The sequence below is a fragment of the Actinosynnema sp. NPDC050801 genome, assembly GCF_040673975.1.
Taxonomy (GTDB): Bacteria; Actinomycetota; Actinomycetes; order Mycobacteriales; family Pseudonocardiaceae; genus Actinosynnema.
This window is the reverse complement of the sequence record NZ_JBFAQZ010000008.1, coordinates 1-57,671: the sequence shown is the minus strand read 5'-3', so window position 1 is coordinate 57,671 and position 57,671 is coordinate 1. Positions and strand designations below refer to the sequence as shown.

Here is a 57,671-nt window from a genome sequence, read left to right as displayed (position 1 = left end):
CTGGTGTGCGGTGCGGCTCTGGACAGCCGAGACCTGCACGTAGGTTCCCGCCGACGTGCGCAACCAGTTGCCCGCGTGCAGGTCCTCGGCGTCGACCCAGCGGCGTAGCTCCTGCACCCAGAACGGGTGCGCGTTGGTGGCGACGATCGTGGAGCCGTCCTCGACGGTGATCTCCACCAGGTGTTTGATGCCCTCACCCTCGATCAGCCTGCTGACCGACTTCGCCTGGCTGCCACCGGTCTTCGGGTCGGTCGCCCAGACCAGGTCGCCGACTTCGATCTCACTGATCGCCCGGTAGCTGCCGTCCCCCATGAGCACCGGGGTCTCCGGTGTGAAGCTATTGCCGATGTCGCAGGCTTTAGCCGAAGGCTGCACCTTGGTGGGGGCAGGTTCAGGTGCCGGTCGTGGGTTGGCTGGTGCCGGGTCGCTCGCGCGGGTGCCGCCGGATGGTGTGGCGCCGGTGTCCGCCTTCGCCCCGGCTCCTGACGCGTCGGTGCCGGTCTTGGTGGTTGCGGCGGCTACTTCGTCGGAGGCCTTGACCGCTCCGCCAACCGCGTCGGCGCCCTTGATGGCGAGCTTGGCGCCGGTGGCGGCGTAGCCGGCGAACGGGATGGCGGAGGCGGCGGAGAGGGCGGCGTTCAGGTAGTCGCCTTCGGCGGCGTACCAGGCGGCGTTGGCCAGGTCGGCGACCTCGCCGACGACGGGGACCAGGCCCACCACGTCCAGGGCCAGGTGGCCGATGTCGGAGAAGCTCATGCCGAACAGGTGGCCGTCGATCTCGATGCCGGAGATCGGGTTGCCGCCCGCGAAGGCGTAACGGTTCATGGTGAACGGGTCGGTGCCCAGTGACAGGTCGGCCAGCGCCCCGTTGTACATGTCGCGGGTGAGGAAGCGGTTGAGCTGGGGGTCGTAGTCGCGGGCGCCCATGTCGTAGTCGCCGGTGGCGGCGTCCATGCGCTTGGCGTTGAAGCGGTAGGTGTTGTAGGGCTTCTTGTCGGGGTTGGCCTGGTCGGGCTTGTCGACGCCGGTGTAGAGCTGGGTGTCGTCCTTGCCGTAGGCGGTGTAGCCGTAGGTGGCCCTGGCCTTGCCGTCCTCCTTGGTGAGCACTTCGACGTCGGTGTGGGCGTTGTAGGAGTAGTAGGAGTACTCCCTGGTCCCGTCGTGCTTCACCATGCCGAGACGTTCGTTCCACGGGCCGAACGTGTAGGTCTTCTTCAGCGCGCCGTTGACCTCCTCGGCGGCCACCTCGTCGGACAGGCCCAGGAAGGAGAAGACGGTGGTCTCCTCGCCCGAGCCGCCCGCTTTCTCGGTACGTGAGGTGGTGCGGTCGTAGGGGTCGTAGGTGTACTTGGTGGTCTCGGTGGAGTTGTCCGGCTTGAGCTGCCGGTGCGAGGCGACGCGGTCGAAGCCGTCGTAGGTGTACTTCTCGAGGGCCTTCCCGGCCGAGGTGACGGTGTCCAGGCGGCCCAGCGGGTCGTAGTTGTAGGTGGAAGTCGAGCCGTTGCTGCTGCTGGACACCAATCGGTTGCGGTCGTAGGTCGACTCGGTCCGCTTGTCCTCGATCGTCTCCTCGGTGACGTTGCCGTTGGCGTCGTGGACGTAGGTCTCGGTCTCCTGGACACCGCCGCCGGCGGCGGAGCGGGTGAGCTTGGTGATCCGGTCACGCGGGTCATAGGTGAAGTCGTAGACGTGGTCGAGGTGGGCGGAGTTGTCGTCGGCGTTCATCCGCTTCGCGGCGTCGCGCGTGCGGTGACCGTTGGGGCTGTACTCCAGGTGGTGCTCGGCGACGAGCGTGCCTGCGGAGGTCTTCTCGACCTGGTCCTTGATCTGGCCGTCGAGGTAGTAGGCGTAGTCGACGACGTTGCCGTTGCCGCGGGTCTCCTTGGCGATCTCGCCGCGCTTGGTGTAGCCGAAGGTGGTGACCTTGGGCGCGTCCCCCGCCTCGGTGTTGGTGACCTTGCTGACCAGGTCGCGCGAGTCGTACTCGAAGGTGGCGTTCTGCCGGTCGTGGCTGCGGGTCAGCGGGTTGCCGATGGGGTCATAGGTGAAGGAGGTGGTGCCGCGGACGGCGCCCGCCAGCTTCTCCTCGACCTTGGCCAGCCGGGCGAGGCCGTCGTAGGCCATCGCGTAGGTGTCGACCCGCGCACCCGAGCCGCTGTCGGTCAACGAGGTGAGGTTGCCGTCGGCGTCGTAGGCGTAGGCGAAGGTCTTCTGCTCGGTGTCGGTGTCGCCGCTGTTGTCGCGCACGAGTCGCACGGAGTCGGCGACCACGGTGCCGTTGGCGGCGTTGGTGAGCACGACCTTGTGGCTGTTGCCCTCGGTGAACGTGTAGCTGCCGAGGCTGACCCATTCGCCGACGCGCGTTTTCTGGTCCACGGTGACGGTCGTGGTACCGCCGGCGTGGTGCACGGTGTAAGGCGCGTTGGCGGCGGTGCCTGCCGCGTAGCGGACCGATACTTCGTAGGTGCCGTTCGCGGCGACGACCGGGGTCCAGGTGAACGCCGATGTGCCGGCACCCGCTGTGGCGGTGCGGTAGTCGTAACCCTGGTAGCCGGTGCCCGAGCCGGTGGTGGCCCAGGTGCCCGCGGTCGTGGTGTTGGCGGTGTCGGAGTTGTCCACCAGTGCGACGTGCTTGCCGACCGGCACGCCGTCGTCGGACTTGGTGCGCAGCTTGCCGTCCGGGAAGTAGGTGTTGACGATCGTGCGGCTCACCGAGTCGCCCGCGCTGCTGAGCGTGGCCTTGGTCTGGCCGCCCAGCGCGTCGTACTCGTAGCGGGTGGTGATGTCCCACGCGTCGGTCGAGGTCCGGATCTGGCCGTTGTCGTAGTGGGTGTACTTGGCGACGTTGCGGATGGTCTGCGTGCCGGACGGTGGGGCGCTGGTCTCCACCAGGTTGCCGACCGCGTCGTAGCTGCTGATGATCTTGTCGGGTGTGTTGTACCTGGAGTCGTCCCGGTCGTACGGGAGGATCTCCTCCTTCACCCGGTTGAGCTGGTCGTAGGTGGTCTGGCGGACGAAGTCGTCGGGGTCGTCGGCGGTCTCGACGCCGCGCGGGGTGATCTCGCGGGTGCGGTTGCCGACCTCGTCGTACTCGTAGCGGGTGGTCCGGCTGATCAGGGTGGTGCCGTCGAGCTTGTGCGGCGCCTTGATCTCGACGGGCTTGGCGCGTTCGTCGAACCGGATCTCGACGCGGTTGCCGTCCTGGTCGGTGTTGGCCACGGCGTTGCCGTCGCGGTCGTACTCGTTGCGCAGGACGTGCCCGGCCGCGTCGGTCTCGGTGAGCACCTTGCCGTTGAGGTCGTAGGTGTACTTGGTGGTGAAGTCGGCGGGGTCCGCGGTCGCGTTCTTGCGCGGGTCCACGACCGTGGTCGGGTTGCCGACGTTGTCGTAGGTGACGGTGGCGCGTCCGCCCAGGGCGTCGACCGCCGCGACGACCTGGTAGATGTCGTCGTGCTCGTAGCGGGTGGTGTGGTCGTTGGGGTCGGTCGCGGTCAGGTTGCCCAGCGGCGACGTCTCGCTGAGCAGGTTGCCGACCTTGTCGTAGGTGAACGAGGCGGTGCGGGCGGGCCCGGTCGGGTCGTCCTTGGGCATGGACGCACTGGTCACCTGGTCGAGCGCGTCGTAGACGGCCGTGGTCACCGCGCCGTTGGGGGCAGTCTCGGTGGTGACGTTGTCGTTGGCGTCGTAGACCGGGGCCGGGGTGACGATGAAGTCACCGGTGGCGGCGTCCTTGGGGACGCGTGACTCCAGCGGCCTGCCGAAGACGTCGTAGGTCTGGGTGGTGGTCTTGTTGCGGGCGTCGGTGACGGACGTGACGTTGCCGCGCACGTCGTACACCGTGGTGGTGACGTTGTTCAGCGCGTCCTTGGTCGTGCGGGGGTAGCCGACGGGGTCGTAGTCGGAGTACGTCGTCGGGTTGCCGTTGGCGTCGGTGGCGACGAGCAGTTGGCCGTGCTGGTCGTAGGTGTAGGTGGTCTCGTAGTCACCGGCGGTCGCGGTGGCGGTGCCCTTGGGATCGGTGACGGAGGCCAGGTTGCCCTTGGCGTCGTAGGCGAAGGTCCATCGACGACCCTCGGGGCTGGCCTTCGAGGTGAGGTCGGCGGTGTAGCCGTTCAGGCCGAACTGGTACCCGAGAGTGCCGGCTGGGGTGTTGTTCTTGTTCGCCTCCGGATCGCGGACGGAGGTGGGGACACCGGTCTTCTGGTCGTAGGTCCACGTCGTCAGCGCCCCGTTGGGCGCTTTGGCGGCTACGACGTTGTTGTCGGCGTCCCAGGTCAGTTCGGTGGTCTCGTCCTTGGCGTTGACGACCTTCGTCGGACGGCCGTAGCCGTCCATCGTGTACTTGGTCGTCTTGTTCTGGGCGTCGACCGTGGTGGCTTCGATGGTCGAGCCCGCCGTGCCGTCGGGGTCGATGTAGGAGAAGGTGGACACGCCGCGACCGCGGTCGGTGATCGTCCGGACCTTCCACTTGTCCTTGGGGTCGATCGGGGCCGTGTAGTAGGACAGGTCCGTGGCGTTGCCGCGCGGGTCGGTGACCTTGACGAGCTTGACGTTCTTGTTGCCCTGGGTGGCGTCGTAGGCGAAGCGGAAGGTCTTGGCCTTGGCATCGCCCGCGCCGTCGACCAGCTCCTCCAGCAAGCCCTTGTCGCTGTAGGTCAGCGCAAGGGTGCGGCCGGAGATGTCCTTGATGGTCTCGACCTGGTCGATGATCTTCGGGTTGGTCAGGTTGGTCCCGGTCTTGCGGACGCCGTTCTCGTAGTAGGCGTACGCCTGGCCCTTTTCGTAGTAGTCCAGGGTCAGGGTGCGGCGCGCGGCGGGGTCGGTGATGTAGGTCAGGAACTTGCGCGGTTGGTTGTTGGACTTGCGCTCGGTGTAGGTGAACTGGAGCTCGTTGGCGTTCTTGTCGCGGATGGCGGTGAGCCAGCCGTCCTCGTCGAACAGGAACTCGGTGCGGTCGGGACGGGTCATCTTCCAGCGACGCGACTGGTCCGCCGCACCATCGCGCTGCAGGAACAGCCGCACCCCCGCCGGACGGTCGTAGGTCCAGCGCGCCGGGTCGGTGCTGCCGTTCTTGTTCAACTCGAAGGTGTGACTGGTGCCGTCACCATCGGTGAGGGTCGTGGTGGTCGGGTAGTCCTGCCCCTTCGGGTGCAGGTCCAGCGGGGTGCCCAGGCGCATGATGCTGGACGCGGCCAGTGACCACCCCTGCCCCATCGACGTCGAGGCGGTGTCGACGCTGTTGTAGGTCATCCGCACGAACGTCGCCAGGCCGCGGCCGGGGTTGCTGAACGGGTCGTGGTTCCACACCACGTTGCCCACGTACGGGTTGACCTTCAGCCCTGAGCCGTTCCCGGTGCCGGTGCCGACGTACTGGTAGAACTTCTCCAAGCCGAGCTGGTCGGAGGTCGGGTCCTCCACCGTCACGTTCTGCGGCATCGCCGGCAGGTTGCCCGTCTCCGACAGCCACCGGCCTGTGGTGCGGTCGAGCAGGTCCCAGTGCAGGACGTACTGCTCCCGTTTATTGCCCGAGTCGCTCTGGATCGGCGTCTTCACCTTGGCCTGCACGGTGACCGACGCGCCGGGGACGACATCGGCGGGCAACGCGGTCTCCAGGCGGTTGCCGCCGGTGGTGACGTCGGTGCCGTCGGGCAGGGTCCAGCGGTAGGACAGCACCTGGTTGGCCGCTCGCCACGGAGTGGTCGTGGTGTTGGCCACGGTGACCGGGAACGTGTACTCGTCGCCGGGCACCATCCGGGTGGACGGGGTGTCGGCGGTGTAGTACGTCAACTCGGACGTCGGCGCGGTGTAGGTGACCACCAGCTTGGGCCGCAGCTGCGGTTCGACGGCCTCACCGGACAGGAAGATCGCGCGCTGCGTCGGGCCGGTCGACGTTTCGTTGCGCAGCTTGACGAGCACACCGTTGTTCGACGCCCGGTTGCCGATCCAGCCCTGCACGGTGCCGGTGGCGTCCCAGATGTGCCACTTCGGGTCGTTGGTGATCGTGGGGACGTTGTCGAACGCGGGTCCGATGTCACCGCCGGGTGTGGTCCAGGCGGTCGCGGTGGACGCGCGTTGCCACGTCGCCTGACCCTCGACGAACGGCTTGGCCAACGGGTGCGCGTCGAAGACCGCGCCGGTGCCCACCGTCGTGGTGGTCCACATCTCGACTTCGGCGTCGAGGATCCTGGCCGTGTCCGGGATGTCGGTCAGGTCACCGAAGTCCATGACGGACCGGGTGGTGCCGAAGCTGCTGCTCTCCTTGCCGACGAGTTGCCACGCCTGCCCGTTGGGGTTGTTGAGGTTCGCGGTCGGCTGCGCGCTGGACAGCGTGGTGTCCGGGTGCGCGTCGGTGGTGAGGTTCTGGTAGAGCTTGACGATCCGTCCTGCCTTGGGCAGCCGCACCAACTCTGTGGTGGACGGCACGAGCTGCCCGTCACGCGTCTTCACCACGATCATGTAGTAGTAGGCCGCGCCGAATGGGTCGGACGAGTCCGCGGCGGTGGGTGCGGCTGTGGTGTCGGCGAACCTGGTCGTACCCGGCGCCAGCGGGGCCACCAGCGTCGACGGCGACGGCGTGAACGTCTGGAACACCGTGCGGTGGACCTGGTACTCGACCAGGTCGTCGGCCGGGTTGGCCGGGTCGGGATCCACGTACGGTGACCAGGACAGCTCGGCGCCCGTGGCGTGGATCGTGGTCGGGGCGTCGAGGATCGCGCTCGGCCGGCCGTAGACCAGCACGAGCTTCGGCGAGTTGGCGTTCTCGCCGTTGTAGGCGTACTCGGCGGCCTCGTAGCGCAGCCCGCCCAGCTGCGGCGCCTCGGTCTTCGCCTTGAGCATGAAGCCGTGGTTGGTGGTGGCGCTGGTCAGCCACGACTGCACGATGTTGCGCACGTCGAACGAGTGCCAGGCGCTGGACACGGTCGCGGGCTTGGTCTGGGTGCCGGTAGCGGCCTCGGCGAACGCCGCGTTCATCGAGTTCCACGTCGCGGTGGCCTCGTTCCACGCCGCGGTGACCCGGCGCGCCTCGATCTCCACGGACTTGCCGTAGGGCTCGAAGTCCTGGTCGTAGTACATCTTCAGCTGCGCGGAACTCAGCGTCGCACCGGACGGCACGCTGCCGAGCCCGAACCGGACCAGGCTGCGGTACGCGGTGGTCGTGGCGGCATTGGTCGTGCCGGTGGACAGCCGCCAGTTGCCGTCGAAGTTCGACGTCGGCAGGTCCTGGGCGATCATCACGTCCTGCGACTGCGTGACGGTCGGCTGGATGGTGATCGTCGGGTCGATGACCACCGGGTACTCGCGCTCCGGCGCAGCCAGCCAGTCGCGGTCCGCGCGCACCGTGATGGTCGTCTTGGCGCCCTGCTGCTCGACGGTCTGGGTGACCTTGTCACTCCACGCCTTGCCGTACGGCGACGCGCCGTCGTCCCGGTTGTCGTGCATGAAGGGCCTGGGCATCACGAACAGCGGCGTGCCCTCGGCGTCAGGTCCGGGGTAAAAACCGATCGACCCGTCCGACTCGGCCTTCGCCGTGACGCCGCCCGCCTGGAGGGTGAAGCGGTAGACCGCCTCGTCCGGGGCCTGGTGCAGGACGATCTTCTCCTTCAGCGAGTCGCCGACCTGGTAGACCAGGTCCGCACCCTCGAAGGCGTCCGGGTAGACGACGGTGTTGCGCTCCACCCTCGGCGTCAACGACTTCTGGCTGACGTCGACGCCCAACGCGATGTGCTTGCCACCGTGCTCGAAGCGCACCAGCTTGTCGGACTTGTCGCCGAAGGAGCTGCGGAAGGTGTTGCGGTCGTTGCCGAACCGGAAGCCATCACGGGTGTCCGGACGAACCGCGGTGTCGACCGGCTGCCAACGGCCATCGGCGTCGCGGTAGTGCTCCGGACGCGCGGACACCTCGGCCTCGAACTGACCATCCACCCGCTGGAACACCCGGGCGGTCTCCGAACGCAGCTCCGTGATCTCCCGCACGCGCTCGGCGGGGTCACGTGGCGGCGCGGCCTCGACCGGGGGCTCCGACGCCTTCGCCTCGGCCGACGCCGACGGGGTGAACAGACCGTCCAGCCACGCCAACGCCCGCCCCACCCCAGGCCACTCGCCCGAGGAGTACGGCGGACCGACCGGAAGGCCTACGAACACCAACGCGACCAGAACGATCACGATGGACAGTCGTCCGGGCGCGCCAAAACGCCGCGATCCACGCATATTTCCCCCCACGGTCGACACGATCCGAAGTGGATCGCCCTCCGATCGACGCAAGTCCACCGGAGTCAACCGGAGTGATCTTTCGACAACAATCTGCCAATCAGGTGACCGCCGCAATAAATACCCACCCACAGTTGCCCGCCTTTCACCGAGGCAATACCAATGGAGCAATGAGGTCGACGGCACACCGACAACAGTGAATATTTCCCGCAACCTGGAATAGTGAGACTGAATCACCTTCACCGGAGACACTTCCACAACAGGGACACCACTCCACACCGAGCGGTAGCGTGTTGCCGACGTCATGCCCAGCGGAGACGCCCGAGGAGAGCCTCAGGCGCGACGAGATGTGGAATTATGCGACGGATTACACGAAAAGCCTTCGCGGTAGCCGCGTTGGTGGCACTATTCTCCGCGCTCGCGGTGAGCCCGGCGAACGCCGACACCAACCCGTACACACCCGAAGAGGTGTGCGGCACCGGCTACCGGGTGATCGACTCCCGACCGGCCACCTGGAACGGCAAGGCCTACGGCGGTGTCTACTTGATGTACAAATCAGGCGGGTACAACTGCGTGACGACGATCAAGTGGACCGCCATCGGTACCCCGACGGACACGATGGCGGGGCTTTATCGCGACTCCGAGGACTCAAGTCGCAACCTCATCGACCAAGGTGACTACAAGTACTACGCCGTGGTCCGCGGATACGCACCTCACTGCATCAAGTACGCGGGCTGGACCGGCGCGGCGGTGGCGACGAGCGGATGGGGATGGTGCTCGTGAGGCCGCGGAGGACCGGCCAAGCAGAACCACCCAGTGACCGAGTCGGACGAAGATCAGGTACAGCAGTCGTCACCCCACGGGGTCCATCGTCGCGCCCTGAGACTTGGGTGCCGCCCGACCTGCTCGCGCCCTGGGGCAGCGGCCCCTGCCAAAGGAGTAGCGGGGTAAGTGACGACCGCACTGAACGGCGCATACTACCCACGGCTTTCCATGCCACTTTGCGTGGAATTGCTGTCCGCAATTTTCGGATGAACTCACCTGCGGCAATACATGTCTTGACCGGTTGAGATCTTCTCCGCAATAGTGTTTACCTTCGTTCCGAGTCGGAACCGCGGGGAGCGCATGTCGGCAGACGGGCACGGCTTGGTCGGGGTGCGGGAGGTCAGGAAGCTCATCGCGGCGCTGTTGGCTCGTCCCCGGAAACAGGGGCGTCCGCTGCCGGCGGTCGTGCTGGTCGGTCCGCTGGGTGCGGGGAAGACGGCGCTGCTGGAGGAGACCGACGCCAGGTACGCGGATCGGGTTCCGCGCGTACTGCTGGACTTCGGCGCGCTGCCGGCCGATGTCACTCCGACGGAGGTCTTCCGCCGACTCGCCCTCGGTCTCGGCCGGTACTGCCCCCAGTTCGGTCGGTTGCCCTTCCCCCTGGTCGAGATCTGCCTGGCGGCGAGCGCGACGGCGGACGGCGCGGGTGGCGCGGCGGACCCCCGGGCCGGAACCACCGGTTCTGGGCGAGCTGATCCGCCCCATCCTGGACCTGGCGCTCGGGTCGAGCGAGTGGCTGTCCGCGGTCGACGCGCTGTTGAAGGTGATCGACGTGGCGAACCGGCGTCGGGTGCTGCGGCGGCTGGGCGCGATGTCCCGCGGCCAAGGGGACGCCCGGGACGTGATGGTGGCGCTGCGGGAGGCGGTCCAGGACGGGGCGGCGGGGCGGACGGCGGTGGACCGCGTGGTGGCCCGGGCGTTCCGGGTCGACCTGCGGGAGGCGTTCGCCGGGTGGTTCGACCGGAACCGGCGCACGGCGAACTGCCTGGTGCTGCTCGACAACGTCCACCTGCCCGCGGGCAGGCACTTCCTGAGGACGTTCGTCGCCGAAGACGACCCGCAACCCGATCCGGTGGTGGTCGTCGCGGCCGCCGGTCGGTGGGACACGGCGTGGGACGGCCAGTGGCAGCGCCCGGCGATACCGGTCACCAGGTCCGCCGACCTGCAGCTCCCGTTCGGGATGGCCCGCGTCGCCCGAGCGGTGGACGAGGACATGCCCCACGCGCCGCCGTGGTTGCTGGTGCACGTGGGCGAGATGTCGGCGAAGGACACGCACAGGGTTCGACCAGAGGTCCAGGCGGACTCGGTGCTGGCCAAGGCGCCGTCCTTCCTGCACCGGGTGACCGGCGGGCTCCCGTGGGCGGTGCACCAGGTGGTCGACGTGGCCCGCACACTGCCCAGGAACGCTCCCGCAGAGGGGCTGCGCGTCCTGTTCGCCGTCGCCCTGGAGGACGGCGACCAGGCCGTGACGCTCGTGGACCGCAGTGAGCGGCACCTACTGCTGGACGGCGGGTTCAGCCTGTCGGAGCTGGAGGACCTGACCGTCGCGAGCGCGACGCGCGACCTCGGTTTCCCGGCCGGCGCCGGCATCCCGGGCGTAGGCCCGTCCCGGTCCGCGGAAGCGCTGCGCGCCAAGCTGGTCAACAACTTCCTGCTGCACCGACGCGAGGACGAGCCGGCGCGGCTGGTCCTCCAGCCGTGGCTGCGCCACGTCCTGCTGCACCGGCTCGCCGCCCGGCCGGACGACCACCGCGACAGCTGGGAGAAGGTCCACTCCCGCTGCCGCCGGCACCATCAGGAGCAGAAGAACCCGGTCGATGCCCTCTACCACGGCTTGGCGCTGGGCGACGTCGACGCCGTGGTGGAGCACCTCGCCGGGATGCTGCGCGAACCGCTGGACCGGGCGGCGGGGTGGGCGTGGGTCGACGCCTTCGAGGCGATCACGTCCGCGCCGAACCGCCTGCCGAAGGACCGGGAGCCGCGCCGGCAGGTCGAGCACCTCATCGCCGACCGGGACGCGGAGGACGCGCTGCCCAGGCTGGTCGTGGCGCGCTGGTTGCAGCAGGATCCGACCGGCGACCCGGCGGAGCACCTCAGGCCCACCATCGCCACGAGCGCGGAGCTCGTCGCGGCGCGGGCCCGCGGTGAGGGCGCCATCGTGTTGCAGGACCGTGTGGAGGAGTACGCGCAGTGGAGGTAGAGCGGCAGGCGGACGTTCCCGACATCCCGCGCGCATTCTGGCGGAGACCCGGGGTGTGGCTCGCGGCCGGCGTCGTGCTGGTCGTCGTCGCGGCGGCGATCGCGGTGCCGGTGCTGCTGCGCGCGGCCGAGCGGTGCGCGGACGGCGTGACGAGGACGGAGACCGGTGAGTGCGTCGGCGTCACGGACGGCAGTCATGTCTTCGCGCCCGAACTGGCCGGGGTCCAGGGCCTGATCCGCGCCGAGAACGAGTCCGTCCTCGCCACCGGCAAGGCGTTCGTCAGCATCGCGCTGATGGTCCCCATGACGTTGACGGAGAAGGACAGCACACCCATCGAGTGGGTCAGGCACCACCTGCAGGGCGCGTACGTGGCGCAGCACCGCGCCAACCACGACGCCGCCACCGGCGACCGACCGCTGGTCCGCCTGCTCCTGGCCAACCCGGGCAGCGCGCTGGCGCGGTGGGAACCGGTAGTCGCCGAGCTGGAGCGCAGGCGCGCCGCCCCGGACCACCTCGTCGCGGTCGCCGGCATCGGGCTGAGCCTGGCCACTTCCCGGGACGCGATGACGCGGCTGTCCGCAGCCAAGATCCCGATGTTCGGCTCGACGCTCACCTCCGACGACCTCGGCGACATCGACGGACTGCTGCGCATGGCCCCGACCAACACCGCCCAGGCACGGGCCGCCGCGGTCCACGTCAAGGCGCAGGCCCGAACGGCGCTGCTGATCCAGGACAACACCGAGGCCGAGCTCTATCCCCGGACGCTCGCGGAGTCGTTCTCCGCAGCCTTCGCCGACGCCGACCACCGCTTCACGGGGCAGACGGAGTTCTTCGACTCCCGCCTGAGCGGGGTCGGGAACACCTTCCTGCAGATGATCCCGAACATCTGCACCGCCAGGCCGGACGTGGTCTACTTCGCGGGCCGCGGCGAGCAGCTCCTGGTGCTGGTGGCGCAGTTGGTGGAGCGCAACTGCAAGGACCACCGGATCAGGATCATGACCGGCGACGACCTGTCCACCGTGCCGTTCCCCGGCGATCTGGCGCGGCGCGCGGCGGACGCGGGCGTCGAGGTGCTCTTCACGGCGCTCGCGCACCCCGACGCGTGGCGGGAGGCCGAGGCGGAGTTCGACCCCGCCGCCACGTACTACTTGCGGGACGCGGTGTGCACGGTGTGCTTCCCGGTGCTCTTCCCCGACGACGGGACTTCACCCCGGATGTTGGACACGGGGTTATGCGGCGTGAGTCAGCGTAGCCGGTGTCGGTAGCAGGCTGTTCTCGTAGTCGATCGGGGACATCTGGCCGAGGTGGGAGTGGCGTCGTCGGGTGTTGTAGCGGTGCGCCCAGCCGAACACCGCCAGCCGTGCTTCCCTTGCACTGCCCCAACTCTGGGCGCCTTGCAGCGTCTCGCGTTTGAAGGAGGCGTTGAGGCTTTCGGCGGCGGCGTTGTCCGCAGAGCTGCCCACCGCGCCCATGGACCGGGTCACCCCGGCGGCGCGGCAGGCGTCGGCGAAGGCCCTGGCACCGTATTGCGCCCCGTGGTCGCTGTGGAAGATCGCCCCGGCCAGGCTGCCGCGCGTCCGCTCGGCCGCGTGCAGGGCGTCGAGGACCAGGTCGACGCGCATGTGGTCGGCCACGGCCCAGCAGACCAGCCGGCGCGAGCACAGGTCCATCACCGTGGCCAGGTAGAGGAACGTGCCGTCGGCGATCGGCAGATACGTTATGTCGCCGACGTGGCGGGTGTTGAGGGTGTCGGCGGTGAAGTCGCGTCCGAGCAGGTCGGGTGCCTTGACCGCCACCGGGTCGGCGACGGTGGTGCGGTGCCGGCGACGCAACCGCAGACCGGCCAAGCCGATCCCGCGCATAACCCGGGCGACGCGCTTGTGATTGACGCGGTGTCCGGTGTCGTGCAGTTCGGCGGTGATCCGCGGGACGCCGTAGGTGCCCGCCGACTCGCGGTGGATGATGCGGATGCGGGCGACCAGGCGCGCGTCGTCGGCGACGCGAGCGGCTCGATCGCGCGCGGTGGCCTTCCAGTGGTAGTAGCTGGACCGGGCGACACCGATGACCTGGCACAACCGCTTCACGCCATGGTGGCGCTGATGATCGTCAACGAACTGGAAGCGGTTCACCAGCGCGTCTCGCCCGCGAAATATTTGGCCGCCTTGCGCAGAATGTCGCGTTCTTCCTCCAGTTCGCGGACCCGCCTGCGCAGTGCGGCGTTCTCGTCCTCCTGCGAGCCCTGTGCCACCGCGACGACCGGTGTCCTCCCGGTTGTCGCGGACGATTCGGAGCGCTGTGCGTCGTCGAGGCGGATCCAGTTGCGCAGCGTCTCGTGGTTGACCCCCAGGTCCTGAGCCACCGACTTGATCGTCGCGCCGGGGCGGGACCGGTAGAGCGCGACCGCCTCGGCCCGGAAATCCGGCGGGTAGTGCTTCATCACCATCTGTACGGGACTCCTGTCCACCCGGATCGTCAGGATCCAAGTGTGTCTGGTGTCCAACATCCAGGGTCAAGTCCCCCCCACCGCGCCCATCTCCGCGCCGGTCCGCACCGACCACACGTCGAGGTCCACGTCGTCCAGACGCGCGCGGGACAGGAACGCGAACCGCCCGGGATGTGCGTCGGCCAGATCGCGCACCTCGCGGTACGCGATCAGGAGGCCTTCCTTGTACTGATCCCCGTCACGGTAGCGGGCGGCGGGCATCGCCACCGACAGGACCGCCGTCCCGACGCCGATACCATCCATTGTGGAAAGCGCCGCGCCGACGTCCCACTCGGCCCACCAAGGCAGGGGCGAGAGGGCGACGATGCCCTGCTCCTCCGCCCACCGCAGCCACCCGGGCGGCGTGCAGTGGTGGTGGACGTCGATGCGGCGGTCCCGGCGCTCCTCTCCCGACGACGACGCCGAACCACCGTGGAGGAGCGAACCGACACCGCCCACTCCCCCGATCAGCACCGACCGCCGAGAAACCGCGCCCACAACCGCCTCCTCGATTCCCGCCACACCGCATCCGACTTCCAGCATCGAACCGCGCCCGCACACCCGCAAGACCACCACCGCGATGGCACCCCTTGGTGTCCGCACGCCCAACTTCCAGGGACACCGCTACGGCCGCGATCACAGCGTTCCGGATCGATGGTGCTGTCGTGGCTGAGCGCCCGTGCCCGGTTCGCTCCTCCGCAGCCTCGATGCGCCCAGGTGCGGTTCGACGTACCAGCACGTTCGCGCGGCTCGCTGCTCGGGCGAGGGAGGATGCCGACGATGAACTCAACGGTCGCCGGCTATGGCTTGTCACGCAGCCTTGGCCGGGTAATGGGTCCAGGTGCGGATGGGTGAGTCGGTGGTGAAGCCGGTCTTGGGCTGAGCTCGGCGTTGCGCCAGCGGATGAACGAGCCGGTGGCGGCGTTCTGTTCGGCGTGGCTGAGGTGGTCGTGCCGCCCTGGACGAAGTGGCGCAGGGGCGGCGAACTCGGACTCGATCCAGTTCAACCAGCTGGAGCAGGTCGGCAGGAACACCAGTTCGGTGTCGTTGTCGGCGGCCCACTCACGGACGTCGGGGTGCCGGTGTGGGGAGAAGTTGTCCATGACCAGGTAGAGCCGCTGGTCGGGCCATCGGGCGCGCAGGATCTCGAGCAGGTGCCGTTTGCGGCGCAGGATCCGATAGTGGTTCCTCCGGGAGGTCAGGTCGAGTGCGGCGAGCATGTGCATCACGCCGTGAGGGCGGTTGTAGCTCGCCCGTAATCGGCGGGGCAACCCGGCAAATCGCTTGTGGGGTGCCATAACTCTGCGCTGGGATGCTGAGCTGCAGCGATCCAGCTCTCTGGGCCTCCAAGGCAAGATCGTGAGGGGTGGCGTCACGATTGCTGTACCCGATCTTCGTCCGGCTCGTCGGCTGGTTGGTTCTGCTCGGCAGGTCGTCGGCGGCCAAGGACGTGGAGTTACTGGTGCTGCGGCACGAGGTCGCCGTGCTGCGCCGGACCAACCTCCGCCCGCGACCCCGCACGAAGTCCGTATCGGCTACCGTCAAGGCCTCACTGTCGTGGCATGAAATCCCGGTGTCCGGTCTTCGGGGACAACCTCAGCCAGGACCATGCTGAAATCGAAGATCCACCGGCGACGGTCACCCAGGCGGATCTCCACTACGTCGGATCGCCGACCGTCGACCGGGACCTCATGGAGGCGGCCGACCTCCTGCCAGGGAGAAGGTTGACATCATCGACATCGACAACGGCGCCCGCCTGGGCACCTACGTGATCGAGGGTCCGAGCGGCTCCGGGATCATCGGCGTCAACGGGGCGGCGGCGCGGCTGATCCAGCCCGGGGACCTGGTGATCATCACCGCCTACGACCAGACTGCGTGAAGCGCCGCCGGTCGGAGTTCCAGGCTCGGTTACGCGGCATCGACTTGGACGTTGTCGGTGACGCTGTTGCGCGAGCAGAGTGGCGCGGCGCCTACCAGGCGTGGCCGAAGCCGCGACCGCCACGGTGCAGATGCCGCGCCCGCAGGTGTTCACCTCCATCATCGGAGACTTCGGAGCAGCCGTACCGCCCCAGCAAAGTGGACCGCCCGCACCCGCTGAACCGGACCGGGCCTTGCGCCGGGGAACACCTCCACTCGTCCGAGTGCGCACTGTCCCTCGAAACGTTGACGCCCATTGCCCGAATGCCGTCCGCTGTGCCCTAATCTGATCGTGCGTCCGCGCTTCGTGACGCGGAACTGGATCATTCCGGTGGAGCCGCCATGACGATCTGGCTGGACCCGTCACCACCCGACGCATCCCGGCCGACGCAGCGATCCCGGCGACGGTCGCCGCCGGCCGCGCACACGGGCAGAAGGTGACGACCGTGCACGCGACTCGGCCACGTACGGACACGTCGCGCTCCGATCCGCGCGGTGTTCGTGTGCGGCCACGGCGGCGCGCCCTGCGCATCGGGATCGTCCTCGGCCGAACGGGTCGACTGGCACCGCTGGGCGAGCCGTTGGCCTACATCGTGGAGCGCTTCCGCGCGCTCGATCCACACGTCGGCGCCCACACGGTCGAGCTGGTCACCGCAGACCACGGGTCCACCGCGGCCGGTGCCCGATCGGCGGTGTGCCACCTGGCACGGCAGCAGGCCGCCATCGTCGTCTGCCTGGGTGGCACCACCGTGTTGCCCGTCATCGCCCGTGCGGCGGTCGAGTTGGGCCTGCCGTGCGTGTCGACAGCCCTGCCCTGGCAGGTCTACCGCGCCGCCGTCCAGCACGACGGCTGGGCGTACCACTTCTGCTGGGGTCTGGACGACATCGCGCGCACCTTCACCGACCTGTGGTCCCGCGTGTCCGGCACGGACCCCGTCGGTCTGCTGTGGAACGACGGCCCGCAGGGCACCGCACTGCGCACGCGTGACATGGGCTTCCTGCCCACGGCGTCGCGCGCCCGCAGGCTTGTCGACCCTGGCGGCTACCGCGAACCCGTCGACGACCTCACCCAGGCGGTGCGCGGCTTCGGCGATGCCGGTGTCCGGATAGTCAGCAGCGCGGCCACCACCGCCGACCTCGTCCGCTTCCGTGAGCAGTCCGGCGCGCTGGGTCTGCGGCTGGTCACCTGTTCCCGTTGGCTGGCCTACCCCTTCGGCGTCGACCACCCGGCCCTGGACCGGGTCGCCACCGTGGTCGCGTGGTCACCACGACACCACTGGGCGTCCGGTGTGGACGGAACCACCGCCGCCCGGCTCGCAACGGACTACCAGCGCGACACCGGGCGCGCCTGGCTCCCGCTGCTGGGCCTGGCGCACGCGCTGCTGGAGGTCGCGCTGCACGCGCTGCGCACGGCGGCCGACCCGCAGGACCGCTCAGCCGTCGGGCAGGCGCTGTGCGACGCCGCGGTCGACACCATCGCGGGCAGGCTCGACTGGTCTCGCGGTCCGGCACCGGGCATCGCCACCCTGGCGCTGGCCGGAGGCCAGTGGCACAACGCCGGCGGACGACCACGGCTGCGCATCGTGGCGACCGACCGGGTGGCCGCCGTGAACCTCGACGGCGAACTGAGGATCAGTCGGTGAGCGTGATGGTGAACTTGTAGGAGACGGGCTTCGTCAGGTCCCCGGCTTGTTTGACCGTGCTGGCCTCGCCACGGGCGTCGCGGTACGCGCCCGTGCCGCCGACGACCGCCATCGGCCCGTCCTTGAACGTAGTGACCTCCTGCACCGTGTAGACACGCAGGCTGGACAGGTGGATCTCGCCGTCGACCAGACGGAACGCCGAGGTGCAGTGCGCGGTCAACTCCGACAGCGCGACCTTGGCGATCAGGCAACTCGAATAGCCCTCGCCCACCTTGGTGCCGGCGGGGTCGAGCAGGTCGCCGCCGGCCACGAACGGTGCGCCGACGGCAGGCGTCGACGGCAGGCTCAGCACCCCGCGCTGGGCGATCAACTCGACCGTCCGGGCCGGTGCCGACTCCCGGTGTGCCGTCCGTTCCGCGGGACCGGCGCCGGCCGTGGCCGCGGGCAGCACGGCCACGACGGCAACGAGGACGCCGAACCGGAGCCAGGGACGTGCGAACGTCATGGACATAGTCACTCCTCGTTCTCTCACGCGTGCTGTCACGGTGGTGTCTGTCCCATCTGGACCAAGGCGATGCGGAACGCCTCCGGGGACACCGCCACGGTGCCCTGGAACGGGTGGTCCATGAGGTGGGTGAAGTACAGGGACGCGGCCACGAGCGCGGCCAGCACGCCGATCATCAACGCGTGCGGCAGGAAGGTGGGCGTGCCGAAAAACAAGGCGAAGCCGATGACCAGGATGCCGCCGACGATGAGCCCGACCCAGAAGAACCGGGGCACCGAGGGGGTCGCCTCGTTCAACCGCTCCCTGCGCATGGTGTTGACGGTGTTGACCCGTTCGATCATGGCCGAGTACAGGCCTTGCTGACGCGGTGTCTCGACCTCGATCGTCACGATCGCCCGGCGCATCCTCCTGGCCACCTCGTCCACGGCGGGACTCGCTCGGCCTTCCCGCAGCAACGGCCACTCCTCCACGATCACCGCCCGCGCGTAGTCGACGGTGATCGCCTGAAAGGCGGCCTTGTCCTCATCCGAGAACGCAGTGGAGGCGAAGTAGAGACCGGGCAACGCACTGGCCTCGGCGTAGGTGTTCTTCTTGGCCGCCTCCATGTCCTCCCACACGGCGACCACGACGAAAGCGACCAGGATCGCGTAGAAGGCGCCCACCGCCGCGAAGAAGTTCCCGGAGACGTCGTGGTACCGGGCCCGCGCCTCACGGGAGATCAAACGGTCCACCACCCCGGCCGCCAGGACGCTCGTGGCGACGACGCCACCCACGACCAGGACACTGCTCCACAGCATGCGCGTCTCCCTGGTGCTCGGCCCCTTCCCGACGCTACGGCGACCGACGTCGTGCAAGGCAGGAGCAGCACCGGTACTTCGCTCAGACGGGACGGTAATTCACCCTTTCGTGCACATGGCGAGCCCCTCGTTGCCGCAGGAACGGGTGAAGGTCAACCAACCGCCTGCACGCGGGGTTCGCACGCCCGCGGCATCCCTCGGCGACGTCGACCGGTAGGACGTGAGCTTGGGGGCGGTGCGCGCCCACCCTTCGCTGTCCGGCCAGGAAGGCGGCTCCACGTCCCGCACGCGCTCGGCGCCCACTGCGGCCGGGACACCATGGCCGACACCGACGCTGTGCCTGCCGATAACTCCATCCATGCAGGTTGAAGCCGTGCGTGGCGCGAGGGGGCCGAGTGCTCGTGAGTGCGACTGCAGGTCCGCAGTGTCCTCGGCTGACGCGGCATGATGACCGGCTGTGCTGCTCCGACTGGCCTTGTGCCTGCCGATAACCCCATCCATCGACCCCACCGAGCACTGCAACTCGCACCACCGCGACCAGACCTACCGACCGCAGAGCCGGGCTACACCTCGATACGCCGCCGACCAGTCCTCGGCGGCCTCATCAACGAGTACGAACCCACCGCAGCCTAACCGCAGGTCAGACCATGCGGCCGACTTCTGCACCCCACACCCAGCCGCAAGCGCCACAACTAAGCAGCGACACGCTACTAGCACCGCAGACTGATAGCTCGTGAGTGGGACTACTCCGCACGTCAATGCACCGGACGCCCACCGACACGAACCGCGATCAAGACGCTCGTACTAGGGCCGATGCGACACAGGTTCCCAGACGGCCGTCCCACCCGCTGTCGCATTGGAACGGTCGCCGGAACGCCCGCTGACCCAGCCGTTTCTCGGTGACCCGCATCACCGGCGTGCGGCCCTTCGGCGCTTAGGTCCGGCCGGGCAGTTCGGCATCCGAGCGCAGCTGTAACTCCGAAAATTCCATCCACGCGAGTAGCGAGCACGCGAAGCCCGAAGAGCTCGAAGCGCTCACGGGTTTCAGCTGCCATCCGTCCTGGCATCGACCAGCACGACATGATGACCGGCTATGCTACTACGACCGGCCAGCACCCGCCCCACCCTCTCACCGCCGAGCAGTTCTCTGCGCATAAGTCGAGGCCAACCGACGTTGCATATCGAGGTGTCGAAATTGATAGGAGGCACCTTCCTGGCGGAGCACCCCATGCACGGTGTGAGCGTCGGCCAGAAACTTCATGAACGCCAAGGGAATGTGCCCGCGCAAAGCTAAGCCAAGCCGGTTCGCTGTGTAGTGTAGCCATTGGGTCCGGCTCGCGGCGACCAGCGCTCCAGTTGCTAAACCGTAAGTCGCACCACCGACCGCAGCGCTGTGCCCGTGAAAATTTGTGCCCATTCCAGCCGTAAAGCCAATGGCTACGACGGCGGCGATCACAACCCCAGCAAAACACACTAAGAACGTCGTGCGATCTTGAGTTAGCACCTGCCTTGGAGAGCGCACAGGAGCGATCATCGACGGCGCATCCATGCCGTAGGCGACGCCGACAGCCATTCCAATGATCACACCCATAATACCGGCTTCACGGATCGTGAACTCACGTGCGCTAAGCAGCATGATTGCGCCGACACAAACCGTAGTCGCAAGTGCAAAGCCTCGTCGTGTGAAGCGCAAAGCCAGAGCCGGATTGCCAGAAGCTTGGCGGCGGGCCGTCAATTCTACGGTCAAGCCAACAACCAGCCCTACTGCAAGCCCGTAATGAGGAGTGTTGTAGACACCATTCACGAATCCGAAACCCAGTGCGGCAAACCTAGGGGTAGTAATCCAATCGCGTTGGTGCTGCCCGGTGCCGTAGCCTCGATACACTGTCCGATGCCGTCGAGGCGCAGCAACGGTGATCCACATTACGATACCGGCCAAGGCAGCAACTATCAAACAATCAGAGATCGACGCCGTATCAAGAGCTTGTCGGGCCGTCAGCATAGCGATCGCCAGCAGGGCGATCGCTATGCCGGTCCCTCGTCGCGCCAGCGTTAGATTGTCTATGCGTATAATAAGGGAAAATATCAGAATAAGAGAAAGAACGCTTATACTTCTCGTGGAAGCATACCACGACCAGTGCACATCCCCTGTGTTTTCGACCGGAATAAATAGCCATGCACTAACTACAATGACACACACTGACGTGAGCGCGAACGGTCCTGTTCTAGCGATCGAGGTTACTTCACCGGATCGAGCGGTGGCACACATCATCACTATCAGCACCAGCGTGCCGGCGAGAACACCATCCCTGACACTAAAGTAAAAGCCAACCGGGTATTCTGGTATGTTGCCGTACAAGGGGGTTAACAGGACAAAAGTAGCGATAGCCGTCATTGCTCCTGCTTTTTGCGCGCTCGGCAGTCGAGCCCTAAGCGGATACGCAAAACCTGCAGCAAGACCGACACTGATCAACAATGATGGCTGAGTCCACGGCGCGTTCAAGTAGAGGTCACCACCGAGGTCGATCGCCAAGCCACTACTGATAGCGACGATAGCGCTGGAGGAGAGAGCTGCATCAAACCGGCCGGTCAGCCACATCACTATACAGAAAACGAGTCCTACAGAAAGGGCTGCTATCGGCGCAAGTGCCCATGTCACAGGTCGAAAGTAGACGGACGAATAGAATACACCTGCCGCAATACCGGACCCTGCGGCTAATGCGCCGCAGGTGGCGATGATAAACCACTTCGACGGCATCATAGGCGTTTTGAGGAGATGGAGTCGCCACCATGCCAGATCCGTCGAACCGCGCTGATCTCTTTCCAAGTGATAGGCCAAGTAACCGAGCCACTTCGCAGCGTCGTCCGGATGCCAGCGCAATCGCCGGTTAGGATGCAATCGATAAGAAGCCGCGATAAATCCATCAAATAGGTGTTGCTCGATGGCAGTGCGATCACGCAGGCGTAGCAATTCATCCGGATGAGCCACACCGTCCGCGGTGTGATGTCCGGAAGAAGTGTTGTAGATAGTGCGCGCAAGCATGGCCATCAAAGGAGTCGCCAGTACTTCGGCGAGAACACCACCGTCCGCGACCGAACTAGCGACTCCATCCCATCTTCGTTTTCTGTTCGGCCCGCCTGAACTGCTGCGTAGATAGGCGACGAACTCACTGACATCCACGGGCAGTAAGCGAATCCCGGGTGCGCCGGTTAATGTGACTTCCACACCATCAAGTGGCCGCGTCGCCGCCCTATAAGCATCGGTACGGCTACTCAGAATTAATGGCTGACCGTGGTCTAACTCCTGGTTGAGTCGAGCAAGTGCACGACCGCGTAGCGACTCTGGAATTTCGTCCAAGCCGTCTAAGATCATGATGATCAGACCGTTATCAAACAAGGATTCGACCAGAGATCGTCCTATATTGCGTTCGCGTCTGAGTGCCGGATGGTCGACAGCGAGGCGTTCGCCGAGCCATGCTCGCAGGCTCCGCTCGTCAGGGTTCCAAGAGGCAATAGATACTAATATCGGAACTGGATCTCCTGGCACGCGTGCTGCTGGGTCTAATAGATCGATAACGAACCGGGCCAAAAGCATCGTCTTGCCTGCCCCAGGTTCACCTAGTACTACTAGTCTGCCGGTGGGAACTTTGCGCCACACTTCGACCAGGTTCTGACCATTTTCAGCTAAATGATCAGCTGAGTCGGCCCATGAATGGTCACCTCGTCGCCATCCAGAACCACGTGCTGCCAGACGGGCCACATCCGTCCAGTCGGCGACGAGATCGACGGGAGCCGGTTCCCACTTGATCGACAAGGGGTATGGATCGTTGAGGGCATGTCGCGTGATTTCGTCTCGCCACTGCTTACGTACCACTGCGGCCAGGCGGTCAACGATGACGGGAAGGTCCGCCACATCTGAGTCTCTCAACATGGACAACCGTCCGCCTGGACGCTGGCGCATCATCTCGATGGCGACGGCAACCATAGTCAGTAATCCGACAGCCATCCATACCACTGTCGGCCACCACGTCCACGCCTCGTCAACCGACACGGTGTTCGTGGCAACGTTGCCCACCAGTGCGATCGCGATCGCGACTACAGTAACGGTGGCGGTCGAAGGGCGCCAGGCCACGCGCGGCTCCATAACTGTTATTGGGTCTCAAGGACCTCAAAGATCGCATGCTGTACCGAACTTGTTACCCAACCGACACGATTGGCTCGGCTCAGACAGCCGTGTGGACCCCAACTTGCGCTTGATACTACTCCGACTTAGAACAAGTTATTCTCATACCAGGTTCGACGGAGACCGTCAACCCTCGATCATGAGGACTTTGGTGCCTGAAGGGAGGAATCCTGACCAACTGCGTAAGCGAGTCAACACCTAACCACTACACCCGGTACCACAACCGGCCACCGATTGAGCAGCTTTCACTCACCTCGCCATCCGCTGACGACCACCACTGCACCGCATGCCTAACGATTACCACCACCCTGCTGACCTGCACGGACGCTATCTTCGGCGAAGACAGGGTCGCCGCCCGCGTCATCAGCGGCCGGATCTGGTGACTGCTCGGCCAGATACAGGCAACAGGTACCGGGCAAGCTGGGCGGCGGCGAGGAGGTAGATGGAGCGGATCTCCGGGTGACTGGCCGAGCGCGGAGTCCGGCCCAGTCCCGCAAAGCCTAAAGGGTGCTGGAACTCCGCTCTGGGCGCTGCGCTGTGGTGATTCTGCCCCCTGGGCCTTAAGGGCGTGATCCTGCGGTATGGCGGTACGGCTGCGTACCTGAACTTCGTCCGACTCGGTGGTTGGCTGGTGCTCCTCGGCCGGGCCCCCGCGACCAAGGATGTCGAACTGCTCGTGCTACGACACGAAGTCGCCGTGCTACGCGGGACCACTCCGCGCCCGCGCCTGGAGTGGCCCGATAGCGCAGTGCTCACCGCGTTGACACGGCACCTGCCACGACTGATACGCGAGCACCGATTGATGACCCGGGCAACCTCCTGCGGTGGCATCGACGCCTTGTCGCGAAGAAGTGTGGTCGACCTCTACGCCATAGCGTAGCGATCCTGTGCCTGCCGATAACCTCATCCACGCAGGCAGGCAGAGGGCCCATGAAGCCCGGTCCTCGAAGCGCTCACTGGGCACGGCTTCCGTCCCCCGCGGCATCGACGCTAGAACGGCATGATGACCGGCTGTGCTGCTCCGACTGGCCTACCTCGGCGTGACCAACGCCTTCGCACTGCTGCGCCTGCTGCCCATGAGCGACCGGGACAAAGACACGGAAATCCTGGCGCTACGGCACCAGATCACCCTCCTGGAACGCCAACTCGGTGACGCCCGTCCGCGGTTCTCCCCCGGCGACCGGGCATTCCTCGCGGCACTGCTGCACCGACTCCCGGCCGATGCGCTTCGTCGGCTCCGACTACTGGTACGCCCGGAGACAGTGCTTCGGTGGCACCGCGACCTCCTCGCACGCCGCCATGCAGCCAGATCCCGTCCCAGGCGGCCCGGCCGTCCATGGACCGTCCGCTCGGTCCGGCTCCTGGTGCTGCGCCTGGCGCGGGAGAATCCCACCTGGGGCTACCGCCGCATCCACGGCGAACTCCTCGTGCTCGGCGTCAAGGTCGCAGCATCCACCGTCTGGCAAATCCTCAAGGACACAGGGATCGACCCCACTCTCGAGCGCACCTCGACGACATGGCCGGCCTTCCTCCGCTCCCAGGCCGAGGCTCTACTGGCCTGCGATTTCTTCGAGACCTCTACGTTGAGCGGCACCCGCCAGTACGTACTCGCGGTCATCGAGCACACCAGCCGCCGAATCAGAGTCCTGGGCACCACCGCACACCCCACCGCCTCCTGGGTCACCCAAGCCGCCAGGAACCTCGTCATGGACCTCGAAGACTCGGGCAAACACGCACGGTTCATGATCCGCGACCGGGACGGGAAGTACCCGGCACTGTTCGACGCCGTCCTCGCCGACGCGGGCATCCAGGTCATCCTCAGCGGCGTCCGCATCCCGCGCATGAACGCGATCATGGAACGCTGGATCCAAAGCTGCCGACGCGAACTCCTCGACCGCACACTCATATGGAACCAACAGCACCTACTCCACGCCCTACGCGAGTACGAGCGCTTCTACAACAACCACCGCCCCCACCAAGGCATCGCCAACGCCCGACCGCTACAACCACTGCCACAACCAGCGGCCGACCAAGCAGCCGTCACCCACCTCGACATCCGCAGGCGGCAACGACTGGGAGGCATCCTCAACGAGTACCACTACGCAGCCTGACCTGCACGGACGGTATTTTCGGCAAGCGCAGCGCTGGCCGAACGAGCGACGGCTGGCAATGCCGTCCTGATCGTCACGGCGGCCTACACGGGCATGCGCTGGGGTGAACTGGCCGGGCTGCAGTGGTCACGGGTCGACCTGGACAAGCAGGAGATCCACGTCGACGCCCTGCACGAACTGCACGGCAAGCTCCACCTCGGCCCGCCCAAGACCCCCGCCAGCGTCCGCACCGTGCACCTGCCCAAATTCCTCAGCGAACTGCTCGCCGAGCTGCGCTGCGAGAAACCCACGGCGCGGTTCGTGTTCACCGGGCAGGACGGCGGACTGCACCGGCGGTCCAACTTCCGCCGCCGGGTCTGGCTACCCGCCGTGCGGGGCGACTCGACCCTGGGACGGTCGCCGATCAAGCCGCACATGCACTTCCACGACCTGCGCCACACCCACAAGACCTGGATGATCGAAGACGGCGTCCCCGAAGTACTGCAGCACAAGAGGATCGGGCACAAGTTCCGCGGCGTCATGGGCGTCTACTCCCACGTCACCCGCCCGATGATCGACGCGATGCTCGCCGGACTCCAAGCCCGTTGGGAGCAGTATGGGAGCAAAACACTGTGACCTCTTCGGAGCGGCAAATGTGGTCAAGATCTTTTGCTCCCATTTTGCTCCCACGAACGATCAACGGCCCGCAGACGAAGATCGTCTACGAGCCGTTGACCAGGTAAAACACACTGTGGGCGATACTGGGATCGAACCAGTGACCTCTTCGGTGTGAATGAAGCCGATATAACGTCTCCGCCAGCACAAATAGAATTAGCGCAGGAAAAACGCGGCTATTGGGCGCCGTTGAATGCGGTTCAGCGCTATTCAGCGCGTCCGACGGCTCCCATTCTGCTCCCAGCACCCGCTCCCACGTGCTCCTGGAAGTCGTGAACTGCCGCCCGACTCACACGAACGACATTCCGGCAAACGCAACCCAGCAGCCGACAGGATCAGCCCAGCCACTGCACCAACAGCAGGTGCACCTCGCGCTGCTCCTCCAGGATCAAGTACACGACCTGACCCGCCCCATCCGGTCCGAAGCCCCAGTACCGCACCGCCGCGCCAGGATTGTCCTCGTGCTGCGGACGGCCGTTCCACGGCTGCAACTTCAACACCGCCAGCACCTCGGCATACGCCGACAGCGCCTCCACAGGCAGTGCGGCGACCTGCTCCAACGTCGCCGCGTCGGCACGACGCGATACACCGACTACTCGGCCCGCCCCTGACGCTGACGCAACAGCGCCTTCATCTCCTCCAACGACACCGCATCCGGATTGGCACCCAGGCGCTGGACCTGCTCGGCCTTGGCCAACATCCGGTAGTACGAGCCCGGGTCGCGCAACTCCCCGTAGGCGATGTGCCGCCACTTGCCCAACAGATCCCGTATCCCGGCCAGGTCCTTCGACACCTTGGCCCGCTCCAACACCAGCTCCCACTCACGATCGAACTCCGCCACCAGCATCGGCGTCAACGCAGCCCGAATCGCCACCGGATCAGCCGCAGGCACCACCGGATCGCCACCGGCCGGCATCGACGCAGCAGGAGAGGCCATACCCCACCCTAACGACCAACCGCCACGAACGTCCGCCCGTCGTCGATCACGACCGGGAAGCCACCACAGTGAAAGTGTCTGAAAGATACTCACGACCGACAGCTTGAGCACGAGCCTTCACAGACCGCCGGTCCATACGTCAATACGCCGCCGAACCATCCTCGGCGGCCTGATCAACGAGCATGAACCCACAGCAGCATAAGCGCAGGTCAGCTCGCGTGGCCGACTATTGGCACCTCACAGGGAACCCAAGCGGCTCCGACTGCGGTTGTTCTCGTTGCCCACCCAGCGAGCCCGCCGCTCGCGCCGTGTCACGCTGCACCTACCCGCGCGTGCGCCCTGGGCCGAGCTGCTCTGCAACGGCCTCGCCCGGCTGCGCGCGCTCACCGCCCCAGGCTGAGCGACCGCGAACAGCGTGACGCACCTGTCGCGGTGAACACCGCCCGCAACCAGAGCGATGAGTGCGCGCCCCGCGCGGGCAACTCCTCTCCGTGCGCGACCCAGCACTGTCTGTGGCAGAATCTGGCCCGACGATGACGACGAGCGTCACGGTCATTAGGACAAGGGGGCTACGGAGCCGCGGACTTAATGCCTCGGATCAGAAGCGTGTTGCCACCGCGGACAGCCGAGTCGTTCGAGAAGCATGCCTGATCGCGGCTGCGCAGTCGTGGCCTAAGTAACCACGCAGCGACCATCTGCGAAAGGGAACGGCTCATGACAGCAGTGGCCGAAGTGACGTCTCCGCCCCCTACTCAGCCGCTGGAGCTCCACGCGAACAGCGTGCTGAGCCAGGACATCATCACGTCTGCAAGCATCATCGTCGAGTCGACGAGTCCGGCCCCGGTCGCGTCGTTCATCAACCCCTCCCACGGTGCAGCCGAGGCCTTGGCCGTCGTGAACAAGCAGGTCTGCCACATCAGCCGCGACCGGCAGACCGACAGCGGCTGGCGCGCCACGCCCCTCTTCTCTGGTCAGGCGGCCGATCAGGTCGCCGCCTGCGTCCCGTTCCAGAACACCGTCTACGGGTTCTTCGTCGACAGCGGGGGCCAGCTCCACTCCGCCACCCTCGGATCGGATGGGGTGACTTGGTCGGCGCCGATCGCAGTGACCGGCGGGGCCCTGTCTCATCCGCGTGTCGCCTACACGACCGAGGGCGCTGCGGTCATCTACGGGTTGACGGCGAAGGGCGACCTGGTGACGGCGCACCAGACGGGGATGACCGATCCCTTCGTCGCCACCGTCCACGACGTGCAAGGCGCCCTCTCCGGTGACGATTTCCAGCTCTGCATGACCGACGAGGCGTCCTTCTCAATCCTCGCTAACATCGGCGGGAAAGCGCACACGGTCGTCGGCGACATCACCCAGGCCAACGTGGTGGGCCCGTCTCCCGTCACGCAGTTCACGGCGACGGTCGGGCACGTGGCCCTGGGCTACGCGAGCCCGTCCGGTCTGGGCACGACGGCCATCTTCGTGTTCGTAGGCCAGGACGAGCAGAAGCGCTCGGCGCTGCACTGCTGGGCCCAGGCCGGCACGAGCACCGCCGTGGTGCAGAAAATCGGCAACGGATCCATGTCTGGCGCAACTGGTCACGTCGCCGAGGACGGCTCACTGCACGTGTACGCGGTCGACAGCGAGCTCGGCCTCTGGGTGCTGCACCAGTCGGTCAATCAACCATGGCGGGATGACGGCACTCCCAACTGGGCCCCCTTCCTCCCTCTCGACAAGGGCATCGGGCGGGTCGTGAGCGACATGAACCCAGCCGCGGCTCCGTCGCTGTTCGCCGTCGACGGCGGTGACTTCTCGCTGCGCTTGCACGAGCTCGACGCCACGTCGCGCATGTGGAAGACCCAGCAGGTCCTCCGACACGAGACCAAGGCCTACGAGGTGTCGCGCCACCGTGTCGAGGTTCGCGTCGTCGACGCGAACGCCCGGGCCTTGGCGAACCACGAGGTCACCGTGGCAGTCGAGAAGGGCTGCTCGGCGGTCGAGGTGTGGGCTGGAGGCGGCCTCCATCTCGTCAACGAGAAGGGAGCCACGCTCACCACCGACATCTTCGGCAAGCTCACGATGGCCATTACCGCCACCGAGCACGGGCTGGCCTGCCCCAACCTGGTGGTGAGCTGCGAGGGGCTGCCCGAGGCGGCGACCGTCCGGCCTGCGGGTGGACTCCACGAGTACCTCTCCGGCAAGGGAACGCTCAACCCCACCAACCCGTCCGACCGCGGTGGTGGTCCCCTGGCGCCGTTCACGAGCGACGGCGCCACCCTGAAGGCGGCCAAGGTAAACGGCGCGTTGCTCGCCCCCGGTGCCAGCGACAGCAAGGATCCCGATACCGCCACGAACGTCGCGTCCGCGATCCAGTATGGGGCCCTCGTGGCCTTGGGCACTCCCCCGCCCGGCGTCCATGGGTTCGGCGGCTCTTTGATGAAGGACCAGACGTCGTTCGAGCTGTTCCACGATGAGGCGGCCCTCCGGGCGCACTCCGGAGGAGCGGGGCTCCACCAGCTGGGCAGCTTCTGGGACGACCTCAAGCACTTCTTCGGTGACATCTTCGAAGGCATCAAGAACTTCGTTGTCAAGGTCGCCCACTTCGTGGTGGACGTCGCCCGCAAGATCGTCGAGTTCACCCTCGACTTCGCGGAGTTCGTCGGTAAGGCGCTCCACTTGCCGATCGACGGGATCGAAAAGGCCGCTAGCTTCATGCACGGCTTCTTCAACTCCGTCGATGCCGACATCGACAAGGTCGTCGAATGGCTGGAGGCGCTCTTCGACTTCGGCGCCATCTGGCGCACGAAGATGGCGATCCAGCAGAGCGTGGAGGGCATCGCTCCGTACCTGGTGGGGCTCGCCGGCCAGGTGCAGACCGTCGCCGACGGGTGGTTCGCGCAGCAGAAGCACAACGTCAACGACGCCTTCGACGCCATTCAGAAGGACTACGCCGGGAAGACCTTTAGCGACCTCGGACACTGGCAGAACCCCAGCGCACCAACGTCGAATGATCCGGTCGCCGGGAAGGCAGCGCCGACCGACGTCGTCGCCAACCCTCACCACAACTGGCTCCACGACAAGGTGGCGGCATACCCACCCGACACATCCGCTTTCAGAATGAGTGGCGCCGTCGACGATCTCTGGAAGACGGTGGAGAGCCATCTGTCCGACAGTGGGAGCGAGTTCCAGAAAGCGCTGGACAAGTTCCGGGACGCGGTTTGGGTGACCGTGACCGATCCGGCCGACTTCTCCACCAAAGCCGTTCCCGACCTGATCGAGATGGCCAGGGAGGTGACGCTCGCCGTCCTCGACTTGATGGACACCATCGTCGATGCGGTCGTGACGCTCCTTGGCGCCGGCGTCGAGCAGCTTGACAAGTTGTTCCGCGAAGAGCTGCCGCTGGGCTTCCTGAACATTCTGTGGAAGTGGATGGCGGAAGCCGCCGGGTACCCCAACGACGCGACGCTCAACATGTATTCGCTGGGTGCGCTCGCGGCCGCAGTGCCCTGCACGCTCGTCTACAAGCTTGTGGAAGGTGTCGAGCACGAGCCGTTTCCGACCGGCAAGCTGCCCACCGCCCTCACCGGTCCGATGACGAACCAGCTCGGTTCTCCGATGCCGTGGGGCTGCGCCCTGGCCTCCGACATCACCCGGATGGTGCAGGTCATCCCGGCTACTGCCGCCGACATCTTGGCGTCGAACTGTCCGGGCTGGCTGACGGGACTCAACGTCGTGTTCAGCGGCGCCGTCTGGGGCCTGCGTCACGGGTATCCGGATCAGTGGAAAGAGCTCGCCTTCGCTGCGGCGCTTTCTGGCCCTCCGCTCCTGGTCTTCACCTTCAAAGCCGTCGAGGCGTGGCGCACGCTGCACAAGGATGACTCCAATGACATCATCGCTTTCCTGAGCACGGCGGCCGGTCTGGCGTCCTTGGGTTACGGGATCTACCTCGACTCGACCCAACACCAGAGGCCGGGCGCGGCGATCGCCAGCATCCTCACGGCCTTCCCGATGATGTTCGGCTGGCTCACGTTGTCACCGATCCGGATGAACGTCGAGCTGGCGCCATTTGCCATCGCCAGCAGCGTCCTCGTCGACTTCATCGGCTATCTCGGTGGCGGGCTGGAGCTACTCCTGGACACCGTGCAGGTCAAGGGTACGCAAGCGGTCGCAGAGGGGACTGAGTAAGAGATGCTCACCACCGAAAGTATCGCGCAGGCGCTACAAGACCCATCCGCCACCAACGGATGGGACGCCGTGTTCGCCATGAACCTCGAACAGGTCAATGCCCTTTTCTTCCAGGAGTTCCTGGAGATCGGGTCCACCAACAACAGGGCCGAGACGCTCCTTCGCTGCGCCTTGAGCGACGGCGACACATCGATGCTGATCCTCGATGCCACGCTAGGCCCGCCCTCTCTCTCCGTGCAGGCACAGGACTCGACTGCCAAGGTCGAGATGGAGTTGATGAGCGGCGCACTCGTCACGCTCGACCTGAACACGTTGGCATTCGTCAGCGCGGCCTTGGTTCGCCCGAACGAGTCGAAGCTCACGGGGCCACTGACGCTCGCCAAGGTGAAGGGCGAGGTGAACCAGCTCGGTGCCGTCGTCATGGACCTGGGGGCCTCGGCCTACTCACCGACCGTAAGCGGCATCGATCCCGCATCGGTGCTGAACACGAGGCTCGGCGACGCCGCGCGCACCTACTTCCGCGACAACGCCGCCACCTACACCCTCGGCATCATCGGCAACGAGCCGGTGGCGCCGTCACTGACCCCCACGTCCTTCAGGGTCACGACCCAGAAGCACCCGACGAAGCCCGACAGCTGCGTCCTCCTGCTCATCAAAACCGACGGCCAGGAAGGTCCCGTCGCTCCCTTGGCTGAGTATCCCATCCCGGACGACGCCAAGGTCGCCTTGCTGATCTCCCAGCCCTCCTTGTTCGGTGCGCTGAGCAACGACCTCGACAACACCTTCTCGCCCTTCGGCACGAAGTTCAGCCGCAAGCAGGCGGAAAACGTTTCGTGGATCGTCGGCTCGGGCGGCGCGATCACGTCCGGCCCCTTCGGAACACAATACTACGAGAACCAATGGAACGAGTACTACAACGCCGGCCAGCCGCCATGGACGAGTGACGCAGGTGGCAACCTGGCCGCCGTGCAGATGCCGTTGAGTGGCTTCAACCTGACGGTATCGAGCGGTCAGCTCGTCGCCGCGTGGACGACGCAGTTCAGCCAAGAAGTAACCGGACTCATGGAAAGTTTCCATTTCAATCCCAAAGGCGAACCCGTCGTATTCACCTTTTCCATCACCTCCCCGTCGACGCTCGAAATCGACTACAGCTGCACAGGCGGAACACCCACCGTCGATCCTGCCTCGAGCAAGGTGTCGTTCGCGTTCTCGAGTCCTTCGGTCTCCCTGAAGGTCGTGGAGGAACCGTCTGGTTGGGAGCAGTTCTGGTGCCAAGCACGGACCTACACCGATGAGATGATCGAGGTCTCTACGAAGGCTCTGCTGAACACGCTCAAGTCGTTCACCCTGGCGACGATCGACGCCTTTCGCCTGAAGAGCCTCCTCTTCCAGTCGCCCCACACAGTCCAACTGACGAAGGCGGCGCTGCCCAACGGCGTCTACCTGACAGGCAACGCAGTGATGCCGATCGCCGTGACGCCCGCGACGACGACAGTTCCGCCGGGCGGCACAGTCCAGTTCACAGCGACCGCACCAGGCCAAGCGAAGATCATGTGGCAGTCCAAGCCGATCGGCGTCGGCTCCATCGACCGCGACACGGGCGTGTACAAGGCACCGGCCAGCATCTCGTCGGCGCAGATCGTCGTGGTCACGGCGATCGACAGCGCAGACCTCACCGTGCACGGCAGCGCGATGGCGCTCGTCGCGAACACTCCGGCCCCACAGGGCGTCGACGTCCAACCGGCGATGTCGCTGGTAGCGCCCGGCCACATCGTCCGACTGTCGACCACCGACGCCACCGGCAGGGCGCTCACCGCCACGTGGACGCTCTCGCCGAGCACTGGCTCGGTCAAGCAAGGACGGAAGCAGGGCGAGTACATGTACGTGGCGCCCGGCCGGATCGACGAGGTCACCGACGTGATCTTGCAGGCGGTGAACACCGCCAACGCGGCCGAGACCGGCACGGCAACGGTCCGGGTGATGCCGCCGAGCACCATCGACGTGCAGCCGGCGAACGCGACGGTCAACTTCGGGGCCAAGCTCGCCTTGACTGCAACCGTGGACACCGGCGACGCCGACAAGCTCCGCTGGGTCGTGTACCCAGCCGACTCGGGCACGGTCGTGGCCGACCACGACGATCCCAAGAAGGCGACCTACACAGCGCCCGCCGAGGCCACGAGCGGCAACATCGTGACCATCGTCGCGTACCTGGTTGACGACGACACCGCCGGGTCAGGCTCTACGACGATCACGCTGCCGTCATAGCGTCGAGTCGTGCTGACCTGAGGCGTGAAGTTGTCCCCGAAGACCGGACACCGGATTTCATGCCACGAGGGCGAGACCTTGACGATAGCCGACGCGGACTTCGTGCGGCGTGCGGTAGCCGAGTGTCGAATGTAGACGGTCGTGGTTGTAGTAGCCCAGGTAGGCGAACACGTCCCGTCGGGCGTCGCCGCAGGTCTTCCAGACCGTCGTGCCGATCTCGGTCTTGAGGGTAGCGAAGAACGACTCCGCGACCGCGTTATCGAAGCACGACCCGGTCCGACCCTGTGCCTGCCGATAACCCCATCCATGCAGGTGAGAGCGCGGTTTCGAGACCACCACCCTGAACGGCACCCGCCTCTACGTGCTCGCGGTGATCGAGCACGCCAACCGCCGGATCCGCGTCCTCGGCGCCACAGCGCACCCGACCGCAGCCTGGGTCACCCAAACCGCCAGGAACCTCGCCATGGACCTCGAAGACGCGGGCAGACACGCGCGATTCCTGATCCGAGACCGGGACGGGAAGTACCCGGCACTGTTCGACGCCGTCCTCGCCGACGCCGGCATCCAGGTCGTCCTCAGCGGAGTCCGGATCCCGCGCATGAACGCGATCATGGAACGCTGGATCCGCAGCTGCCGCCGTGAACTTCTCGACCGAACGCTGATCTGGAATCAGCAGCACCTGCTCCACGCGCTGCACGAGTACGAGCGGTCCTACAACACCCACCGGCCCCACCAGGGCATCGACAACGCCCGACCACTACAACCACTGCCACAGCCAGCCACCGACCAGGCGGCCCTCACCCGACTCGACATCCGCCAACGGCAACGACTAAGTGGCATCCTCAACGAGTACAACCACGCCGCCTGACCAGCACGGACGGCATTTTCGGTAGGCACAGGGCCGACTGGGCTTTGGCGTCGTCGGTGCAGTACGCGGCAGTGGTTCAGTGCGGATGCGGATAGTCCGGTGCTGCCAGGACGGCCCGCGGCTGTGAGCACTGCGCTGCGTGAACTCGCCCTGGGCGGGATTGCTCTGCGGAAAATGCGCAGAGGGCAGCCCGTCGTGCCGGTACGGTGCGCATGTCCGGAATACCTGGAGGGGTTCGGTTGATCGGTGATCGGGCGCGGTTCGGGGTCCTGGTCGGGCCGGCCGAGGTCGAGCACGCACAGCTGCGTTCTGTCAAGATCTACCTCGGCGGCGAAGACCTCACGTTCCGGGACGACCAGGTGTACGTGCCGAACTTCCTGCTCCGGGTGGGGTTGACGCTGCGTGCGCTGGACGATTGGCCCGATCTGGCGCCGCACGCGGCGATGCTCGGCACCGACCCGCGGGCGCTGCACGAGCGCTTGGTCGCCGAGAGAGAGCACGACCCGGTCCTGGCGTCGTGGGCCGAGCGGCTGTCGTTCCTGGAGTGGGGCGAGATCACGTTCCCGTTCCACTCGTTCCTGTTCCGATTCGGTGACCGGATGTGGCTGACCGCCCGGCACCTCGAAGGCGAGCTGCAGGTGGCGGAGGTCGAGCCGGCCGAGCTGCGGGACATCGTCGAACGGGCGCACCGGGTGGTCGCCGACGACTACGCGGGCTATCGGAAGCGTGCCGGGCTGGACTGAGCCATCCGCACACCAGCGCCGCCTCCGGAGCGCCCCCCCGACACGCAACTCGGTGCTCTGCCGTCAAATCCGCCTCGGTAGCAGCGTCAACCTGGCCCGATCCCGCTCGGACGGCACCAGCGAAGCAGAGATCCGCGACGTCGCACAGGTGGACGCCTGTGGGGTGTCAGAACTCTGCATTGGGGTGCTGAGCTGCGACGATCGTGCACGCTGGATCTCCAGGGCATGATCGTGAGGTGTGGCGTTACGACTGCTGTACCTGATCTTCGTCCGACTCGGTGACTGGTTGGTTCTGCTCGGCCGGTCCTCCGCGGCCAAGGACGTCGAACTGCTGGTGCTGCGGCACGAGGTCGCCGTGCTGCGCCGGACCAACCCCCGCCCACGGTGGGACTGGGCCGACCGCGCTGTACTCGCCGCCCTGGTTCGCCGACTCCCCCATCGGCTGCGCGAGCACCGGTTGGTGACACCGGGAACGCTCCTGCGATGGCACCGGCGCCTGGTCGCGAGAAAGTGGACCTATCCCCATCACACCGGCCGACCGCCGGTCGACGACACCATCGTGGCGTTGATCGAGCGCATGGCCCGGGAGAACGCCGGCTGGGTCTACCGCAGAATTCAAGGCGAACTGCTCAAGCTCGGTCATCGAGTGGCCGACTCGACCGTACGGCGCGTGCTCAAGCGCCTGCGGATCCCACCCGCGCCCCGGCGCGACACCGACACCTCCTGGCGGCGGTTCCTCCGCACCCAGGCCGCGAGCCTGCTGGCCTGCGACTTCTTCCACGTCGACTGTGCGGTCACCCTCAAGCGGATCTACGTGTTCTTCGTGATGGAGGTCGCCACCCGATACGTCCACATCCTCGGCGTCACCACGAACCCCGACGGGGCATGGACCACACAACAAGCCCGCAACCTACTGATGGACCTCAGCGACCGGGCAGACGACTTCCGATTCCTCATCCGCGACCGGGCCGGCCAGTTCACCATCTCGTTCGACGCGGCTCTCTCCGGCGCAGGCGTCCACGTCGTGAAGATCCCGCCACGGTGCCCGCGAGCCAACGCCCACGCCGAACGGTTCGTCGGCACCGTTCGGCGCGAAGTCACCGACCGACTGCTCATCATCAACGAACACCACCTGCAGACAGTGCTGAACCACTACGCGACCCACTACAACCACCGCCGACCACACCGAGCACTACAACTCACACCACCACGACCGGACCACCCCATCGCAGAGCCGGGCCGCACCTCGATACGTCGTCGACCAGTCCTCGGCGGCCTGATCAACGAGTACGAACACGCAGCCGCCTAACCACAGGTCAGGCCCTGTAGCCGACTTTTGACACCCGACAGGTTCTTCACCCGCAAGAACCCCTACTGGCGGCTGCGGTTCGCCACCGACCCCGACGACCACGACGGTGTGGAGTTTTTCCGCCTCCGGCTCCAGGCACTCACCGAAGCCGGTCACCTCGCCTCGGCCACCGAAACGATCTACGAGCCCGAGGTGCACGCCTTCGGCGGCCCCGACGGCATGACCGTGGCCCACCGCCTCTTCCATGCCGACAGCCGCCATATCCTCGCCTATCTGCGCACCGGGCAGGCGGCGATCGGAAAGCGCGAGTTGTCCGTTCTGCTGTGCAGCACGCTGCTGCGCGGCGCGGGCCAGGACTGGTATGAACAAGGCGACGTCTGGGCCCGCGTCACTGAACACCAATCCCCACTGCCCACCGGCACGCCACCGGACCGGCTGCACCGCCTACGAGCCCAGCTTCGGCGGCTCATGATCACCGACACCTCACCCGGCAGCCTGCTGCCGGCCGACGCCGAACCGTCGGCCGCCTGGATCACCGCGTTCGCCGTCACCGGCCGCGCCCTGCGCGACCTCGCCGACACCGGCGCGCTGCGACGGGGCCTGCGAGCCGTACTCGCCCACCACGTCCTGTTCCACTGGAACCGCCTCGGGCTCGACCCGCACACCAAGACGCTGCTGGCCCACGCCGCCACCGACGCCATGTTCACCGATGACACCCACCGAACGACACACCCACGCCACCATGGCGGCCAGTCCACAAGCCGGGGACCAACCGATGCCCGTCAACCCTGACCAACAGACCATGCCCACCACCGCGCTCACGCGGCTGACGGCATGCTTTCCCCTCGTGCCCCGCGGTCGGCCAGCAGCTCGCCCACTGTCCGTGCGCATCGACGAGATCCACCGACTCGCAACCCTGCCGTCGGACACAGCGCGACAAGATCGCTTGAGCGGTGTCGTGCAGGCACTGAACAAAGCCGCGCTCGTCGCCAGCGACTGCGGACTTCCCGACCTGGCCCGCGAGCTGTGCTTGCGACAGTTCACCGCCCTGCACGCCGCAGCACCCCTGGCCGCCACAACCGCCCAGTACGCCCTCGAACCCCTCGTCAACCTCGGACGCCTCGCGACACGACGCGGCGACGGCATCACCGCCTACCGGATCTACCAGGACACCTTCCACGCCGCGACCACCGGCACCACCGCACGTATCGACGGCCACGACGTGGACTTCGCCAACCTCCTACAGCAACCGGAAGACCGGCAGCACCTACGCCGATTCCTCTGGGCAATCCTTCTGGCCGACGGAACCCGCGCGCTCACCACCACAGGCCGATGGGATGACCTCCTTCCCCACCTACAGCGCTACAACGGCATCGGCGACCGCATGCTCGACGGCCGCCAAGCCGCCACCCTCTCCCACGCACTACGCGGCCACACCGAACAAGCCCTCGCCATGCTCGACGCCACCAACGCACCTCAGCCGTGGGAACACGCGGTCACGGCATGCCTCCGCACACTCTGCCTACACCTGGCAGGACGAGCCCACGACATCGCGACGGCCGATATGATCGACGCCTATCGGGCGATGCCACTCCAACCTGAAAGCGTCGTGTTCCACACCCGCCTCGGACTCTGCACCGCCGAACTCGCCCAGGCCATCCACCCCACCGCAGCCAAGGAGATCACAACGGCACTCGTCCAACTCGCAGTACAGACAGGTGACGCACACGCTGCCAGCCTCCTCGCTCACCACGGGCGCCTGCACCCGACGGCCGACGAGCAAGCACTCACACGCGTCATCGAGGCATCGGGTACGGGACCACGCGCCATGCCCCAGCACCTTCTGAACTCTCTCGTTGCCGCTACCCGGCACGCCTTGGCCATCCTGGTCGACCTGCTCACCTCCGCTCGCGGCCCCGATCGGCCGCACCCGACCACCACCTGAGAACGCAGTGACCACCGACTCATGCACGCTTCACCGCGCCACCCGGCCGAGCAGCAACCAAGATCACCGACAGAGTCAGGCTGAGCTACTGTATCAATGGGGGTGGGTGCGGCATGTCGCGAAAGGGGGCGCTCGATCAGCTCTGCTTTGGGGTATCGATGACGCGGTCGAACGCAAGGCCGCTCGACCCCTCGCCCCTGCCTGCGGTGCGGCGAACACCGAGCCAGGTGACGGTTCTGCCCCCGTGCCAGCGGGTGCGTTGGAACGTCTGCGTAATGCGGGTACCCGACCGGGGCACCTCCTCCTCGGGGATCAGGTACGCGGCGGGCGTCGCGTCGTCCAGGCCGTGGCGCAACAGGCTGGTGCGTGGCCGCACCTTGGCTGGCGCGCCGGACACGGCCCTCGGTAGCCCGGCACGTTGTAGCTGGACCTCGCGGTTGTCGCCTTCGACGTGCACCGGGATGAACGGGATCCAGTGCTCCGGCACCGATGACATCATCTCGTAGCGGACGCTGGCCACCGGTTCGCTCGGGTCCGTCTGAGACGTGCCGGCCAGCCGGGTGAACACCTCCAGTGTTTCGCGGGCGGCCTCGCCGCCTGCTCGGCTGTCGCCGGTCGGCATCGGGACCACGCGTTCCACGCCCCACACCATGTTGGCCATCTCGTCGCGGATCAGCAGCACCTCTTCCAGCGGCTCGCTTTCCTGGATCTTTGGGACTGTCGGCGGGAGCAGTAGCCTGGTGTCGGCCGGCTCGCCGTGCTGGCCGCGCACGCTGACGTTGAACATGCTCCACCGCTGCCAGTCGTCGTCCGGGCCCGCGCCAGCCGGGTCGATCCAGACCCGCTCGCCGAACACCGTGGTGACCGCGAGGCCGCGAACCCTGGTGACGCTGCCGGTAGGCAGTGCCAGCGGCACCAGGAACCAGTCGTTCGCGTAGACGACGGCGAACTCGAGGAACAGCAGTTTCGCCACGTCGGTGGTGGCGGCGTCCACGTCACCGAGGTTGACTCGGTTGTCCTCGAACGCCCACCAGCGGGTGTTGGGCATACCGGCGAAACTCACCGGGGTCGGGATGATGGTGCAGACCGGCGGCTGGTCCGGCAGCGTGTCGGTGCCGAGCGGGGCGGCGTCGGGGTCGACGTCGAAGGCCCACCAGTCCAGGTGCCCGCCGTGGTACTGCTCCGCCGTATAGACGGTCTCCCCCTCCCGCTCCGGCGCCGAGCAGGAGAACCGGTACTCCAATCGGTTGGGGTCCCACGCGTCCTCGCCGTCCGTCGCCGGTGACGGCAGCAGCTGCGCGAACCAGACCAGGAATCGGGTGGCGCGCTCGTCCAGCGCCGCCTCGTCGGTGCCGGAGACACCGGGCAACTCGTCGTAGGGCCGCCCACCGGCACGCAGGTGCAGGTACAGGGCACCGCCGTCCATGCTCCGGCCGGCGAACGCAGCCACGGTCTGCCACGTCTCGGGATGCGCCACCTGGTCGGCGTCGGCGGCGAGCGCCGGGTCGGGCGCCTCGACGGGATAGGCGTCCAGGAACTGCTGGCGGTAGTCGGTGGGCAGGTCGGCGACGAGCCGCAGCCACCGGCGACCGGCCAGCACGCGCAGGTCCAGGCTCATCGGACGGTCGCCCGCTCTGAGCCGGACGGGGCGGCGCTCCACCTGTGCCTCGAGCGGTAGAGCGTCGTCGAACGGCGTGACTGTGCCTTCACGCGCGCGGTAGTGCCGCAGTTCGGTGCGTTCCACCGCCAGCTTTGCCTGGACCGGCGAGCCGGCGTCGTCGCCCTCGAACTCGCCGACCTGCCACTGCCGGGTGAGCATCCACAGTGGATCGCGGAGCTCGGCACGTAGCGCGCGGTCGAACGCCATGGTCCTCGGACGCCCCTCAAGTCTGTTATGGACGGTAACCGTCGGGATGAGCTTGTCCGCCAGAACGTTCGAGATGTCCTGGACACCGAACGCGGCTTGGTCGACTCCCGTCATGGCATGTCCTCCAGCATGTCGGCCACCCCGTTGTTGACGCCGAGCGAGGTGGAGATCGACAGACCCTTCCTGGCCGCGGCGAGGATCGTGGCCGGCAGGAACCGCGCGTAGGCGGTCTTGTCGACCTGTTCCGGCTCGACCGCGCGCTGCTTGGCCAGCTCCAGCGTCTCCTCCAGCGCGCCGAGCAGCTCCCCCCACCGCCAGGCGCCGTCCATGCTCGCCGGGGTGACCAGCAACATCGCCTGGGGCGCCTCACTGTTGGGGCGGTCGAAGTGGAACGTCAGGCCGGTGGTCGCGGTGTCGCCGGGGACGACCTCGGTCCACTGGTCGAGCAGCAGCCCGCACAGCGGCGCGTCCAGGTCGAGGTCGTCGGGATAGGTCGCGGTATACAGCAGCCGATCGGCGTCGGGCCTCTGCCCGGGGGCGAAGTCGAGCCCCAGCCAGCCCTCCCCCGGCACGTGCGGCAGTTGGACGGGGTCGAGCCGTAGCTCGGTGCCGCCGAGCGCGCCGGCGAGCATGATCGTCTGCTCGAGGTGCCGCAGCGGGGTGCGCACGCGGGCCACGCCGTGGAACCAGTCGTCGACCGGGAACTCGGTGTCGAGGTGGGCGAGCAGGGCACCGCCCGTGCTGGCGGCGAGTGCCAGCCGCCACTCGCCGCTGTGCTCGGGCTCGAGGGTGAACCGGGGCACGAGCAGGAAGTCCTCGCCGAGCAGTGCCTGCGCGGCCTCCCGCAGCAGGCGCACCCCGACAATCGGATCGGTGACCCCGGCGTAGGCAGCCAGCGCGGCCGCCGCAGCCGAGGACCGGGTGCCTGCCTCGGCACGCACGCCGGCGATGGTGGTGTGCAGGTCGCCGGCGAATGTGACGACCGCGTCTTGGACGTCGGTGAGCACGAACGGTTCGGTGTCGACGTCGGTCAGCGGCAGCAACGCCGCGGTCGCGGCGAGGAGCCCGGCGAGCGTGCCGTGGTCACCGTCGTGCACGGCGACGAGCGCGTCGCGGCGGGCCGCAAAGGTGACCCGCAGCAGCTGCAGCGCAGTCATCAGCTCGGCGGGGTCTGCCGGTAATGGACCGAGCTCGGCCGGGGTGAGCACGCTCTCGGCGGTGCGCAGCAGCTGGAACCGGTCCTGCTGTGAGGTGTCGGCTGGAAGGTCCTGGTAGGCGGCCATCAGGTCGTCGAACCGCTGCAGCCGCATGCCGAGTGCCTCGGTTCTCGCGCGGAGCAGGCCGATCAGGTCGGCGTAGCGTTCGCGGCGCCACGTGTGGGCGAAGCCCCACGTGCTCTGCCCGAAGCCGAGCAGCGCCGCCCTGGTGAGCAGGTCGGTGGCTTCCGCGATGAGTCGGTCGATGCGGGCCAGCACGGCGCCGCGGGTCCCGGGCAGCCGGCGGAGGAGTCCCTGCAGTGACGTGATGTAGGCGTCGGCGGCCTTGATGAGCGCGTCGTTGGTCGCCGCCACCGCCGTGATCCTGGTCGGGTCGACGGTGACGGACAGGTCGGCCTGCTCGGTCACCTCGTTGGGCAGCGCCACGTCGCTCGGGCGCAGTGGGCGTGCCGAGGTCAGCACGGACCGCAGCCGGGTCGCGAGCGCCCCCACTTCGAAGACGCTGCACGAGGCAGTACCGGGCTCCCGGTACTCGATCGTCGGCACCGCGTCCGGCCGCGCCCCGCTCACCGTCCGCCACCGCAGCGACACCCGGTCGTCCAGCTCGGCCATCGCGCCCGGATCCCGAAACCGCAGCAACTCGATGACGTCGACGGGCCGGACACCGAGTTCGCCGAGCGTGACGTCGAGGACCTTCCGCTGCCCGGTCACCGGGTCGGTCCACCGCACGCGGGCACCGATATCGCCGAGTGGGGGCAGCAGCCCGGCCAGCCAGTCATCGACGGCCGGCTCGGCGACCGCGCGGGGAGTCGCGTTCTGGAGGGGTCCCGCCGGACCGGGACGCAGGTGCATGGCGACGCGGTGGGTGAGGGTCGTGCCGGTCGCCGGTGTGCGGGTCACGTCGGGCTCGGGCGGGTGCTGACCGGTGGTGAACGTGGTGATCGTGGCGGCGGCCCGGTCGGCGTTGCCCTGCACGGCCTGGTGCACGCCTTCGGCCAGTGCGAGGTCGCCGAGCGAGTCGTATACGTTGATCATGTGCCGCACCTCGGCCTCCAGCGCCGCCTTCTCCGCGTCGCCGGCGTCGGAGGGCAACGTGGTCAGGTCGAACGGGTAGGTACTGGCGCCGGTCTTCCGCGCGTGGTCGACGAACCGCAGGCCATCGACCACGTGCCGCGCCTCGATGTCCTCGATGGGCACGCCGTCGACCTTCGTCGGGCTGAGATGGTTGGCCACCAACGGGAACTCGCCCCGCAGTAGGTGGATGAAGCGGTCCACCTCGATCGGGCCGTACCGGTCGTGCAGCCCGCGTTCCAGGTGGTAGCCCAGCAGTTCGCCGACGGACTGCCCCTGGCGCATGCCCTCGAGCGTGTCGACGGCCAGCCGCACGCGTTCCGACGACAGGTTCACGGCGAGCAGGTCCGGCTGGTCGGGGGTGGCGTTGGCCAGGTATCCGTTGCGCAGCACGGCCGCAGTGACGGCGTGGTTGAGCGACGGGGCGTGGATGTAACCGCCATTGGCCGCGTCGCGGCGCAACACCGGATCCGCCTCCGGCGTGAACTCCTCGACGAGGTCGGTGTCGGTCAGCTCGACCGGGGTCAGCACGTGTTCCTCCGGCCGGACGTTCTCCAGCCACCCGTACGCTCCGAGGTACACCCCGCGCGTGCCGCCCGGTTCCTGCGACGCGCCACGCATCAGCTCCAGCTGCAGGCCGACGTACCCCAGTCGCCAGGCGTCCAGGCGGTAGGCGCAGCTGTCGACGTGTTCGGCCAGCACCCGTTCCAGCCGTGCCGTCGGCACCTGGTCGAGTGCCTCGACCGCCTCGATCTGTGCACGCAGCGGCCGGACGTCGGGGTTGGCCGGGGCGGTGGCCAACAGGTCCGCGATGTGTTCGGCCACCGGTTTGTCCTGGTTGATGGCCGACTCCGTCCGGTACAGCGGCGCGAACCGGCTCTCCGAGGCCCCGCCGGAGACGTGGATGAACGCCGGCTCACGGCGCATGGCGGCGATGTACTGCCAGTCGAAGTTGGCCGTGCGGTGCAGCCTGCGCCCGCACTCCTCGTACCCGAGCAGCAGTGCGTGGCGCAGCAACAGGTACAGCAGCGCACGCGGCGAGGTGTCGTCGACGAACCCGCTCTCGGTGCGCACTGCCTCAAGTGACTCGCGTGCGGCGTCGGCGAGCCAGCGCAGGTAGTTGCGGTCGGGGTCCTTCGCCCACACCCGCACCGGGTCGGTCTCCGAAGGCGGCCGGTCGTCGACCAGCGGACCGGACAGCGTCCCGGCCGGTCTGAAGTAGACCTTGTCGAGCACGGCGGGACGCTCGGACCCGCTGTGGCCGAGGTCGGCGAGCAGCGCCAGCGCGGCCGCGTCGGGCTGGACCAGGTTCAGCGCCGCGAGCAGTTGCGGAGTCAGCCCCCACAACACCAGGTAGTTGTACAGCACCAGCAGGTCCTCGGCGTACCGGTACTGGAAGTCCACCGAACTCGGGTGCTGCCCCAGGATGCCGAGCAACTCGGCGTGCGGGTCATCACCGGCACCGGCGTGGCCGACCGCAGGGGCCTGCTCGGCCATCACCGTCCAGTCGGCGGACATCCGCTGCAGAACTCCGTGCAGGCGCCGCAGGAAGTCCGCCTTGTTGAGGTCGAGGCCGGGCGGCGGACCCGGTGAGCCGTTGGTGCCACGGGGATCGAGCCACGTGATCTGGGAGAACGCGGTGGTCGGCAGGATGCCGTACGGCTGGGCGCCGATCCGCACCGCCGGCGCGACACCGCGGCCGAGGACGTGGCCGGTGAAGAACCAGCGCGCGTGGTCCACGTCCTCGTCGTTGACGAGCGGATCCATCATGGTCGTCAGGAAGTAGCCGAACGTCGCGGGCCACAGGGCGGTCTGCATGGCGCGGGCTTCGCGCTGGTCGGTGCCGCCGGCGCCACGCACGTCGGTCAGCGTCCTCGGCTCGATGCCGAGCAGCTCGGCCAGCCACTGGCCGTCCCGCTTGTCCATCGGCTCGGTCGCCGGCGTGAACAGCGGCGCGCCCTGACGGTCAGCGAAGCTGAGGTCAGCGTCGTCGCCTCGGGTGAACCCGCTGTCCATGCCCTCGGTGTTGTTCGTCGGCGTGCCCTGCCTCGGCAGGCTCAGACCGCTGCGCCCGTGGTGGTGGGACCGCAGCAGCGCCGCCAGTTCCTCGGCGCCCCGCCGCTCGTCGGTACCCAGTCGCACACCGAGTACCTTGAGCCGGTCGAAGCCGTCGGCAGCCTGTTCCGGGGTGAGGTCGACCCGGAAACCGAGGCCGTCGGCCACCGCGCGGTCGAAGTCGAACATCCAGCGGAGCTCGTCCGGCGCGACGAGGTCGCCGTCCTCCTGGCGCAACGCGTCGGCAGGGGCGGCGAACGGGTCCGGCCCGACGAGCACCGTCGCCGGGATGGGCTCGCCGAGCAGTTCGACGTGGTCGGCGCCGTGCTCGGCGAGCAGCACGAAGCGGTCGGGCAGCAGCTCCACCCTCGGCGCCTGGCTCCACGGCTGGCTCTTCGCCGCGACCGGCTGGAGCACGACGAACACGGCGGCGCACGGCGCGGTGGCACGGTCGGCACCAGCCGGCGGTTCCTCGTCGAGGTTGTACGGCCGGGTCAGCCGCACCAGCTCCCTGGCGCGGGCCGGGCCGAACACGTCCTGCAACAGGGCCGTCGCCTCGGCGACTGCCGCCGCGTCGACGCGCCACACGCCGACCCAGTATTGCGCCGCCAGAGCCGTCTCGTCCGGTGACAGCGCCTCGGCGACCGAGCCGACGAGCAGCACGTCGGTGGGCGCCGCCTTCGTCGGGCGCTGGTCGTGGTTGGCCGGCAGGTAGTTGTCGGCGATCCAGCCGGCCCGGCCCGACCCGTGCGCCTCCACCAGGCCACGCCACGCCGCCCGCTCGTCGGCCTCTTCGCCGCCGGCACGCCACATCGCCCGCCAGTACCGTTCCGCGCCGGCCACCTCGACCTCGGCCAGCGCCGGTTCGAAGGTGTCGATCAGGCAGGTGTCCGGGAAGATCCGCACCCACAGCTGCGGCTGTTTCAGGTCGGTGCGGAAGCGGGTCTCCAGCCGGACCGGGAACAGCAGGACGGGAAAATCGTCCGACAGCTTCGACAGCTCCGTGCGGGGATCGTTGAGTAGCCCGAACGACTGGACCGCTGCGGCGAGGTCGGCGCCGGCGTCGGCGAGTTCGGCCGCAGCCTGCGCCACCACCCCGGCGGCGGCGGTCACGTCGTCGGCGAGTTGCTGGTGCGCCGGGTCGTCCCCGGCCAGCGACCGGCGTGCGGTGGCCGCCGCGCGTTCGGCTCGGTGCAGGCCCGCACGCGCCGCCGTGAGCTGCTCACGGAGGGCGGTGTGCGTCGCTTTGGCGACGTTCAGGGTGTGGCGGGCCTCGTCGAAGTCAGGCATCTGGCTCACCCAGCATCTCGGTCGCGTGGACGGCAACCATCACAGGCGCCTGGTACAGCAGGTACGCCCAGCGGGCAGCGCTCGCCGGCGTCGCGGCCACCGCGACGTCCTCGTCGTGTTGGTCTTCCTTCTCGGCCTCTCCCGGACCGACCGGGTCGAGGGGCAGCGGCGGGCCCAACGCGCAGGCCGGCAGGAAGCCACCGGGCTGCGTGCCGGTGTCGGACCAGACGAGGTCGTTGACCGTCTGTGCCAGCGTCGCGGGGTCGCGTGCGAGGTCGAGGCCGAAGCGTGCCTCACCGGGACGCTCGCGGATGACGAAGAACCAGCCAGCGCCGGTGTGGGCCTCGGCCACGGTCAGGTCGAAGCCGAGGAAGGTGATGTCGGGGTCGATCTTCGCCGCGTAGAGCGGCGTGCGCAGAACCGACCTCGGCGGGTCGGCCTCCTGGGCGGGGGTGAGCGGCACCAGTTCCCGTTCCTTGGTCTGGTCGCCACCCGGCCACTGCGCCTTCTGCGCGTAGATCACCGCGTTGGGGTACTTCTTCAGCAGCTCGCCCCGGATGACGAGGACGACCTCCTCCTCCGCCTCGACCTGCTGTTCGCGGTGGTCGTGCTCGCCGAGCCCGGAGTGGCGTAGCCAGGTGTTGATCGGCGGGATGTCCCGCAGCAGCTCGCGCCGCTCGTCCTCGGTCAGGCCCGCCGGGGTGACCGCGCCGCGCGGGTCCCAGAACTGGCGGAAGAACGAGCCGCGCTGGTCGGTCGGGTACTCCCGCCACAACAGCTCCCGGCCGAACTCGTGGTTGAGGCCCACCAGGTAGCTCTCGATGAACTTCTGGTTGGTCTCCAGCAACGTCAGCGTGTTCTGCTGGATCAGGTCGAGGTTGGGCAGGAACAGCTCGGCGGAGATGTCCTTCAGCGACTCGTACATCGGCACGTCGAACTCCGGGTACGCCATGACCTCGCCGAAGTCCTCGTCGAGCTGCTCGGTGATGCGGGGCGGAACGCTGATCCCGTACCAGGTCCGGCGCGGCACGGTCACGAGCGGATCGAGCGCGGCGACCACACCGCCGGCCAGGCCGGGGAGGTCGACCGGGCCTGGCTTCGGCTGCTTGGCGTCGATGGCCGCACCCGCGGTGTGGAGGTCGTGCCAGCCCCGCAGGGCCTCCTTGAGTTTGACGGCGGTCTCGCTGTCCCGTTCGCCCGGCTCGAAGTGGTCCCTGCCACCCGGCTCGGTGATGGCGAAATCGGGGAGCCGCTTCGTGCGGTCGAGCATCTCGCGGGTCAGCGACTCTGGGCGGATGACGTCCAGGGCACCGTCCCCGGCCGCGTCGGCCAGGTCGTCCGTGGTGACGAGGCCGGGTGGGGTGGGGCGCAGTGGCGCCGCGCTCACCAGTGCTTCGTTGACCCGCTCGACCAGGTTGTCCGGCCGCACGTTCTTGTCGAAGAGCAGCGAACGCATCAGCCGTGAGCCGGGCCGGGTCAACCGCCGCATGGCGGCCGAGGTGAGTGCCGGCGGCACCAGGCTCCCGGTGCGCAGGTGCCGCACGGTCACGCCGTCGTGCCGCACGTGGCGGTGGGTCGGCGCGGTGATGGCCAGCAGGCGGCCCGGCCTTGCGGCCGCGAGCGGCGCGAGCTGTTCCGCCTGCCACAGCGCCGCGACCTCCATGGCGAGCTGCGCGAACCGGATCCTGCGGTTCGCCGCGAGCACGTCACCGACCTGCTCCCACGCGGCCGCCATGAACCGTTCCTGCTGGTCCTGGACCACCCTGGTGCCGAAGCCGGCCGCGACCCGGTGGCGCGGGTCGAGGTTCAGCTCGTGGACCCAGTTGTCGTCGGGATCGGCAGGCGTGCCGTCCCGATCGACGAGCAGCCGCCTCGTCAACGCGTGCCAGCTCGCGTAGATGGGCGCGGTGATCAGCGGGTCCGGGTCCCCGCCCTCGGACTGGTAGTCGTCCGGCAGGGTGAGCCACGCACCCAACGCCGTCCGGAACGGCTGCGCCTCGTCGGCGTCCGCCCAGTTCTCGTAGCGCTCGACGACCTCCCACTCCTGTTCGGAGAAGTTGGCTCGCGGCACCCGCAACGCGCCGCCGAGCTTGAGCATGCCGCCGAGTGCGGGGTCGTCGATCCCTGGCAGGTTCTGGCCGGGGTCGCGCACGTCCAGGTCCCGCACGCCGACGCGGTTGTCCACCGGCCGAGGCTCCAGCAGGCGCACCAGAGTCTCGAAGTCGCGTTCCGCTCCGGTGCGGAAGTACCAGCGGTGGTAGATCGGCATGCTGCTGCTGGCCGGCCGGTGCCCGTCGGGGTAGGGCGCCCAGGCCGAGGCCGTGGCGTACGGCGCCGTGGCCGGGTCGAGGCCGAGTCCGGCGAGCCTGCCGGTCTCGAAGGTCGGCACGAGGAAGGCGTGGTAGGCCGCACCCGTTCTGAGCCTGCGCGGGCAGATCAGTCGGCTGTAGGCGCGGTCGGGGTGCTCGTCGAGCAACGCCCGCAGTGCCTCGGGCACGTCCGCGCCCGGTGTCGTGGCCAAGTCGGTGTTGAGGTGCACGTGCGCCCACGCCCACAGGTCGGCCGCCGGCGGCAGCAGCGCGAGGTCGGCCAGGTCGATGTGGGGCAGCGGCCGACCTGTGACGTGTCCGCCCTCGGTGAACTCGGGCGGGTTGCCGTCCGGCACCTCCTCGAGCACGACCAGCGTGAGCCACGGCCGCAGCCGCAACTCGGCCGGGTCGGGTGCCGCCGGGGTGTACCGCCACGGCAGGCTCTCGTCGTAGAACTCGACGTGGGCGAGGAAGTTCGGCTCGACATCGGTGATCCAGCCGCGCGGCTCCTCGCGCATGATCACCCGCCGGTCCAGCCCGATGACGTCACCGGGGCCGTACAGCTGCACGTCGCGGCCGATGCTGGTCAGCAGCGGCTGCCCGTCGCCGACCGGTTCGCCGTGCAGGTCGAGCTGGACGTGCACGGAAGCCCGTGACGTGGCGTTCGTGTCGCCGTCCTGCTCGGTGATCCGGCCGGCCAGTCCCTGCCGCAGCCACGGCAGGAAGGAGTAGGTGCCCAGTTCGGTGCTCACGTCGCCACCTCGTAGCCGGGGATGACGTGCAGCGCCGCGTCTCCCCCGAGTTGGTGGGTCAAGTAGTCCGTCGCCATCGCCTCGCTGGCGAAGGTGGCCACCGCGACGTTGTCCACTGTCGACGCAACGGCGTAGCCGTCCCCGGTGACCTTGACCCTGTCGCTGAACGGGACCGTCTGCTTCCTGACCTCTGTGGACAGTGCGCAGCGACCGGCGGCGTTGCCGGCGAGGAAGCGGGTGAACAGGCCGAGGTACGTGTTCTGGTAACGCTTGTGGGTGCGGAACGCCCCGTCCACGGTGACGAGCTCGTACCGGACCACCCGGGTTACGAGTGGGCCCGCGGTGAGCTGGACGCCGGTGACCGACACGTCCAATCCGCCCGGCATGGCCTGGAACGCCGGCTTGGACAGCTTCTCGTCGTCGCCGAAGTCCTGGAACTGGGCGGGGGCGAACCGTTCGAGGACGTCACCCTGCTTGGTGAGGTCGGTCGAGGCGACCGTCACCGACAGCCGGGAGGCGTCGGCGGGGCGCTGGCTTCCGATCCTGGCCACCGTCACGTCGAGCGGCACCACGCGCTGCGTCACCCGCAGCATGCCGACCGGGTGCAGGACGAGGGTGTCCACCACCGGGTCGAGCTCACGCAGCGACACCAACGGAACGGCGCCCGACGGCGGCAGCGCACGCCAGTTCTCCGCCTTGCCCAGCTCCGCCGCCAGCACCTGCATGGCCGAGACCGGCGGCAACGCGGTGTCCCGCCGCTCGCCCCAGGTGACGTCGAAGTCGATCTCGATGTCGAAGAACAGCAGTGACAGCTCCGCGGTCCCCTTCGCCCGCCACGGTGACGGGCCGGACAGCTGGAAGCTCAGCCGGACACTGGCCATCCCGAACCCGAACACGTCGAGCGAGACCGACCCCGAGATGTCCACGATGAAGTACAGCGGGGAGAACTGGACGAGCGCGTCGAACGCCACGTGCCCGTTGAGCCCGCAGGCGGAGAAGCCCATCCGCAGGTCGACTCGTGCGCCGAACTGCAGGGTGTTGGTGGTCAGCGCGAAGTACCCCTCGACCCGAAGCCCCTGCGTCGGCGTGTTGAGGATGTCCAGCGCGATCCGCCTCGGCGTCGGGAACGGCATCGGCGGCGGGGTGTAGGAGGGGTGGAACCCGCCGAGGCTGAGCACGAAGTCGGCGTCGTCACCGAAGGCGGCGAGCACACCGAGATCGCCTTCGAGGGTCATGAAGAGGATCCGGGAGTCGTAGATGGCGCCGAAGAACCAGACCCGCTCGCGGTCGCGCTCGACCGCGCCGACGAAGGCCATCTGGACCAGGACGACCGCGACCTCCTCTGCGGGCAGCGCGATCTTCAGCACCCCGACGACCGCCGCGTCACCGGGAATCTCGATGATCACCGCCACCGACACCCGGACGAGCGTCGGGGTGCCCCAGCCGAGCTTGACCATCGGGCCGATGACGAACGTGCCCTGCTTCGCGGGGAAGATCGCCCGCAGGTCGCTGATGATCTGCGGTGCGTTGTCGACCACGTCGTGCGGGAACAGGATCCGCTCGACCGACCCGCTGCGCACCCCGTCGATCATCGGTTGTAGCCGCATCGCGCGGTTCAGGCCGAGGATGCCGCCGACCCCGAGCAGGGTGAACCCGAAGCCGAGCTGGATACCGGTGCCGAACTCGGCGGTGATGATGATCAACAGCGAGAACCCCGAGGATCCGTCGGGCATCCTGGTGCTGATCAGGCCGATCGCCTTGAGCACGACGATGCCGGCGAAGTCCAGTTCCAGCGCGCCCGCATACTCGCCGCGGTCGGCGTCGATGTACAGGTAACCGCCACCGCGGACCACCCCCGCATCCACCACCAGACCGACGCCGTTCGGTGGCTTGAAACCGAACTCGAGGTCCAGCGGGCCGAGGTTGCCGCCCTTGTCGGGGAAGCGCGCGGTGACCAGCAGACCGATGCGGTCCACCGTCGCCTGTATCGGGCCGATCGCCGCCCGAAACCCACCGGAGAGCTCGACCGGCACCGACCCGTCGCCGGCGAGCCCGGCACGCAGGTACAACATGACGATCTCGATCGGTCCCAGCTGGACGTGGACCGGGATGCCGAGCTCGACCGCCGCGCTGCCCGACAACCGCAGCCCGGTCGACGGTGTCCACAGTGCACGCAGGTCGAAGGTCGACTCGAGTCGCCCGCCGCCCGTGATCGCGCGGATGAAGCTGTCGCCACCGGACAGGTCGATGAGCAGGTGGCCGCCGGACAGCTCGACCGAGGCCGTCGGCTCGACGGCGGCGTTCTGGTTCCCGCTCGCGAGCACACCGACCGTGAGGACCAGCCGCGTGAACTCCAGCCGCGACGCACCCGTCTCGCCGAGCACGACGATGTGCTCCCCACCCCGGTCGGCCACGAAACCCAGGCTGGCGTCGAGCTCCGGTGCCTGTCCCGACAGCTGCAGCTCGAACCCCAGCGGGTGCGGCACGCGGGCCACCATGCCGGTGACCGACTTGGACTTGACGGTGATGAGCGCCGACCACAGTTCGCCGAACGGGATGACCTGGCTGATGTCCTTGACGGGGGCCAACCTCAGTTGCACGGTGGGTACGCCGGCCTTGACGCTGAACCGCAACCGGAACGCCTCGAGCACCTGGGTCCCGTCGGGTGCCTCCATGAGCAGGTACGGCAGGTCGCGACCGTCGAGGAATTCGGCGATGCGCGGCCACAGCTTCGTTCCGTCGAAGTCGGATTCGCCGAGGTCGAAGTGCTCTGCCAGGTAGCCGGCCGGGTCGACGAGCAGGTCGACGAGCCGGCCGAGGTGCAGGTCCCAGCATCCCGCCGGAGCCGTCGCCTGGAGGCCCGCCGTGGCCGGGGCGGTGCCGTCGTCGACGATCCCGAGCAGCATCAGTAACTCGAGGAGCTCGGGGCTCCGGTCCTTCAGGTAGGTGACCACCACGTGGTCGAGCAGCCGGCCGGGCACCGCCTTCGCCTGGGCGCGCAACTGGTTCCGCTCGGCCGGTGTCACGTTCGCGAGGTCGACCACCTTCTCCAGCGCCGGGCCGAGCGCGCCGATCGCGACGATCAGGTCGCGTACCGCACCGAGCAGCGCGACGCCCTCCGCCAGGATCGTGGCGGGGTCGTCGGCCTCGATCGCGTCGGCCAGCCGCGTGATGCCCGGCGCCAGATCGGCCGACTTCACCGCCACCGAGCCGATCGCGCCGGCCGCCGCGGCGTACCCGTCGGGCACCCGGAACCCGAGCGCGGCGAGGAAGTCGACGTACCGATCGGCGGCCATCCGCTGCTCGAGCAGCCGCAGGGCGACCGCCAGCTCCCTGGCGATCAGCTCCACCGTACCGGCGGCCATCAGTCCACTTCTCGCTCTCTGTCCAGATCAGACAGTGCGGTGCCTGGCAGGGACAGCACGAACGCGCGATGCCGTTCGACGTCGGCCCGCAGCTCCGGACTGCTGGCACGGGCCAACTCGTCGAGCAGCCTGGCGAGGCCGTCGGCCAGTGACCTGTCGCCGATGGTGGCCGGGAGCGCCCGAGTCCGCTCGATCTCGTCGAGGAGTTCCCTGCCACGCAACCGATGCCAGGCCACCAGCACCCGCCGGTCGGTCTCGATGAGCCGCTGGACCTCGTCGACGTGCGCGGAGACCAGCGTGGCCGCCAACTCGGCGGCGGGGTACTCCGCCACCCACCGCCGCAGGTCACGCAAACGCTCACGCAGCGGTACGTGCTCACTCGCGCGAGCGACACGCGGCACGTTGTCCGCCGCCTGCACACCGGCCGGGACGTCGTCGACCACGGCCAGGGCGTCGACCATGCCGACGCCCCACTCGAACGGGGCCGGCGGCTCGGTGGCGCCGGCGACAGGCGAACGGCCGTGTGCCCTCAGGAAGGACTTGACCTCGGCGTGGGTGAGCTTGGCGTTCTTCTGGAACATCAACGCGACGACGCCGGTCACGTGTGGCGCCGCCATGCTCGTGCCGCTGTCGGGCACGTAGAAGTCGTTGCAACAGTCACAGCAGCAACCGGTGTTGCGGGCCTCGCTCTTCACCGAGACGATCCCCACCCCCGGCGCGCAGAGATCGGGCTTGCCGTCCGGGCGCGTGGCGTCGGTCGTCGGGCCACGCGAGGAGAACTTCGCGAGGGTGTAACCGTTCTCGTCTACCCGGTAGGCCCCGACGGTGATCGGCAGCTTGGCCGTACCAGGCGTGCTGATCGTCCGGCTCCGGTCTCGATCCGCCTCGACGAACCGCGGGGTCACCTTCCCTTTTTTCGCGATGATCCAGCAGTCGACAGTGACATCGTGGCCCGCTGTCTCGGTCAGCGTGATCTTCCACTCGCCTGGGAGGAGCGCACGTTCCGCCGGAGGCACGATCGTGAACTCGATGTTGTGTCGGCCACTCGGGAGGTTGTTCAGCGTGGACTCGGCCTCCAGCACGTGATCCTTCCACGTGTGTGACGGGAAAGCTTGTCCAGCGACCACGATGCCCGAAGTCGCGAGACTATCGTCCGCCAGCGGCATCCTCACCGTGAGGTTGAGTTTCCCTGCTCCCGCGTACCAGAGGTTGAACGTACAGGCATTGTTGGTTTTCGCTTCGACGCACAGCGTGAAGGTCCTGGAACCGTTGGCCGCCACGGTGCCGGAGGCGTGCAGTCCAGCGTCACCCTCGTTGCCGGCGGCGATCACGATGGCACGCCCGTAGTCCGAGGACTCCTGGAGCATGATGTCCAGCGCCTTCTCCTCGGCGTCGGTGCCGTCGTGCGGTCCGTACTGGCTACCGAAACTCAGGTTCACGACGGCCGGCTTGCCCGCACTGGCAGCCCGGTTGAAGATGTGCCTGACTCCCCGGATGTTCTCCACCACGTCCATCGTGGTGCGAACGATGACGAGCTCCGCCTTCGGCGCGACACCGACGTAGTAGCCGGCAGTGGTGCAGTTGTCCTCGGCCACCGTGCCCGCCTGCGAGCCGTCCCCGGCCGCGATCCCGGCGACGTGCGTGCCGTGGCCGCTCAAGTCCCGTGACGCGAAGGGCTCACCGTCGCCGTGCAGTGCATTGTTGATCTCATCGGGAAAGAACTCGCGCCCCCGGATCACCTCGATCTTGGGTTTCGTGCCGTCTGTCAGATTATCGTCCTTGATCTCGAGGGGGTTGATTTTCCTGCTGTCGAAGTACCTGCTGTCGAGCCGACCGTGGAAATCAACCACGATGGGGTTCTCGTCATCGGTGGACGTGAGGCCGATCGGGCCGCCGGTGACCGAGAAGTCGCTTTCCCGCAAGGGAGTCCACCCGAGCATGCCCAGCGTGATGTCGTTCGCGCTCAGCGGAAGCTCGAACGCCGTCGACTGCTCCTGCGGTGGGGGCTCGTCCGGCAGCTGCGGCGGCAGCCAGGTGAGCCTGAAGGAACCACTGGACGGTTTCCCGTAGACCGCGATGGCCTGCTGCAAGGTCGTGTCGAGCAGCGAGACGATGCGCGTGTCCCCGCTCTCGTGGCGGAACGCCTCGTGGAAGATGTCGATCCCGGTGTCGACGATGCCGACGATCACACCGGCGCCGGTGTAGCCGAGCGGGCTCGCGTGCACCACGTCCGCCTGGATGTCCGGCACACTCTCGTGCAGAGCGAGACTGCTCCGCCGGTTGCTTTGGAGTGCCGCGACATCGGCGAGCTCGGCGACGGTGTCGAGATCCTCGACCGCGACCGTGCCGACCACGATCTCCCCGTAGCTCTCCTGGGTCCAGAAACCGGCCTGTTCGAGGTTGTCCAGATCACCGACCACGTGCGCGAGCACCACAACCCGTCTCCGCCGGGCGGATTCCAGCGCCTCCCCGGTGAGCTCCTCGAGCTCCCGCGCCCGAGCCGCCAACGGACCATCGAGTTTTGCGTTCACCATTCCCCGACACCGCCTTGATAAACAAAAGGTGATCGAACAAGAAGGTGCGACGAACACCTTCGACATCCTGCGGACTGCACGTTGCGCACAGGGTCGACAGTCCCATGGAAGACGTCACGAAGACTTTCACGAAAGATTCAGAATTGGTGACCTACGCGTCCTCGCGCGGGCATGCGTCGATAGAGCTGTAGCTGCCTGGAGGTTGGACCGCGGGTCGGATTGGCAGCCCGGCCGGATGTTGCGTTCCGGCCCCGGAATCCGTGCCGCTCAACGGCAATCGCCGTGTCGTCGCATGTCACCCTCCACCGGCGCTCCCGTTCGTGGACACCCGCAGCCCCACCCCGTGCAGCACGATTCGATCGCCCGCGTCGGCGAAATGAACACGCAGGCCGAGCGACAGCGCTCCGGCGCCGGGATCAACCGCGCCAGCGAAGGGTGCCGCGCTGTCGACGCAGATCGGACCGGGATCCAAGTGATCGGTGGGGTCGTCGAGGACCACCAGCCACCGGTCCGGCGGATCCCCGAGCTGCCGGAGCCGGATCTGGCTGATGAAGCTGCTCGGGGCGGAAAGCCGATAGCCCAGCCGCACACCCTTGATGACGTAGCCCGGCGGAACCTCGACCACGCGTTCCACGAAGCTGCCTTCCGGTGTTTCCGCGCTCGTCGCGGGTTCGATCCGCAGCGCAGTACCGCGTTCCTCATAGCTGACCCCGATGTCGGGACCAGACGGCAGAAAGCCGAGGTGGTTGATCCAGATGAGGTGATCACCATGCTCGCGGACGCCATCAGTCGCTTCTCCGGTCATGGCGGTCCGCGCCTGCGCGGCAGCGGTGGGGCTAGGTAGTCGGATTGTCGGCCTCATGGCTCCCCCCGAATGTCTAGAGTTGTTTAAGAACGTAGTTGCCGCTTGCTTGGACGTGTGTTCCACCGCCCGGGCACGTCGTGCCCGCGACGGTCCCGAGGTAGAGACCCTGGCATTTCGAGCAGCGCCGCCAACCGGGCTGCCCGAAGGCCGTCGGCCCGTCGAGGGACATGCGGAAGTCACCGCTGCCGGCGTGAGTTCCCGTGCCGGGGCAACTTGCCCCAGGGAAGCCGCCGAGGAAAAGCCCTTGGCACTTCACGCATCGGTGCCAACCCGGCTGGCCGAACGGGATTCCGGTGTCCGCCACGAGCACGTACGACGGCGCGGCGGCCCCGGCATTGTGCGCCCCGAGCTTCGGGCACTTCGACTGTGGGTTGCCGCCGAAGAACAGTTCCTGGCATTTCAGGCATCGTAGCCAGTTGGGCTGCCCGCTCTGGACTACGAGCCGGCGATGAAGTGCCTCGTGCACCGCCGCGCCGGCATCGAGGAACTTACCGATCGGTTTACCCGGTTGGGCGGCGGGCTGCGAGCCGGTCTGTCGGAGGATGTCCCGGACCTCGGCCGCGGTGAGCGCTGAGTTGGCGCTGAGCATCAGCGCGGCCGTGCCCGACACCTTCGCGGTCGCCATCGAGGTTCTACCCGCCGTGCCGTAGGGGTCACTCGGCACCGTCGGCCCTCCGCCGGCGCAAGTGGTGTCCTTATCGGAGTCTCCTGGAGCACAGACATCCACCCGGGAGCCCCAGCAGGTGTCGGGTCGGTGCGGGTTGGTTACGGGATCATAATTCGTGGCGCCAACCACGATCGCGCCCGCGTCCGGTATAGGGTTGCCAAAACTGTCCAGGCCCGCATCGGAGTCGGTATTGCCCGCCGCAGCGCACACGACCGCTCCCGTGAGGGTGGCCAACTTGATCATGAAAGCGATCTTCGTGTCATTTTCGACCACGTATTGATTTGATGTGCCAAGCGCCATCGACAAGTTGACGACCTTGCGTTTCGGTCCCGGGATGAACAGGACGTTCAGAATCCCGGAAACGACATTGCCGGCGGCATACGAACTGCCGAGCGGTGCCCACTGAACGGGAACGATGGTCGCCTCGTGGGCGAACCCTACTATGCCCTTCGTGTTGTCGGCGTCTGCTGCGGCGAAACCGCAGACGTTGGTTCCATGGTTATGAATGGGTTTGGGAATCGTCGGCGACAGGGTGGGGGCATCGAGAGCATGTGTCAGATCGAAGTTGATTTGCAGATCCTCGTGATCAAGTGCGAACGACGAGTCTATGACGCCTATCATCACTCCCTTGCCTGTGGCCATTTCCCATGCTTTGTCGGCGTGACAACGAAAGGCGTACCACTGATTGGGTGGGTTCATTCCCTGGATCAACTGGTCGCCGTTTTTGAGGTAGGTGTCCAGGGGGAGGGCACACAGCACCGGGGACCTGTCCGGGTTGGCCCAAACGATTTCCGGCATACTGTAGAGCTGGCCACTGATCGCTACCACGTCCGCAGCAACGTCGAACTGTAGGAACAGGAAGTCGTCAAAGCTCGGAATCTCGGCACCCTGTTGGGCGGCCAGGTCGTCGAAGTACTGTTTGGTTTCGTCCGGGGCTTCGAAGACTTTCCAGGCATCCTGGAGGCCGAGGTTCGCCAGTGTGGCGTTGACGTTCGTGAGGTCGACGCCGGATGCACTGGCCAACTGGACATTTCCTCCGGCATCGGTCGAGATCTGCACCTCGACGAAACGCCCGAACTGAACATTGACCAGGCCCGGATAGGCGGGCTCCGCCGGAGGGATGAGAGCCAGATCGACGAGCTTGCCCCAGGTTTGTGGCCCGACGATGCCGTCGGCCACCAGGCCCAGCGAGGTTTGAAACACCTTGACTGCCGCCGTCGTCTGCGGCCCGAAAAGGCCGTCAACGCTACCCTTGTAATGCCCTGCGGACTGCAGTCCGCCTTGTAAGATGCGCACCGCATTGGCGCTCGATCCCTGACTGATCGTCGAATACTGGGCCATCTCGAGTCAACCCTTTCTCGCACCCCCGACTATGACCCAGGCCGGACGCGGTGAACAGTGAGGCAACGTTTACATCGACACGGTAAATGGCCGTCGATCTCCACGGATCCGGAGAGTCGCCCGATCGACTTAAACGGTACGAGCCAGTCGGTCGGCGGTGCAACAGTAGCGCAGGCTAAAGATCCTCTTCTGCGGCTCAATGTGTGACGAAGCTAGGCCAAGCGGAGACACTTCGGCAGACCCTGGCCACGAAATGTGATTCCGCCATCCTGGCCGCAGAACGACGTTGACAGCACATGATCAGACTTCTATCGTGCCCCCGAACGACGAGTTGCCACTCACGAGGTCAAGATCTGATTTCAGGCCCGAGCCCGATCATTGCCCTGTCTCCCGCCCCTCCGGCACGCCCTCGAGAATCACGATCAGGACTGTGGAGAAAGGATCAACCGAAATGGCTCGATACCCCACGGTCAGCCAGTGAACCGCCCCGGGTTCGGTGGAGACTCGATCAGTTGACTGCTCCAGCCGGGGTTGGCTGGTGTTGACGGTAGTAGACGGCCTCGACTTCGGTGG

The 57,671-nt window shown here is 67.4% G+C and carries 30 protein-coding genes and 1 pseudogene (1 of these 31 running past the window's edge); 14 read left to right on the top strand and 17 right to left on the bottom strand.

Features of this window, described 5'->3' with window-relative positions; translation table 11 throughout:
* A protein-coding gene (locus tag AB0K14_RS19585; RefSeq protein WP_360459553.1) for a DNRLRE domain-containing protein crosses the window boundary here: on the bottom strand, positions 1 to 8,163 show its 5' portion. The gene continues 444 nt to the left of window position 1, outside the view; only the first 8,163 of its 8,607 coding nucleotides appear in the window; the start codon lies at positions 8,161 to 8,163; its stop codon lies off the left edge, out of view.
* Between the two features lie 444 nt (positions 8,164 to 8,607).
* Between AB0K14_RS19585 and AB0K14_RS19580 the strand changes: the two genes are divergently transcribed.
* The 3 genes from AB0K14_RS19580 to AB0K14_RS19570 all read left to right on the top strand — a co-directional run bounded on the left by AB0K14_RS19580 (position 8,608) and on the right by AB0K14_RS19570 (position 12,498).
* Complete coding sequence (locus tag AB0K14_RS19580) at positions 8,608 to 8,991, top strand: hypothetical protein (protein ID WP_360459555.1); 384 nt, start codon at positions 8,608 to 8,610, stop codon at positions 8,989 to 8,991.
* A gap of 688 nt (positions 8,992 to 9,679) precedes the next feature.
* Positions 9,680 to 11,233 carry a hypothetical protein gene (locus AB0K14_RS19575; RefSeq protein WP_360459556.1) on the top strand — a complete coding sequence of 518 codons (1,554 nt, stop codon included), beginning with the start codon at positions 9,680 to 9,682 and terminating at the stop codon, positions 11,231 to 11,233.
* 53 nt (positions 11,234 to 11,286) lie between these two features.
* Positions 11,287 to 12,498 (top strand): hypothetical protein, encoded by a 1,212-nt coding sequence (locus AB0K14_RS19570; RefSeq protein ID WP_360459558.1) that lies wholly within the window; start codon positions 11,287 to 11,289, stop codon positions 12,496 to 12,498.
* On the opposite strand, the gene AB0K14_RS19565 is transcribed toward AB0K14_RS19570, so the two are convergent.
* The 3 genes from AB0K14_RS19565 to AB0K14_RS19555 all read right to left on the bottom strand — a co-directional run bounded on the left by AB0K14_RS19565 (position 12,463) and on the right by AB0K14_RS19555 (position 14,941).
* Positions 12,463 to 13,676 (bottom strand): IS3 family transposase gene (locus AB0K14_RS19565; protein WP_360459560.1). Its coding sequence is split into 2 segments (ribosomal slippage): positions 12,463 to 13,379 and positions 13,379 to 13,676, totalling 1,215 coding nucleotides; the frame shifts between segments, so codons are not numbered across the junction. The two genes, AB0K14_RS19570 and AB0K14_RS19565, sit on opposite strands and share 36 nt — an antisense overlap.
* A 66-nt stretch (positions 13,677 to 13,742) precedes the next feature.
* Positions 13,743 to 14,288: a hypothetical protein gene (locus tag AB0K14_RS19560; RefSeq protein ID WP_364338408.1), complete on the bottom strand. Its 546-nt coding sequence runs from the start codon at positions 14,286 to 14,288 to the stop codon at positions 13,743 to 13,745.
* Positions 14,289 to 14,515: 227 nt separating this feature from the next.
* Positions 14,516 to 14,941: a transposase gene (locus tag AB0K14_RS19555; RefSeq protein ID WP_360459609.1), complete on the bottom strand. Its 426-nt coding sequence runs from the start codon at positions 14,939 to 14,941 to the stop codon at positions 14,516 to 14,518.
* A gap of 382 nt (positions 14,942 to 15,323) precedes the next feature.
* On the opposite strand from AB0K14_RS19555, the pseudogene panD reads away from it, so the two are divergent.
* Both panD and AB0K14_RS19545 read left to right on the top strand, forming a co-directional pair.
* Positions 15,324 to 15,585 (top strand): annotated as a pseudogene (gene panD / locus AB0K14_RS19550) (aspartate 1-decarboxylase); the annotation flags it as partial.
* 550 nt (positions 15,586 to 16,135) lie between these two features.
* The gene (locus AB0K14_RS19545) at positions 16,136 to 17,275 is read left to right on the top strand and encodes an ABC transporter substrate-binding protein (protein WP_360459564.1); all 1,140 of its coding nucleotides are present in this window, start codon (positions 16,136 to 16,138) and stop codon (positions 17,273 to 17,275) included.
* Here AB0K14_RS19545 and AB0K14_RS19540 read toward each other — a convergent pair.
* From AB0K14_RS19540 to AB0K14_RS19530, 3 genes are all read right to left on the bottom strand, one after another.
* Positions 17,265 to 17,780, bottom strand: a complete 516-nt coding sequence (locus AB0K14_RS19540) for a dirigent protein (protein WP_360459566.1) — start codon at positions 17,778 to 17,780, stop codon at positions 17,265 to 17,267. The two genes, AB0K14_RS19545 and AB0K14_RS19540, sit on opposite strands and share 11 nt — an antisense overlap.
* 35 nt (positions 17,781 to 17,815) lie before the next feature.
* Entirely contained in the window at positions 17,816 to 18,577 is a 762-nt protein-coding gene (locus AB0K14_RS19535) for a hypothetical protein (RefSeq protein ID WP_360459568.1), read from the bottom strand.
* Positions 18,578 to 19,706: 1,129 nt separating this feature from the next.
* The gene (locus AB0K14_RS19530) at positions 19,707 to 22,709 is read right to left on the bottom strand and encodes an NACHT domain-containing protein (RefSeq protein WP_360459570.1); all 3,003 of its coding nucleotides are present in this window, start codon (positions 22,707 to 22,709) and stop codon (positions 19,707 to 19,709) included.
* A 1,064-nt stretch (positions 22,710 to 23,773) separates the two neighbouring features.
* Here AB0K14_RS19530 and AB0K14_RS19525 point away from each other — a divergent pair.
* Both AB0K14_RS19525 and AB0K14_RS19520 read left to right on the top strand, forming a co-directional pair.
* Positions 23,774 to 24,871 (top strand): integrase core domain-containing protein, encoded by a 1,098-nt coding sequence (locus AB0K14_RS19525; protein WP_360459572.1) that lies wholly within the window; start codon positions 23,774 to 23,776, stop codon positions 24,869 to 24,871.
* A 33-nt stretch (positions 24,872 to 24,904) separates the two neighbouring features.
* Positions 24,905 to 25,486, top strand: coding sequence for a site-specific integrase (locus AB0K14_RS19520; protein ID WP_360459611.1), 582 nt, complete (start codon positions 24,905 to 24,907; stop codon positions 25,484 to 25,486).
* Between the two features lie 374 nt (positions 25,487 to 25,860).
* Here the strand turns inward: AB0K14_RS19520 and AB0K14_RS19515 are convergent, their stop codons facing one another.
* Positions 25,861 to 26,025, bottom strand: a complete 165-nt coding sequence (locus AB0K14_RS19515) for a hypothetical protein (RefSeq protein ID WP_360459574.1) — start codon at positions 26,023 to 26,025, stop codon at positions 25,861 to 25,863.
* Positions 26,026 to 26,117: 92 nt separating this feature from the next.
* Positions 26,118 to 26,462 carry a DUF6247 family protein gene (locus tag AB0K14_RS19510; protein ID WP_360459576.1) on the bottom strand — a complete coding sequence of 115 codons (345 nt, stop codon included), beginning with the start codon at positions 26,460 to 26,462 and terminating at the stop codon, positions 26,118 to 26,120.
* A gap of 714 nt (positions 26,463 to 27,176) precedes the next feature.
* Here AB0K14_RS19510 and AB0K14_RS19505 point away from each other — a divergent pair.
* A complete protein-coding gene (locus tag AB0K14_RS19505) occupies positions 27,177 to 30,635 on the top strand; it encodes a hypothetical protein (protein ID WP_360459578.1) in 3,459 nt (1,152 codons plus the stop codon).
* A gap of 3 nt (positions 30,636 to 30,638) precedes the next feature.
* Complete coding sequence (locus AB0K14_RS19500; protein ID WP_360459580.1) at positions 30,639 to 32,900, top strand: hypothetical protein; 2,262 nt, start codon at positions 30,639 to 30,641, stop codon at positions 32,898 to 32,900.
* A 57-nt stretch (positions 32,901 to 32,957) separates the two neighbouring features.
* Here the strand turns inward: AB0K14_RS19500 and AB0K14_RS19495 are convergent, their stop codons facing one another.
* The gene (locus AB0K14_RS19495; RefSeq protein ID WP_360459582.1) at positions 32,958 to 33,251 is read right to left on the bottom strand and encodes an integrase core domain-containing protein; all 294 of its coding nucleotides are present in this window, start codon (positions 33,249 to 33,251) and stop codon (positions 32,958 to 32,960) included.
* A 112-nt stretch (positions 33,252 to 33,363) separates the two neighbouring features.
* Here AB0K14_RS19495 and AB0K14_RS19490 point away from each other — a divergent pair, with 112 nt between their 5' ends.
* The 5 genes from AB0K14_RS19490 to AB0K14_RS19470 all read left to right on the top strand — a co-directional run bounded on the left by AB0K14_RS19490 (position 33,364) and on the right by AB0K14_RS19470 (position 37,765).
* Entirely contained in the window at positions 33,364 to 33,768 is a 405-nt protein-coding gene (locus tag AB0K14_RS19490) for an integrase core domain-containing protein (protein ID WP_360459584.1), read from the top strand.
* Positions 33,769 to 34,007: 239 nt separating this feature from the next.
* Positions 34,008 to 34,511, top strand: coding sequence for a hypothetical protein (locus tag AB0K14_RS19485; protein WP_360459586.1), 504 nt, complete (start codon positions 34,008 to 34,010; stop codon positions 34,509 to 34,511).
* A gap of 238 nt (positions 34,512 to 34,749) precedes the next feature.
* Entirely contained in the window at positions 34,750 to 35,820 is a 1,071-nt protein-coding gene (locus AB0K14_RS19480) for an integrase core domain-containing protein (protein WP_360459588.1), read from the top strand.
* Between the two features lie 27 nt (positions 35,821 to 35,847).
* The gene (locus tag AB0K14_RS19475; RefSeq protein WP_360459590.1) at positions 35,848 to 36,612 is read left to right on the top strand and encodes a thiopeptide-type bacteriocin biosynthesis protein; all 765 of its coding nucleotides are present in this window, start codon (positions 35,848 to 35,850) and stop codon (positions 36,610 to 36,612) included.
* A 91-nt stretch (positions 36,613 to 36,703) separates the two neighbouring features.
* Positions 36,704 to 37,765 carry a hypothetical protein gene (locus tag AB0K14_RS19470; RefSeq protein WP_360459592.1) on the top strand — a complete coding sequence of 354 codons (1,062 nt, stop codon included), beginning with the start codon at positions 36,704 to 36,706 and terminating at the stop codon, positions 37,763 to 37,765.
* 136 nt (positions 37,766 to 37,901) lie between these two features.
* Here the strand turns inward: AB0K14_RS19470 and AB0K14_RS19465 are convergent, their stop codons facing one another.
* From AB0K14_RS19465 to AB0K14_RS19435, 7 genes are all read right to left on the bottom strand, one after another.
* Positions 37,902 to 39,746, bottom strand: coding sequence for a hypothetical protein (locus AB0K14_RS19465; protein ID WP_360459594.1), 1,845 nt, complete (start codon positions 39,744 to 39,746; stop codon positions 37,902 to 37,904).
* The gene (locus AB0K14_RS19460) at positions 39,743 to 45,265 is read right to left on the bottom strand and encodes a hypothetical protein (RefSeq protein WP_360459596.1); all 5,523 of its coding nucleotides are present in this window, start codon (positions 45,263 to 45,265) and stop codon (positions 39,743 to 39,745) included. Before AB0K14_RS19460 ends, AB0K14_RS19465 begins: the two co-directional genes overlap by 4 nt.
* A complete protein-coding gene (locus AB0K14_RS19455) occupies positions 45,258 to 48,326 on the bottom strand; it encodes a hypothetical protein (protein WP_360459598.1) in 3,069 nt (1,022 codons plus the stop codon). Before AB0K14_RS19455 ends, AB0K14_RS19460 begins: the two co-directional genes overlap by 8 nt.
* The gene (locus tag AB0K14_RS19450) at positions 48,323 to 51,691 is read right to left on the bottom strand and encodes a DUF6603 domain-containing protein (protein ID WP_360459599.1); all 3,369 of its coding nucleotides are present in this window, start codon (positions 51,689 to 51,691) and stop codon (positions 48,323 to 48,325) included. Before AB0K14_RS19450 ends, AB0K14_RS19455 begins: the two co-directional genes overlap by 4 nt.
* The gene (locus tag AB0K14_RS19445) at positions 51,691 to 54,225 is read right to left on the bottom strand and encodes a S8 family serine peptidase (RefSeq protein ID WP_360459601.1); all 2,535 of its coding nucleotides are present in this window, start codon (positions 54,223 to 54,225) and stop codon (positions 51,691 to 51,693) included. The genes AB0K14_RS19450 and AB0K14_RS19445 overlap by 1 nt, the downstream gene beginning before the upstream one ends.
* Before the next feature lie 295 nt (positions 54,226 to 54,520).
* On the bottom strand, positions 54,521 to 55,030 hold the full coding sequence (locus AB0K14_RS19440) for a hypothetical protein (RefSeq protein ID WP_360459603.1): 510 nt from the start codon (positions 55,028 to 55,030) through the stop codon (positions 54,521 to 54,523).
* A gap of 73 nt (positions 55,031 to 55,103) precedes the next feature.
* Positions 55,104 to 57,098 (bottom strand): S8 family serine peptidase, encoded by a 1,995-nt coding sequence (locus AB0K14_RS19435; RefSeq protein ID WP_360459605.1) that lies wholly within the window; start codon positions 57,096 to 57,098, stop codon positions 55,104 to 55,106.
* Positions 57,099 to 57,671: the final 573 nt, after the last annotated feature.

Bases quoted from the DNA above. Each gene is read 5' to 3' on its own strand.
- AB0K14_RS19555 (WP_360459609.1), bottom strand. From the start codon at position 14,941: ATGCACATGCTCGCCGCACTCGACCTGACCTCCCGGAGGAACCACTAT.
- AB0K14_RS19540 (WP_360459566.1), bottom strand. From the start codon at position 17,780: ATGACGTTCGCACGTCCCTGGCTCCGGTTCGGCGTCCTCGTTGCCGTC.
- AB0K14_RS19535 (WP_360459568.1), bottom strand. From the start codon at position 18,577: ATGCTGTGGAGCAGTGTCCTGGTCGTGGGTGGCGTCGTCGCCACGAGC.
- AB0K14_RS19510 (WP_360459576.1), bottom strand. From the start codon at position 26,462: ATGGCCTCTCCTGCTGCGTCGATGCCGGCCGGTGGCGATCCGGTGGTG.
- AB0K14_RS19505 (WP_360459578.1), top strand. From the start codon at position 27,177: ATGACAGCAGTGGCCGAAGTGACGTCTCCGCCCCCTACTCAGCCGCTG.
- AB0K14_RS19500 (WP_360459580.1), top strand. From the start codon at position 30,639: ATGCTCACCACCGAAAGTATCGCGCAGGCGCTACAAGACCCATCCGCC.
- AB0K14_RS19490 (WP_360459584.1), top strand. From the start codon at position 33,364: ATGGACCTCGAAGACGCGGGCAGACACGCGCGATTCCTGATCCGAGAC.
- AB0K14_RS19465 (WP_360459594.1), bottom strand. From the start codon at position 39,746: ATGACGGGAGTCGACCAAGCCGCGTTCGGTGTCCAGGACATCTCGAAC.
- AB0K14_RS19460 (WP_360459596.1), bottom strand. From the start codon at position 45,265: ATGCCTGACTTCGACGAGGCCCGCCACACCCTGAACGTCGCCAAAGCG.
- AB0K14_RS19450 (WP_360459599.1), bottom strand. From the start codon at position 51,691: ATGGCCGCCGGTACGGTGGAGCTGATCGCCAGGGAGCTGGCGGTCGCC.
- AB0K14_RS19445 (WP_360459601.1), bottom strand. From the start codon at position 54,225: ATGGTGAACGCAAAACTCGATGGTCCGTTGGCGGCTCGGGCGCGGGAG.
- AB0K14_RS19440 (WP_360459603.1), bottom strand. From the start codon at position 55,030: ATGACCGGAGAAGCGACTGATGGCGTCCGCGAGCATGGTGATCACCTC.
- AB0K14_RS19435 (WP_360459605.1), bottom strand. From the start codon at position 57,098: ATGGCCCAGTATTCGACGATCAGTCAGGGATCGAGCGCCAATGCGGTG.